Below are 56,590 nucleotides of genomic sequence, written 5' to 3'. Positions count from 1 at the left end.
GCACACCTCTCTGCGCACCGAGGAGACCAGCTGGTAGATCAGCGAGATATCGGGCAGGAAGGCGGCGAATTCGATCAGTTTCGACGTGCCCCACCAGCCGGGTGACTCCTCGGGCAGCGCGGCCTCGTGGACCGCCTGCACCTGCCAGCCGGGGGCGAGGGTTCCCGTCACCCACTCCGACTGGGACTGCCCCCGGGCGAAGAGGAGGTGCGTGGCGAACCCGGGACCGGCGAGTTCGCCCGTACCGACCCTGATCAGCTGGGGTTCCGGGTTGGCCAGCACGCCGAACTGCGAGCCGGGGACCCAGGACTTGGCGTGCGCCTTGAGAGTGACCGGGACCCGGTCGAGCCTGGTCACCGAGTTGAGCAGCGCCCCGGCGTGGATGTAGTGGGAGAGGAGCCGGGCGGCCGAGGCGATCACGCCCGCGCTGAAGTCGCACACGGACAACTGGCGTAACTGGCGTACGAGTACGGCCACGCCCAGCGGGGGCAGCGGCGATCTGAGCAGCGCGATCCGGTCGCTCTCCAGGACGGAGCGAATGGTGTGCAGGCGGCGCTCGTGCGCGGCGGGGATGCCGGCCGGGTAGACGGCGATGACATAGCCGTGCTGCTCCAGGAGGATCTGCATGTCGCCGATCGCCTGGTCGAGGGGCTGTTCGCCGGGGGCGCGCAGGACGACGGCGGGGGGTGTCTGCTGGTCCTGCGGGGGCAGCACGAGGCCGGGGCCGGTCACTGCTATTGCTGTCGGCACGCCGTTCCCCGTTCACCTCGGGCCGCCGCGTACCGCCGGCCGTAATCGCTCCTGCCGGGTGCTTCCGGCTCGGATGCTCCCGCCTGAGCACTTTATCCACGTACGGCAGGGCAGAGAACACCTTCAAGAAGTCCGTACGGCACGGCTGATGAAGTCTTCTCGGGGCGTCGGCGCGGCAAACCGTTCCCAGTGGACGGGTGTTGGTTTGCGCACGGTACGGCGGTTCCGGCGGGGTTCGCTCGCGCCCGCCGGGCGGCCCGGTCAGGACCGGTCGCTGCCAGAGGTCTTGACAACTTGATTGGTCTGGACCAGTTTATCGCCCAGCGGTGGCCACCGTTCCTCGATTCCACACCCCCGACACCCCCGTGTCGCCCCCCGCCATCCCCGACTCCTCCCGGAGGCAGCAAGTGGATCGTTCCCCCGCACCGAGCCGCAGAAGACGCCGTACCCGCCCGGTACTCGGCTCCGCCATGGCGGTCGTCGCCGCCGGCGCGCTGACCCTGACCGGGCTCGTCACCAGCGCCGAGGCCGCCGACGTCAACGTCGCCAAGAACGCCGGCTTCGAGTCGGGCCTCTCCAACTGGACGTGTACCGGCAACTCCGGCACCACCGTCTCCTCCCCCGTGCACAGCGGCACCTCGGCCCTCCAGGCGACCCCGGCCGGCCAGGACAACGCCAAGTGCTCGCAGACCGTGGCCGTCAAGCCCAACTCGACGTACCAGCTCAGCTCCTGGGTCCAGGGCGGATACGCCTACCTGGGCGCCAGCGGCACAGGCACCACCGACGTGTCGACCTGGTCCCCCGGCTCCAGCAGCTGGACCCAGCTCAGCACCTCCTTCACGACCGGCCCGAACACCACGTCGGTCACCGTGTACACGCACGGCTGGTACGGGCAGGCCGCCTACCTCGCCGACGACGTCTCGGTCACCGGCCCGGACGGCGGCGGCGGCACCGACGAGCCCGGCCCGTCGATCCCCGGGGCCCCCGCCGGGCTCGCGGTCGGCTCGACCACCTCGTCCTCCATCGCCCTGTCCTGGAGCGCGGTGTCCGGCGCGACCGGCTACACCGTCTACAAGGACGGCGTGAAGGCCACCACCTCCACCGGCACCTCGGCGACCGTCACCGGTCTCTCCGCCGACACGGCGTACCAGTTCGCGGTGACCGCCACCAACGCGGCCGGTGAGTCCGTCAAGTCCGCCGCGGTCAGCGGCCGTACGGCCACCTCCGGGACGGGCAACCCGAACCCCGGCACCTCCGTGCCCAAGCACGCGGTCACCGGCTACTGGCAGAACTTCAACAACGGCGCGGCCGTCCAGAAGCTCAGCGACGTGCCCGCGAACTACGACATCATCGCGGTCTCCTTCGCCGACGCCACGGCCACACCCGGCGCCGTCACGTTCAACCTGGACTCGGCGGGCCTGAACGGCTACACCGTCGACCAGTTCAAGGCCGACATCAAGGCGAAGCAGGCGGCCGGCAAGAACGTCATCATCTCGGTCGGCGGCGAGAAGGGCTCGGTCTCGGTCAACAGCGACGCGTCCGCGGCCAACTTCGCCGACTCGCTCTACTCGCTGATCCAGGAGTACGGCTTCAACGGCGTCGACATCGACCTGGAGAACGGCCTCAACTCCACGTACATGACGAAGGCACTGCGTTCGCTGTCGCAGAAGGCGGGCTCCGGCCTCGTCATCACGATGGCCCCGCAGACCATCGACATGCAGTCCACCGCGGGCGAGTACTTCAAGACGGCGCTCAACATCAAGGACATCCTGACCGTCGTCAACATGCAGTACTACAACAGCGGTTCGATGCTCGGCTGCGACGGCAAGGTCTACTCGCAGGGCTCGGTGGACTTCCTCACCGCGCTCGCCTGCATCCAGCTCGAAGGCGGCCTCGACCCGTCGCAGGTCGGCCTCGGTGTCCCCGCCTCCACCAGCGGCGCGGGCAGCGGCTACGTCTCCCCGTCGGTCGTGAACGCGGCCCTGGACTGCCTGGCCAAGGGCACCAGCTGCGGCACCTTCAAGCCGTCGAAGACGTACCCCGGTGTGCGCGGCGCGATGACCTGGTCGACCAACTGGGACGCCTCGTCCGGCAACGCCTGGTCGAACGCGGTCGCCCCGCACGTCCACGGGCTGCCGTAACCACCACCTGTCACCCCTGCCGGCCCGCGGCCGGCAGCACCGACCAGCAGCGCCGCCGCTCCCCCGGCGGCGCTGCTGCGTTCCGGGCGGGGTGCGCGCGGGCAGCTTCGATACCGGTAACGCAACAGTCCTGTACGCGTGTTGCCCAACCGCATGGATGTCCGCGCCCGCGCGTGGCACCGTTGGGGGGCGCGGTGCTGGGGGCGACGGGGGGAGTGACATGGCCGGGGCGCGGATCGATGCGCTGGGCGGCGACGACCCGGTGACGCTCGGGCCCTACCGGCTGCTGGGGCGTCTGGCGTCCGGGGGCATGGGCCGGATCTATCTGGCCCGCGGCGGCGGCCGCGGCCTGGTCGCCGTGAAGACGCTACTGGCCGAGGGCCGGGTCGGCGAGACCGACCGGCGGCGCTTCGCCCGCGAGGTGGCGCTCGCACAGCGGGTGGACAGCGCGTTCACGGCGCGCGTACGGGACGCCGACCCGGACGCCCGGTGGCCCTGGATGGCCATCGACTACATCGCGGCGCCCCCGCTCTCCGAACTGGTGCGCTGCTGCGGGGTGCTGCCGGCCTCGGCCGTACGGTGGATCGCGGCCGGCACCGCGCAGGCCCTGGTCACCCTGCACGAGGCGGGGATCGTCCACCGCGACGTCAAGCCGCAGAACGTGCTGCTGCCGCTGGACGGGCCCCGGGTCATCGACTTCGGCATCTCGCACGCCAGCGACCTCACCCTCACCAACCTCACGCTCGGCACGATCGCCTTCACCTCGCCCGAGCAGGCGCGCGGCGAGGAGTCCACGGCCGCGTCCGACGTGTACTCGCTGGGCGCCACGCTGTTCCTGCTCGCGACCGGCCGCCCGCCCTACCGCACCGACGGCGACACCCTGCGCCTGCTGGCCCGTGTGCAGCGCTGCCAGCTCGACCTGGCGGGCCTGCCGAAGGAGCTCGTCCAGACGATCCGGCCCTGCCTGGCCGTCCAGCCGCGCCACCGGCCGGCCCCCGCCGAGCTGCTGGCCCGCTTCCGCCGGCAGCAGGCCGGACTGCCGACGACGACGAGCGGCACCCGCTGGCTGCCGCCGCGCTGGACGGGACTGATCGACGCGTACGCCGCCCAGGGGCGCGAGTGGGCCGGTGGCCGCTCCACGGACCCGGCGGGCGCCGCCCCGACCCTCGTCCAGCGCACCCGGCCCGCCGCGCAGCCGCCCCCGACGCTCGTCCACTCACCGGAGCGGCGGGCGAGGGCCGCGCGCGACCGCACCCGCCGCGAGATGGCCGCCCTCGCCGAACTGGCCGCGCGCCAGCGCGCCGAGCAGGCCGAACGCGAGGAGGCGGAGCGCGAGCAGGCCGAACTCCTCGCCCAGCGGCAGGCGGAGCGGGACGAGCGGGAGCGCGCCGAGGCGGCCCGCCGGGAGGCCGAGCGCGCCGAACGGGCCCGCGCCGCCCAGGAACGGGCGGACCGGGAGCGCGCCGAACGGGAGCGCGTGGAGCGCGAACGGGCCGAGCGGGAGCGCGCCGCCGCCCTGCGACGTGCCGAGCAGGAGCGAGCCGCACGCCGGCAGGCCGCGCGCGCCCGGACCGCCTCGCCCGCCTCTCCCGTCCCGCCGGGCCCCGGCGCCCCGTCACCGCGCACCGGCTCACCGGCCGCCGCCTCGGCCCTGGGCTGGCTGCTCGTGGTGGCCGCCGTGATCGCGCTGGTGGCGTGGCAGCCCTGGGAGAAGGCGGGCGGCGGCTCGGCGTCCGGCAGCGCCGCGTCCGGCTCCGTCACCTCCGGCAGCGATCTCGACACCCACGGGGACGACAAGGCGGGAGCCGCCCCGGACACCGACACCGACACCGACTCCGACTCCGACAACAGCGACGCGGACACGGACACGGCCACCGAGGAGCCGACGCCGACCCCCACGCGTCGTCCCACGTCCCCGGCGCCGAAGCCGACCCCGAAGCCGAAACCCACCATGGACGCCACCGACCGGGCCTTCGCCGCCGTGCACGCCGGGGACTGCCTCAACGTGTACAACGACGGGTACGACAACATGAGCGCGAGCCGCCCGATCCGGGTGAGTTGCGGCGCCTCGAACGCGTACATGCACGTCAGCCGGGTCAGCACCCGCTCCGGCGCGTCCAGTTCCTGCGACACCGGGGCGGGCTTCACCTGGTGGAGCAGGACGGGCGACGACGGGGTCGTGCGCACGCTGTGCCTGGACCGGGTGTACCGGGCGGGCCAGTGCTTCCCCGCGAAGGTCAACGGGGCCACCAACGCCGATCTGACGGTGGTGTGGAGCTGCGACGCGTCCAAGGTGCCGAAGGCGGGCCAGTCGATCCTGCGGATCACCGGCTTCTACCGGGCCCCGAAGGCGGGCCAGAACTGGACCTGCCCTTCGGGGCCCGGCGAACGCTTCTGGTACTGGCAGGTGAACCAGGGCCGCAGCATCATCTGCGCCTCGGCCGCGTGAGCCGTACGCGTACGGTCAGATCACCAGGCTGAGGAGCGCGGCGACCGCGAAACCGGCGACGGACAGCACGGTCTCCAGAACGGTCCAGGACTTCAGGGTGTCGCGTTCGGAGATGCCGAAGTACTTGGACACCATCCAGAAGCCGCCGTCGTTGACGTGCGAGGCGATGATGGAGCCCGCCGAGATCGCCATGATGATCAGCGCGAGGTGCGGCTGCGAGAAGTCCTGGTTCTCCACGAGCGGGACCACGATGCCGGCGGTCGTCACGATGGCGACGGTCGCCGAGCCCTGGGCGATGCGCAGCACGGCCGAGATCAGCCAGGCGAGCAGGATGACGGGCAGCCCGACGTCGTTGAAGGTGTCGGCGAGCGCGTCCGCGATGCCGCTGCCCTTGAGCACGGCGCCGAAGATGCCTCCCGCGCCGACGACCAGCAGGATGTTGCCGACCGGCTTCAGGGACGAGGTGGACACCGACTCCAGGGACTTGCGGGACCAGCCGCGCCGGATGCCCAGCAGGTAGTACGCGAGCAGCAGCGCGATCGTCAGGGCGACGAACGGGTTGCCGAAGAACTCGATGACCGAGCGGAGTGTCGAGGGGTCGAGCGCGATGGAGGAGAACGTGGCGGCGAGGATCAGCACCAGCGGGGTGCCGATGATGGCCAGCACGGTGGAGAGCGCGACCGGTGCCTCGTGCGGGGTGACCCCGGCGGCCCGCTGCTCGGCGACGACGGCCGCCTTCGCCTCCTCGGCGGCCTCGACCATGTCCTGCGGCACGTCCACGAAGATCCGCTTCCCGATCCAGGCGGCGTAACCCCAGGCGGCGAGGACGGACGGGATGCCGACGAGGGCGCCCATCAGGATGACCCAGCCGAGCGAGACGTGGAAGAGCCCGGCGGCGGCGACCGGGCCGGGGTGCGGCGGCAGGAACGCGTGGGTCATGGACAGACCGGCGAGCAGCGGCATCGAGTACAGCAGAATCGATTTTCCGGACCTCTTGGCGGCGGCGTAGACGATCGGGGCGAGGACGAAGATGCCGACGTCGAAGAAGACCGGGATGCCGAAGATCAGACCGGTCAGGCCCATCGCGAGGGGGGCGCGCTTCTCACCGAAGAGGCGCAGCAGCCGGGCGCTGAGCACCTCGGCCCCGCCGGAGACCTCCAGGATCGCGCCGAGCATCGTGCCGAGGCCGATGATGATCGCGACATGGCCGAGGATGCCGCCCATGCCGGATTCGATGACGGAGACGGCGGCGGACTTCTGCACCGTGCCAAAGAGTTCGGTGACCGAGAGGCCCGCGCCCAGGCCGACGGCTATGGACACCGCGAGGAGCGCGACGAACGGCTGGAGCCTGACCTTGATGATCAGGTAGAGGAGGAGCGCGATCCCGAGAACGGCGACGGTCAGCAGACCGGCCGTCCCGTCGATCAGGAGGAGGAGTCCACCGGTGTGGGGTGGCGTCTCGGGCGGGGTGGGGCCTGCGGCGAGCTGCATGGGTAACTCCGTTGTCGTCCATGGTTCTGGGGCAGGGGGGATCGCGGCACGGCGCCGTTGACCTGTGCGGCGCCGTGCCGGGCGGGGTGGGGGTTACGGGGATGGCTCAGCCCAGGACGGCGAGGGCGTCGATCTCGATGAGCAGGCCCTTGGGCAGGCCGACGTAGACCGTGGTGCGCGCGGCGGGGGCCTGCTTGAGGTCCTGCTCGGCGAAGTACGTGTTGTAGATCTCGTTCATCTCGGCGAAGTGGTCCACGTCCGTGAGGTAGACGCGCATCATCATCACGTCGTCCCAGCTCGCGCCGCCCTCCTCCAGGATCGCCTTGACGTTGGCGAAGGTCTGGAGGGTCTGCTCACGCAGGGTGGGCCCGGCCGGGGTGGGAGCCTGGCCCGCCACGGCGGGCAGGAAGCCGACCTGGCCGGCGACCTGGAGGATGTTGCCCTTGCGCACGCCGTGCGAGAACTTCGCCGGCGGGGTGGTGTGGGTGCTCGGGGTGAGGGCGGTCTTGGCGGTCTTGGCGGTCATCGCTGATCAGGCCTTCTTGGGTCGGTTGCTGCCGGAGTACTCCCGGCTGATGGTGTCGGCGGTGCGCCGGACCAGGGGGAGCAGGGTGAGGAGTTCCTCGGCCGTGACGACCACGTTCGGCGCGGAGACCGACATCGCGGCGACGACGCGCCCGTCCGCGCCGCGGATCGGGGCGCCGACGCAGTTGATGGACTCCTCGTGGCCGCCGAGGTCGGTGGCCCAGCCCTGTTCGCGTACGGTGGCCAGTTCCTTGAGGAACGCGGCGGCGCCGGGCGTCGAACGGGACGTGTACATGGGGTAGTCGAGCTTGTCGGCGATGGAGCGCCGCTCGGCCTCGCTCAGGTCGGCGAGCAGCAGTTTGGCCACGGCGGCGACGGTGATCGCGACGGGCTTGCCGATCCGGGAGTACATGCGGACCGGGTAGCGGCTCTCGACCTTGTCGATGTAGAGGACCTCGTTCTCCTCGTACACGGCGAGGTGGACGGTGTGCCCGCAGTTCTCGTTGAGTTCGACCAGGTGCGGGTGGGCGATCTCGCGTACGTCGAGGTTCTCGACGGCCTCCTGGGCCAGCGCGAACAGGCGGGCGCCGAGGCGGTAGCGCTGGTCCTGCTGCCGGTAGACGAGGCCGTGTTCGTGGAGCGTACGGAGCAGGCGCAGTGCGGTGGACTTGTGGACGCCGAGCCGCTCGGCGACCTGTCCGAGGTCGGCGGGTCCCTGGGCGAGGAGCGGCAGGATGCTGAGCGCCCGGTCGACGGTCTGGCTCACGCGCGTGCCTCGCTGTCCTCGGCCCGGCCTTCGCCGGTGACGCCCCTCTTGTCGGATCGCTCGCTGAGCTCGCTCATGTCGTACGTACCTCCGTGTCGTCCCCCGTCCAGCCGGGGCCGAGACGCAGTCTCCCCCAGGCGTCGTCGTCCAGGGCCGCGAGGTGGTCGGCCCGGTCGCGGGCGGGCGGTTCGGTGAGGTCGCCGGGAACGGTGAGCACGGCGGCGGCCATCAGGTGCCCGTGGCGGGCGCGGTCGCGGACCGGGAGTCCGCGAAGGGTGGCGGACAGGAACCCGGCGGCGAAGGCGTCGCCGGCGCCCACCGGGGCAACGACGTCCACGCGGAGCGCGGGAACGTCGGTGACGGTGTCGGGGCCGCTGCGCGGGGCCTCTCCCCGCCCCGCCCCTTCCCGAACCGGGGGCGTTGCCCCCGGACCCCCAGTCCTCAAACGCCGGACGGGCTGAAAATCAGCCCCGCCGGCGTCCGAGGCGCGGGGTCCGGGGCGGAGCCCCGGTTCATGGGAGAACACCGTGACGCCGTCGGCCCCCCGCTTCACCACGACCACCCCCGGCTCCGGCAGCGCCTCACGGATCGCCTCGGCGCCCACGACCCCCCACGCCGACTCCGCCTCGTCCTCTCCCACGAACACCACATCCGCCCGCCGCGCCAGATCGAGCAGCACCGCGGGGGACTCCCCCCGCCACAGCCCCGGCCGGTAGTTCACGTCGAACGAGATCAGGGGCCGCCCCCGACGCGGAGCGGTCAGCTCGTGGAGCAGCGCCAGGCAGTCGGCGGACAGCGCGGCCGTGATGCCGGACAGGTGCAGGATCCGCCCGGCGGGCAGCTTGTCGGGCGGCACGGTGGAGGGCGACATCGCGGAGGCCGCGGACCCGGCCCGGTAGTACGCCACCTCGTGGACATCCGTGGCGCGGTCCGTCGCCGTACGGAAGTAGATGCCGGTGGGCCGGTGCGGATCGCGCCGCACGGCGGAGGTGTCGACGCCGTACGCGCCGATCGCCTCGACCAGGTGGTCGCCGAATCCGTCCGCCCCGACCCGGCTCACCCAGGCCGATCGGTGCCCGGCCGCGGCGAGCGCGCAGGCCACATTGGACTCCGCGCCGCCGATCCCCCGGGCGAAGGACGGCACGTCGGCGAGGCGTCCGGGCCGCGAGGGCAGGAACGTCACCATGGACTCACCGAGGCACACGACGTCGGCGGTCGTGGCGTCGGTACGGGTCCTGGGCGTGGTTCCGGACACGCGGGGCTCCTCAGGGGTCGGGCGGCAACGCCGGCACTCACCATTGACCGGGCGTCGGCTCGGATGTTAGACAGCCCTGAGCGATATACGCAATGGGTGTTGCATATGTTGCAATCGCATCGCTGACCGGACCCGGACCGAGGAGACCTCATGGCCGCCGCGCCCCACGTGACCGCTCTCGCCGACGAACCGGTCGACCACCGGTTCAAGGGGCTCCCGCCGGACGCGGCGGGCCTGACGGTCGGCGCGCTGGCCGCCGAGCGCCGCAACCTCTTCGACGGCGGGTTCACCACCCCCGTGCTCGCCCTGTCCGCCGAGTCCGTGGAGCACAACCTCGCGCTCCTGGAGACGTACGCCGAGCGCCACGGCCTCGCGTTCGCCCCGCACGGCAAGACGTCGATGTCCCCGCAGCTGTTCGCCCGCCAGCTCCAGCACGGCGCGTGGGGCATCACGGCGGCCGTTCCCCACCAGGCCCGCGTCTACCGGGCGTTCGGAATCGGGCGGATCTTCCTCGCCAACGAGCTGGTGGACGCCGCCGCGCTGCGCTGGCTCGCGGGCGAGCTGGACGCCGACCCGGACTTCGCGTTCGTCTGTTACGTCGACTCCGTGCGCGGGGTGGAGCTGATGGACGAGGCCCTGCGCGCGGCGGGCGCCTCCCGCCCCGTCGACGTCGTGGTGGAGCTGGGCGCGGGCGAGGGCGCCCGCACCGGGGCCAGGACGGAGGCGGACTGCGCCGCCGTGGCCGACGCGGTGGCCGGGGCGGCGGCCCTGCGCCTGGTGGGCGTGGCGGGGTACGAGGGTGAGGTGCCGCAGGCCTCCGGCGAGCGGGTGCGGGACTGGCTGCGCCGGCTCGTCGCGCTGGCCGCCGGCTTCGACGCGGAGGGGCGTTTCGCCGGGCTCGGGGCCGGGGAGCCGATCGTGGTCAGCGCGGGCGGCAGCGCGTGGTTCGACGCGGTGGCGGAGGTGTTCGCCGAGATCCCCGGGCTCTCCGCCCCCGTACTCAAGCTGCTGCGCTCGGGGGCGTACGTCTCGCACGACGACGGGCACTACCGCCACCTCACGCCCTTCAACCGGGTCCCCGAGGAGGGCGCGCTCCGGCCGGCGTTCCGGCTGTGGGCGCAGGTCGTGTCGCGCCCGACCGCCGAGCAGGCGTTCCTCAACGCGGGCAAGCGGGACGCGGCGTACGACCTGGACCTGCCCGAGGCGCAGGTCGTGCGCTCCGCGCGGGACGGGTCGGTGCGGGCGGCCGAGGGGATCACGGTCAGCGGCCTGTCGGACCAGCACGCGTGGGTGCGGACCGGGCCGGACGCCCGGCTGGAGGTCGGGGACTGGGTGGGGATGGGCCTGTCCCACCCGTGCACGAGCTTCGACAAATGGCAGCTGATCCCGCTCGTGGAGGCGGACGGCACGGTCACCGACTTCGTCCGCACCTTCTTCTGAGCCGGGCTCCGCTCCGCGAAAGGCACCCCTCCCCCATGGACCTCGTCATCCGCGACGCCCGCGTCATCGACGGCACCGCCACCCCCTCCTACCGTGCCGACGTGGCCGTCACCGACGGCCGCGTCGCGGAGATCCACCGCGAGGACTCCCCCGGCCCCCGCCCCACCGCCGCCCGCACCCTGGACGCCGACGGCCTGGCCCTGTCCCCCGGCTTCATCGACATGCACGCCCACAGCGACCTGGCGCTGCTGCGGGACCCCGACCACAGCGCGAAGGCCGCCCAGGGCGTCACGCTGGAGGTCCTCGGCCAGGACGGCCTGTCGTACGCGCCCGTGGACGACCGCACGCTCGCCGAGGTCCGCCGCTCCATCGCCGGGTGGAACGGCTACGGCGACGACATCGACTTCGACTGGCGCACCGTCGGCGGCTACCTCGACCGGCTCGACCGCAACTTCGGCGGACAGGGCATCGCGGTCAACGCCGCCTACCTCGTCCCGCAGGGCACGGTGCGGATGCACGCGGTCGGCTGGGAGGACCGGCCCGCCACCGACGCCGAGCTGGCCCGGATGCGCGGGCTCGTGGACCAGGGCATGCGCGAGGGCGCCGTCGGCATGTCGTCGGGGCTCACCTACACCCCCGGCATGTACGCGGACGACGCCGAACTCACCGCGCTGTGCCGGGTGGTGGCCGCGCACGGCGGCTACTACTGCCCGCACCACCGCTCCTACGGCGCCGGCGCGCTGGAGGCGTACGAGGAGATGGTGCGGCTCACCCGCGACGCGGGCTGTTCCCTGCACCTGGCCCACGCGACCATGAACTTCGGGGTCAACGAGGGCCGCGCCCCGGAACTGCTCGCCCTCCTGGACGACGCGCTCGACGCGGGCGCCGACATCTCGCTCGACACCTACCCGTACACCCCCGGCTGCACGACCCTCGTCGCGATGCTGCCCAGCTGGGCGGGCGAGGGCGGCCCGGAATCGGTCCTGGCCCGGCTGGCCGACGACGCCACGGCCGCGCGCATCCGCCACGACCTGGAGGTCACCGGCTCGGACGGCTGCCACGGGGTGCCGATCGAGTGGGACACCATCGAGATCTCCGGGGCCGGCGCGCCCGCGCTCGCCGCGTACGTCGGCCGTACGGTGGCCGAGTCGGCGCGGCTGCGCGGCGAGGAGCCCTGGGTGACCGCGCGCCGGCTGCTGGTGGAGGACCGGCTCGGGACGACGATCCTCCAGCACGTGGGCCACGAGGAGAACGTCCGGCGGATCATGCGCCACCGCGTCCACACCGGAGGCAGTGACGGCATCCTCCAGGGGGACAAGCCGCACCCTCGCGCGTACGGCACCTTTCCCCACTACCTGGGTCACTACGCACGGGAGCTGGGCATCCTCTCGCTGGAGGAGTGCGTCGCCCACCTCACCTCGCGCCCGGCGGCCCGGCTGCGGCTGCCCGACCGGGGGTACGTGCGCGAGGGCCACCGCGCCGACCTGGTCCTCTTCGACCCGGAGACGGTGGCGGCGGGCTCGACGTTCGAGGAGCCCCGCGCCCTGCCCTCCGGCATCCCGCACGTGCTGATCGACGGCCGCTTCGTGATCGAGGACAGCAGGCGTACGCAGGTACTCGCGGGCCGGTCGGTGCGCGGAGCAGGCCGGAGGGCGGGCTGACCCACGGGGCCGCCCGACGCCGGGAGGCGCCCGGCGGGGCGCTTCACATCGTGTTGACGATGAGTCCGATGTGGGTGAAGTAGTTGAGCCCGCCGAAGAACAGGAACGCCAGCCCGGCAAGCGCCCAGACGACACCGATGACAGGGGTCATCCAGGTCCGGGGGCGACGCAGCACGAACGGGAAGAGGAGGGCGCCGATGCCGACGAGGACGTACAGCCCGGACATGAAGCTCGCCTCCAGCATCGGCATGTCGGCGAACTCGCCGGAGATGGGCTCCTCGGGGGGCGCGGCGAAGAGGGTGTACTTCCAGCCGGCCGCGGCGATCCCGAAGCAGGCGAGCCCGAGGCCGAAGACGAAGACCGAGATGGGTCCGGCGATCCGGGCCACCCGGTCAACGCGGTCCGCGTCGCCGACGACGGCTCCCTGTTTCCAGAGGTAGAAGCTTGCGGCGAGGAGGAAGACGCCGAAGGCCAGGGCCGGTTCACCGAAGATGATGTTGTCGAAGGGGAAGCCCTGTCCGGCCAGCGGCCAGGTCAGGGTCATGTGCAGACCCGTGGTGACGAGGGTGAAGCCGATCGCCCCGAACGCCAGGGCCCAGCCCTCGGGGGTGATGGTGCGCCGGGGACGGAGGAGCTGGTATCCGAGCGCGACCACCAGCAGGAGTCCGGCGCCCGCGGCGACGGACATGATCGTGTTGTACGTCGGCATCTTGGTCCAGTCGATCTTCAGACCGGACGCCGCCAGGGGAAGGGCATGGCTGATCATGCGCGGAGCCTATAGCCGCATTTCGACCATATCGCCCATTGAGTAGGTCGCTTGAGCTGTACGGGTCACCCACGTCACCGCACCACCCCCCGGGGCGGAGCACTCCTGCGCCCCGGGGAGAACGGCCCGGCCGTCACGGCCCGTACGTCACGGCTTGGGCAGGGTGCACCCCGCACGGTCCAGGTCGAAGACGTTGCCGGCGCCGATGCACGCGGCGATGCCGTAGGTCTCCTGGGCGTAGTTGATGCCCTGGCGCACCGTCACCTGCCCGTTCTCGTCGACCTCGCACGGGTTGTTGTCCGTGCACTGCTGGCCGTCCTCGTTGCCCGTGTTGTTGACGGCGACCACCTTGCCGGTGGCGTCGTCGATCACCGGGGAGCCGGAGGTGCCGCCGATGGTCTGGCAGGCGGAGGTGTAGCGGACGGAGTCCTTCCAGGTCCATCCGCCTTCCTTGAGCCGGTAGACGAACCCGTCGACGTTGCAGCTGTAGGTGCGCTTCCAGTACCCGGACACGACGGTGATCGCGCTGCCCTGGACCGGGTGCGCGGTGTTCAGCTCCAGCGCCTTGATGCCGTACGTGCTCTCGATCTGGGCGTACGTGGAGGTGAGCTGGTACACCGATATGTCGGTGTCCGTCATCGTGCCGTACGCGATCTTGCTCGCCCGGACCGTGCCGATACCGCTGCCCGAGGCGTTGAGCAGGGTGAAGCTGCGGCTGGAGGAACGGTTCACCAGGACCGTGCCGGGGGCCGGGAAGCCGGTCTCCAGGCAGTGCCCGTTGGAGAGCACGAGGGCCGGGTCGTCGGGCTGCGAGTCCGGCGTGCGGACGACCGAGCCCGAGCAGTTGCTGAGCGCCACGGTCCCGGCGAAGCCGATGGCCTTGGGCCGGACCGCCTCGGTCCGGAGCGTGGTGTGACCGGCCGGGGCTGCTGCCTCGACCGTGCCGATCGGTGCCGCCGCGTGGCTTGTCGCCGCGGTCGCGGGGGCGATACCGGCTCCGAGGAGCAGCACCGCGAAGAGCGCACCGACGAGAGGCTTTTGCATGTGGGGGTCCCCTCTTGTGACCTGAACAGAGCGTGACAGGCCTCTGCCACCGAAATTTCTTCGGTTTTGACATGCGCATGTTGGCGCATGGGGAGGGGGTGCACAAGGGGCGGGTTCCGGACGCGTGTTCAGGTCACCAGGCCCTGGCGGTACGCGTAGACGACGGCCTGGACGCGGTCGCGCAGCCCGAGCTTGGCGAGAATGCGGGAGACGAACGTCTTCACGGTCTCCTGGCTGATCAGGAGCGCCCCCGCGATCTCGCTGTTGGAGAAGCCGTCCGCGATCAGGCGCAGCACCTCCAGCTCGCGCGGGGTCAGCGGGAGGTCGGAAGAGGTGGACCCGGTGGGACGGATGCGGGCGGCGTACCGGCCGACCAGCTTGCGCGTCACCTCGGGGTCGATCAGCGCCTGGCCCGTGTGCACGGTCCGGATGCCGTGCAGCAGCTGGGCGGGCGGGGCGTCCTTGAGCAGGAACCCGCTCGCCCCGGCACGCAGCGCCTCGTACACGTACTCGTCCAGGTTGAAGGTGGTCACCACCAGCACCTTGGCGGGCCGCTCCACGCCCGCCCCGGCCAGCAGGCGCGTCGCCTCGATGCCGTCCAGCACCGGCATGCGGATGTCCATCACCACGACGTCCGGGCGCAGCCGGCCCGCCATCTCGACGGCGGTCCGGCCGTCCCCGCACTCGCCCGCCACCTCCAGGTCCGGCTGGGCGTCGATGATCGTGGCGAGGCCGGTGCGGACGAGGATCTGGTCGTCGCAGACGAGGACCCGGACCGGTGCGGTCACGACGCGCTCCCCGAGGGTATGCGGGCGCGCACGACGAAGCCGCCGTCCGCGGCGGGCTCCGCGCTGAAGTCGCCGCCCAGGACGCCGACCCGCTCGCTCAGCCCGGCCAGCCCACGCCCGCTGCCCTTGGGGACCTCGGCCCGCCTGCCGGAGCCGTCCGTACCGACCTCCACGGTGATCTCTCTTCCGCCGTGCCGCACGAGCACCGAAGTCCGGCTGCCGTGGGCGTACTTGAGCGCGTTCGTCAGCGCTTCCTGCACCACACGGTAGGCCACCAGATCGGCGCTTCCGGTGGACTCGGCGGGGGTGCCGTGCTCGGTGAACTCCACGCTCTGCCCGGCCCGCCGGGTCTGTTCGACGAGGGTGTGGATACGGCCGACGGCCGGCTTCCTGGCCTCCGCGCCGTGGCCCGGGTCGAGCAGGTCGAGCAGGTGGCGCAGGTCGTTGATGGCCCGGCGGCCGGTGTCGGTGACGGTGCTCAGGGTGTGGTCGAGCCGGTCGGGCACGGCGGTCAGATAGCGGGCCGCCTCGGCCTGCACGACCATCGCCGTCACGTGGTGGGTCACGATGTCGTGCAACTCGCGCGCGATGCGGGCACGTTCGGCGGCACGGGTGTCGTCGGCGAGCCGGCGGCGGCGTTCCGCCTCGGCGGACCGGGTGGCGCGCAGCCACGTCCCGGCACCCCAGGCGAAGGCCAGCACCAGGTAGAACGTCAGGAACTCGTCCACCGGTTCGGTGCCGTACCGGTACAGAAAGACCGCCAGCGGCACGTACGCGACGGTCAGGACGAGCGCGGTGACGCGCCGGTGGCGGTCCAGATGGGCACCCGCGCTCAGCATGGTGATGAGCAGCCCGGTGCCGGCGACCAGGTGGTAGCCGCCGAACTGGTCGACGGCGAAGCCCATCGAGACCAGGGCCAGGCAGACCGTCGGCCACCTGCGCCGCAGGGCGAGCGGCAGGCTCTCCAGCACGGCGGCCAGCACGCCCAGCGCGTCGAACGGACGCTCCGCCACGCCACCGAGCTGCGTCCCGTGCTGGTGAAAGGCGGGGATGAGCGACATGGCGAACAGCAGCAGCCCGAACGGCAGATCGCGGACGGTGACATCGAGCCGCTGCCACCACGCCGGCCGGCGGACGGCGGTGTCGAACCGCCGCCACCCGGCCGGCACGCTCCGAAGACTGATCACCGGGAAACTGTAGTGGCGGCACCGGTCAGGTCGGTACGCCGGCCTCCGCGGGGCACCAGATTGCCGCGCCGGCGCGCCAGCCACAGGAACGCGAGCGTCAGCAGGACCCCGAACAGCACGGCGTACACGCTCGCTTCGGGGCCGAAGTCCCCGCCGGTGACGAGCGTGGAGCCGGAGGCCACCGAGTCCAGGATGCCCTGCGGGGTGTCGTTGCCCGAGACCTCGGTACTGAAGATGCCGGCCGCGGCGAAGTTCCACCCGAAGTGCACCCCGATGGGCACCCACAGGCTGCGGGTGGCGGCGTACGCGGCGGCGAGCATGCCGCCCGCCTCGATCGCGATGGCGATGGCGCCCCACAGGTTCGCGGCCGGGTTGGCCAGGTGCATCAGACCGAACAGCACCCCGGTCAGCGTCAGCGCGATCACGGTTCCGGCGCGCTCCTCGACGATCCGGAACAGCACGCCCCGGAACACCACTTCCTCGGTGACGGCGGCAGCGGCCATGAAGCCGACGAGCCCCACCGCACCCGACACCGAGCCCAGGCCGTTCACCTCGTAGTCCCCGAGCAGGGCGATGTTCGCGATGACCGCCGTGAACAGCACCAGCCCGATCAGCGTCCCGCGCCGCAGCCCCCTCGCCGCCCCCTCGCGGGCCAGCTCGGTGACCGCACGCCGTTCGGTACGCCCCACCACCCACCGGTAGACGAGGAGGGCGAGCACCCCGGTCACGAGGCCGAGGCCGAGCGTGAGCCACGGGTTCCCGTCCACCGCGCTGACGCACTGGCCGCCGATCGCCCAGACCGCCACAACGGCGAGGAGCTGCCAGACCACTCTCATGAGAATCCCTTCGACGCGTCCGCGGCGGCCTGCCGCGGCTCCGTCCGAACGCTACGGACGGGGCGCGCCGAAATCGTCACCGCTGAGTGGACACCTGCGCGTAGCTCGCACGGGGGACAACGCGCGGATCCACCGGCTCGGGGCCTCGCCCCGTACCGCTATCCGGCCTTCTCCGTCAGGGCCGCCGCCTCCCGCGACAGCCGTACGGCCTGCCGCAGGCTCAGCCCCGGCTCGGCGGTCCGCAGCGCCTTGACCGCCGCCACGGAGTCGAGGGGCCCCTCGTGGCCGGCCGCCCTGATCCGGCGCCCGGCCCAGCCGCCGCGCAGCTCCGCGTCCGGCACCCCGCTCTGCGCGACGGCCAGCCCGAGGGCCCTTTGGAGCCCGGGGCGTTCCGCGTCGCCCGCCCGCTCCAGCGCCTCCCGGAGCGCGGCGGCGACGGCGTCCGCGTCACGCACCACGATCACGGCCATGTCCTGCTTCCCGTTTCCGATCATGTGCCGAGCGTGCCCCGTCCGCCCGCGTTCCTCACGGGTGTTGAGCAACTTCTGAGGTACCCGGCCGGCTTCCGCCCGCCCGGCGGGCGGAGGGTGCGGCGGGCGGCCGCCGCTGCGTACGGTCGCGGCATGACTCGTGACGCCGCCCACGTACTCGACCTCGACGCCTACCTCGCCCGGATCGGCTGGAACGGGGAGCGCCGGCCCACCGCGGCCGTGCTGCGTGGCGTGCACCGCGCGCACGCGCTGGGTATCCCCTTCGAGAATCTGGACCCGGTCCTGGGCGTCGTGCCCTCGCTCGCGCTGCCCGATCTGGAGGCCAAGATCGTGCGCGGCGGGCGCGGGGGCTACTGCTACGAGCAGAACACCCTGCTCGCCGCCGCGCTGAGGGCGCTCGGCTTCGAGGTCACGCTGCTCGCCGCCCGGGTGGTGCTGGGCGCGGCCCCCGGCGACATCCGGCCCCGCACCCACATGCTGATGGAGGTCCGGGTGCCGGGCGAGCCCACCCCGTATCTCGCCGATGTCGGCTTCGGCTCGGCCGGCTCGCTGCTGGAGCCGATCGCGCTGGCCCCGGGAGCGGAGCTGCACGACGCCCCGCGCCACCACCGGCTCGTCCGGCCGGAGCACGACGGGCCGCTGGAGCTGTGGGAGCTGGTGGCCCGTACCCGGGACGGCGGGTGGGAACGGCAGTACGCGTTCACGAGGGAGCCCTTCGAGGCGCCCGACTTCGAGGTCGTCAACTGGCACATCGCGACCAACCCACGCTCGCCCTTCGAGCACCTGCTGTACGTGCGGCGCACCACCGAGGACGCGCATCTGGCCCTGTCCGGCCGCACCCTGCTGGTGACGCCGCACGGCGGCGGCGCCCCGGAGGAACGGGAGCTGGCGGACCCCGACGAGGTGGCGCGGGTACTGGCGGAGCTCTTCACGATCCGGCTCCCGCAGGGCGCCCGCCTTCCGGAGTAGGGCCTGTCGTCACCGCGCCGTGGCGCATCTCACCCGCCGCGCCACGTCACAGTCCCCGGCCACCCCATTCCAAGCCCGGCCCCTCCCGCGACCGGCGTTCCGACGGCGCGGGGAGGCGGGCGCATGGCGATGAAAGCCGGGGACGGCGTGCGCGGCTACCCGGGCGGGCCAACCGGCGGCGGAAGGCCGGGCGGCCCGTGAAACACAGTCGTAAGCTCGCTGACATGCAGGTCATCCAGTCCACGAAGCTCGCCAACGTCTGTTACGAAATCCGCGGCCCCGTGCTGGAGGAGGCGATGCGGCTGGAGGCAGCCGGGCACCGCATCCTCAAGCTCAACACCGGCAACCCCGCCGCGTTCGGTTTCGAGTGCCCGCCGGAGATCCTTGAGGACATCCTGCGCAACCTCTCCGGGGCGCACGGCTACGGCGACGCGAAGGGGCTGCTGTCCGCGCGGCGGGCGGTGATGCAGCACTACCAGACCAAGGGCATCGACCTCGACGTCGAGGACGTCTACCTGGGCAACGGCGTCTCCGAGCTGATCCAGATGTCGATGCAGGCACTGCTCGACGACGGCGACGAGGTGCTGGTCCCGGCCCCGGACTACCCGCTGTGGACGGCCTCGGTCGCCCTGGCCGGCGGCACGGCCGTGCACTACCGCTGCGACGAGCAGGCGGACTGGATGCCCGACCTCGCCGACATCGAGCGGAAGATCACCGACCGCACCAAGGCGATGGTGATCATCAACCCGAACAACCCGACGGGTGCGGTGTACGACGACGAGATGCTGCGCGGGCTGACGGAGATCGCCCGCCGCCACAACCTGATCGTCTGCTCCGACGAGATCTACGACCGCATCCTCTACGACGGCGCCACCCACACCCCCACCGCGACGATCGCCCCCGACCTGATGGTGCTCACCTTCAACGGGCTGTCGAAGAACTACCGGGTGGCCGGTTACCGCTCCGGCTGGATGGCCGTCTGCGGCCCGAAGGCGCACGCCACCTCGTACATCGAGGGGCTGACGATCCTGGCCAATATGCGGCTGTGCGCCAACATGCCCTCGCAGCACGCCGTCGCCACCGCGCTCGGCGGCCGGCAGTCGATCAACGAGCTGGTGCTGCCGGGCGGCCGCATCCTGGAGCAGCGCGACACGGCGTACGAGCTGCTGACCCAGATCCCGGGCGTGACCTGCGTGAAGCCGAAGGGGGCGCTGTACCTCTTCCCCCGGCTCGACCCCAAGGTCTACAAGATCAAGGACGACCGGCAGATGGTCCTGGACCTGTTGCGGGCCGAGAAGATCATGGTGGTGCAGGGGACGGGGTTCAACTGGCCGGACCCGGACCACTTCCGCGTGGTGACGCTGCCCTCGGTCGAGGACCTGACGGACGCGATCGGCCGGATCGCCCACTTCCTGGACGGTTACAGCCAGGTGTGACAGGCCGCGAGCGGCCGCCCGCCACCCCTTCCTCGATGATGGACAACTTTAGACTGATTCCAAGCTAGGATGGTCCCCACAGCGACACCAGGAGGCCATCCATGTACGAACCGATCCGCACCAAATCGGTCCACACACCGGCCGACCGTGCCGGCGACTTCCCGCACCGCACCCGCGAGGAGGAGCTGGACATCCAGCTCGCCGGATACCTGGCCGCCCTGCTCGCGGTCACCGACGAGCTCGGCCTCGACGCGGCGGCCGACCGCATCGCCGAGCAGGTCGCCCGGCTGCGCGGCGCCCCGCCCGCCCGGCACGCCGGCCTGAGCGACGCGCCCGCCACCGCCCTCCACCGCCGCGCCCACGCCCTCGCGGGCCGGGCCCTGGTGGTGGCGGCCTCCCGCGCCGACACAGCGGTGGCGATCCTCTCGGCCGAGCGCATGGACGCCCACACCGAGGCGCTCCCGCCCACGACCGGCACCGAGCGGCCCGCCGCCACCCGCACGCGGCTGGCCGCCGCCCACTGACGGCCCCGGGCCACGCGCCGTCGCGACGCGCGGCCCGGGTGCCACCTCTCCGGGCCCCGGCCGACGGGTCACAACCCCGACGCGGTCGCCGGCGCGGCGGTCGACAGGAAGGTCACGTCACCGATCTCGCACTCGGGCAGTCCCAGCACCGGAACCGGCCCGGTGACCTGCCTGGACGCCGTGGCGCCCACCGCCAGGTCCGCCACGACCGCGGTGCTGTGCCCCGCCGCCGCCTCCCGCGCGCTCCCCGCCCCCGCGTTCTTCACGCTCCCGGCCGTCAGGTCCCGGAAGACGAGGGGCACGGTGTAGGTCCCGCGCCGCGTCGCCCGGCTCGTCACCCGCACCTCGGCCATCGGGCGCCCGGTCGTCGCGTCGAGCCGGCAGGAGGAGACGGTGACGTCGTCGGACGGGAAGCGCATGTCCTCGTGGTTCTTCCCGTACACGTAGGAGAAGCCCACGAGCATGAGCAGGGCGAGCACCACCAGCGCGCCGGTCGCCACGATCAGCGCCAACGCCCAGCCGGGCATCGGCCGCCCCGGGAAAAGCGGCGGGCCGGACTCCGACGTGTTGGGATACGGCGGATACGTCATGCCGCTCACTCCCCCCGCTCCGCTCCCCGCGCGCACCGATGGCGCGACCCGCCAACCGTAGGGCCGGGCCGGCCACGCCCACGGCTCCGGACGGTCACAACACGACTACGAACGGGCGGAGTCGGGTACGCCGACGGCCCCCGCCGCCCGGATCGCTCCGGGTGGCGGGGGCCGTCATCGTGCGTACGGAAGGCGCTCAGCCCAGGCGCTGGACCAGGGCGCGGTACTCGTCCCACAGCTCCTTCGGCGTGTGGTCGCCGAAGGTGTTGAGGTGCTCGGGGACCAGGGCCGCCTCCTCGCGCCAGACCTCCTTGTCGACCTTGAGCAGGAAGTCGAGGTCGGCCTCGGAGAGGTCCAGGCCCTCGGTGTCGAGGGAACCCTCGGCGGGCAGGATGCCGATCGGGGTCTCGACGCCCTCCGCCTTGCCCTCCAGCCGCTCGACGATCCACTTCAGGACGCGGCTGTTCTCGCCGAAGCCGGGCCAGACGAACTTGCCCGCGTCGTTCTTGCGGAACCAGTTCACGTAGTAGATCTTCGGCAGCTTCGACTGGTCCGGCTTGTCCGCGCCGACCTTGAGCCAGTGGTTCATGTAGTCGCCCATGTTGTAGCCGCAGAACGGCAGCATGGCGAACGGGTCGCGGCGCAGCTCGCCGACCTTGCCCTCGGCGGCGGCGGTCTTCTCGGAGGCGACGTTGGCTCCGAGGAAGACACCGTGCTGCCAGTTGAAGGACTCGGTGACCAGCGGGACGGCGGAGGCGCGGCGGCCGCCGAAGAGGATGGCCGAGATCGGCACGCCCTTCGGGTCCTCCCACTCGGGCGCGATGATCGGGCACTGCCCGGCCGGAACGGTGAAGCGGGCGTTGGGGTGGGCGGCGGGCGTGTCGGACGCGGGGGTCCAGTCGTTGCCCTTCCAGTCCGTGAGGTGCGCGGGCGGCTCCTCGGTCATGCCCTCCCACCAGACGTCGCCGTCGTCGGTGAGCGCGACGTTGGTGAAGACGGAGTTGCCCCACATCGTTTTCATGGCGTTGGCGTTGGTGTGCTCGCCGGTGCCGGGCGCGACGCCGAAGAAGCCGGCCTCGGGGTTGATCGCGTACAGCCGGCCGTCCTCGCCGAACCGCATCCACGCGATGTCGTCCCCGATGGTCTCCACGGTCCAGCCGGAGATGGTGGGCTCCAGCATGGCGAGGTTCGTCTTGCCGCAGGCGCTCGGGAACGCGGCCGCCACGTACTTCGACTCACCGCGCGGCGGCGTGAGCTTCAGGATCAGCATGTGCTCGGCGAGCCAGCCCTCGTCGCGCGCCATGACCGAGGCGATGCGCAGCGCGTAGCACTTCTTGCCGAGCAGGGCGTTGCCGCCGTAGCCGGAGCCGTAGGACCAGATCTCGCGGTCCTCGGGGAAGTGCGAGATGTACTTGGTGGAGTTGCACGGCCACGGAACGTCCTCCTGGCCCTCGGCCAGGGGCGCGCCCAGGGTGTGGACGGCCTTCACGAAGAAGCCGTCCGCCCCGAGCTCGTCGAGCACCGGCTGCCCCATGCGCGTCATGGTGCGCATCGAGACGGCGACGTACGCGGAGTCGGTGATCTCGACGCCGATCGCGGAGAGCGGGGAGCCGAGCGGGCCCATGCAGAAGGGCACGACGTACATGGTCCGGCCGCGCATCGAGCCGCGGAAGACGCCCTGTTCGCCCACGAAGATGTCCCGCATCTCGGCGGGGTCCTTCCAGTGGTTGGTCGGGCCGGCGTCCTCCTCCTTCTCGGAGCAGATGAACGTCCGGGTCTCCACGCGGGCGACGTCGCTCGGGTCGGAGGCCGCGTAGTAGGAGTTCGGGCGTTTGATCTCGTCGAGTTCGGTGAACGTGCCCTTGGCCACGAGCTCCCCGCACAGGCGCTCGTACTCGGCCTCGGAACCGTCGCACCAGACCACGCGGTCCGGTTCGGTGAGTGCTGCGATCTCATCCACCCAGGAGACGAGCTCCTGGTGGCTGGTGGGAACAGTGAGGGGAGCCGCGATGTCGCGCGCCACGATCGCTCCTTGGTGAGGGTGTCTTCTGTTTGGTGCTCTGGTGCCCCGTGGGGGCCGCGACCCGGATGCGTATACCCCTTCGAATTCCCCTGGCGCTCATCCGGTGCCGACCGCACTCATTTGATCATCCGGCCGTTTTGCCCATATGTCCAGAGGGCCGCCCACGTGAGCATCGACACTCGGTTCCGGCCCGTATCCCGTACCTACGGTGGCGTAGGTACGATGCGGGAATGACTGCCGCAGCCGCCGCACGCGACTCCACCGGAGCGCGCCCGGCCACCCCCGCCGACGCCCCGCTCAAACCGAAGATGCGCGGCTGGCTGCACGCCGGGATGTTCCCGGCCGTGGTCGTCGCCGGCGCCGTGCTCATCGCCCTCTCGGACAGCACCCGGGGCCGGATAGCCTGCGCGATCTACATCCTGACGGCGTGCCTGCTCTTCGGCGTGAGCGCGGTCTACCACCGCGGCACGTGGGGTCCGCGCGGCGAAGCCGTACTGCGCCGGCTCGACCACGCGAACATCTTCCTGATCATCGCGGGCACCTACACCCCGCTCACCCTGCTCCTCCTGCCGAAGTCCACCGGCACCCCGCTCCTGTGGGCGGTCTGGGCGGCTGCGGTCGCGGGCATAGCCTTCCGGGTGTTCTGGGTCGGCGCCCCGCGCTGGCTCTACACGCCCTGCTACATCGCGATGGGCTGGGCGGCGGTCTTCTTCCTGCCGGACTTCATGCGGACCGGCGGGATCGCGGTGCTGGTGCTGGTCGTCGTCGGCGGGGTCCTCTACAGCGTGGGCGGCGTCATCTACGGCATCAAGCGGCCGAACCCGTCACCGCGCTGGTTCGGCTTCCACGAGGTCTTCCACTCGCTGACCCTGGCGGCCTTCGTCGTGCACTACGTCGGCATCTCCCTGGTGGCGTACAACCACAGCTGAACCTCCCCCTCCTGGACAAGGGCCGCGGCTTCCGAGCCGCGGCCCTTTCGCGTGCGCCCGGCGGAGCACCCCTCTTTGACATCGGCCATCTTTTGAGAGTTACTGTCACTTGACTGAACACATCACTTGACTGAATGCATCACTTGACGGCAACTATCAAAGGAGTGGGCCGTGAACCGACGCTGGTGGGCCCTGGGCGCGCTCGTGGCGAGCATGCTCGTCCTCGGCTTCGACATGACGATCCTCAACGTGGCGCTGCCGACGATGGCCCGCGATCTCGGCGCCACCACGGGCGAACAGCAGTGGATGGCCGACTCCTACGTCGTCGTGTTCGCCGCCCTGATGCTCCCGGCGGGCCTGCTGGGCGACAGGTTCGGCCGCCGCCGGATGCTCATCACCGGCCTCGGTGTCTTCCTGGCCGGCTCGCTCGTCGGCGTCCTCGCCACCGGGGTGCCCGCCGTCGTGGCCGCCCGCTGCGTGATGGGCGTCGGCGGCGCGCTCGTCATGCCGCTCGCCCTCGCCGTCCTGCCCTCGCTCTTCGGCGAACCACGGGACCGGATCAAGGCCGTCGGCATCGTCTCGGCCGCTTCCGCGCTCGGCATGCCGCTCGGTCCGATCCTCGGCGGCTGGCTGCTCGACCACTTCTGGTGGGGCTCGATCTTCCTGGTCAACATACCGATGGTCGGGATCGGGATCGCCGCCTGCGTGTTCCTGCTCCCCGAGACCCGCGACCCCGCGGCACCCGGGGTCGACGCCGTCTCCACCGCGCTGACCGCGGCCGGCCTCGGCACCCTGATCTACGCGATCATCGAGGCGCCCGGCCGCGGCTGGGGCGACCCGCTGGTGCTCGCCGCCCTGGCCGGCGGCGCGGTCCTGCTCGCCGCCCTCGTCGTACGGGAACGCAAGGCGGTCCGCCCGATGCTCGACCTGACCCTGCTGCGGCAGCGGCCGTTCCTGCTGAGCGCGCTCGCCGCGACGCTGGTCATGTTCGTGATGGCCGGGCTCATGTTCATCCTCCCCGGCTACCTCCAGGCCGTACTGGGCCACGACGCCTTCGGCACCGGGCTGCGCATGCTGCCGATGATGGGCGGCCTGATCGTCGCCGCGAAGGCCGGCAGCCCGGTCACCGAGCGTTTCGGCGCCCGCGCCACCATGTCGGCCGGGCTCGTCGTGCTCGCCTTCGCCGCGCTGCTCGGCAGCCGTACGACCGTCGACAGCGGTTACGGCTTCACCGCGCTGTGGCTGTCCGTCGCCGGACTCGGCTTCGGCTTCGCGGTCGTGCCCGCCATGGACGCGGCGCTCGGCGCCCTGCCCGCCGACCGGGCCGGCAGCGGTTCCGGGCTGCTGATGACCGTGCGCCAGACGGGCAGCGCCCTCGGGATCGCCCTGCTGGGAAGCCTGCTGGCCGGCGCCTACTCCGCCCGGCTCGACACCGCGGGCCTCCCGGCAGCCGCCGCCGGCACAGCCGGGGACTCCGTCGTCGCCGCCCACGCCGTCGCCGCCCGGCTCGGCGCCCGGCACCTCGCGGACTCCGCCGACGCGGCGTACGTCCACGGCATGGGCCTGGTCCTGCTGGTCATCGCCGCGACGTCCCTGGTCGGCGCACTGCTCGTCGGGGCGTTCCTGACGACGGCGCCCAAGGGGCGGGCCCCGTCCCCGGACGTGGCCGCCGCCCCGGCCGATGCCTGACAATGGGGCCATGGCCGCCACCCCCCGCATCCCCGCCTTCACCGCACCCGAGACGCAGCCGATGGGGCTGCGCGAGCGCAAGAAGCTCAAGACCCGGGTCGCGATCCGGCAGGCCACGTACCGCCTCATCCAGGAGCAGGGGTACGAGGCGACGACGATCGAGCAGATCGCGGAGGCGGCCGAGGTCTCACCGAGCACCGTGTTCCGGTACTTCGCGACCAAGGAGGACATCGTCCTCACCGACGAGTACGACCCGGTCATGGAAGCCGTGCTCCGCAGCCGCCCGGCGGACGAACCCCCGCTGGTGTCCGTACGGCTGATGATGCGGGAGGCGCTGTCCTCGTTCCTCACCACCGACGACGAGGAGCTGCGCCAGCGCACCCGGCTGATGGTCGAGGTCCCCGCGATCCGCGCCCGGATGACGGAGACCATGTCGGACACGGCGAAGGTGCTCGCCCGGGTCCTCGCCGACCGCACCGGCCGCAGCGCGGACGACCTGGGCATCCGGGTGTTCATCGCGGCGGTCCTGGGCGCGCTGCGCGAGGTCACGCTGTACTGGGGCGAGCACAACCAGGAGGGCGACCTGCTGGCCATGATCAACGAGGCGATGGACGAGCTGGAGGGCGGCCTGCGCCTCTGACCGCGCGCCGGTCGGGCACCGCCGGGTCCGGCGCCCTCCCGATCAGCCGGCGCCCAGGGCGTCGGCCAGCGCCTGCGGGTCGGTCGTCGGCGCGTCACAGACGAAGTGCCTGCACACGTACGCGGTCGGCGCGCCGTCCGTCATCGGCCGGTCCGCCAGCAACGGGAACTCCGCCCCGCCCGCCTCCCCCGCCGCGACGACCGCGCCGGGCGCCCGCCCCAGCAGGGCCGTACGGTGCAGCTCGCCGCCCACCGGTCCGGCCACCGCCACCTCGCGCGGCCCGTCGAGCAGCGCCTCGGCCACCGCGAGCCCCCAGCCGATGAAGCGCGGCGCACGCGGCCCGAGCGCCTTCACCACGCCCAGCGCCCCTTCGGCTCCGGCGCGGTGGGGCTCGGAGCCGGTGTGCGCGGCGTACGAGAGGAGCGCGCCGGCCGCCGCGGTCCAGCCCGCCGGGGTGGCGCTGTCGGTGGGGTCCTGGGGGCGGCGGATCAGCTGCTCGGCGTCGTCCGCCGTGTCGTACAGCTGGCCGCCCTCGCCCGTGAAGTGCTGGAGCACGATGTCGAGCAGGAACCCGGCGAACTCCAGCCAGGCGCCCTCCCCGGTGACGGCCGCCAGCGCGAGGAAGCCCTCGGCGACATCGCCGTAGTCCTCCAGCACCCCGGCGTGCTCCCCGGCGCGCCCGTCCTTCGAGGTACGGACCAGCCGGGCGACGGGGCCCATGTGCACCCGTACCAGGAGGTCGGCCGCCTCGGTGGCGCGCTCGACGAGGTCGGGCCGGTCGAAGTAGGCCCCCGTCTCGGCGAGCGCGGCGATCGCGAGGCCGTTCCAGGCGGCGACCACCTTGTCGTCGCGCCCGGGGCGCGGGCGCGCCCCCCGGGCGGCGAGCAGCCGCTCCCGTACGCCGGCGGCGCGCGGATCGTCGTGCTCCCCGGGCAGCTGAAGCACCGAGGAACCCTCCTCGAAGGTGCCCTCGCCGGTCACCCCGAAGTACTCCGCGGCGAACGCGGCGTCGTCCTCGCCCAGCACCTCACGCAGCTGCGCCGGCGTCCACACGTAGTACGCGCCCTCGACGTGCCTGCCGTCCGCGTCCTCGCTGTCGGCGTCCAGCGCGGAGGCGAACCCGCCCTCGGGCGTACGCAGTTCGCGGACCATGAAGTCGGCCGTCTCCAACGCCACCCGCCGGGCGAGCTCCGACCCGGTCGAGCGCCACAGATGGGCGTAGACGCGGCACAGCAGCGCGTTGTCGTAGAGCATCTTCTCGAAGTGCGGCACGACCCACTCACGGTCCACGGAGTACCGCGCGAACCCGCCGCCGAGCTGGTCGTAGATCCCGCCCCTGGCCATCGCCTCGCAGGTGTCGGCCGCCATCTGCAACGCCCCCTCCGCCCCGGTTCGGGCGTGGTGACGCAGCAGGAACTCCAGCGCCATCGACGGCGGGAACTTCGGCGCCCCGCCGAACCCGCCCCGCTTCTCGTCGTACTCCCGGGTCAGCCCCAGCAGCGCCTGCGCCGGCTCCGCCTCCCCGGGCGGCCCGTCGCTGCCGTGCGCGAGGCTGCGCTCGGACAGGTCCCGCACGATCCGCCCGGCCACCTCCCCGACCTCGTCCCGCCGGCCGGTCCAGGCCCCCGTCACCCCTTCGAGCACCTGCCGGAACGACGGCATGCCGTGCCGGGACTCGGGCGGGAAGTACGTCCCGAAGTAGAACGGCTCCGCGTCCGCGGTGAGAAACACGGTCATCGGCCACCCACCCTGCCCGGTGGCCGCCTGCACCGCCTCCATGTACACGGCGTCCACATCGGGCCGCTCCTCGCGGTCCACCTTCACGGACACGAAGTGCTCGTTCAGGTACGCGGCGGTGTCCTCGTCCTCGAACGACTCGTGCGCCATGACGTGGCACCAGTGGCAGGACGAGTAGCCGACCGACAACAGCACGGGCACATCGCGCCGCCGCGCCTCCTCGAACGCCTCGGGCGACCAGGGCCACCAGTCGACCGGATTGTCAGCATGCTGAAGCAGATACGGCGAGGTCACACCAGCCAACCGATTCATGCGAGCCAGCCTCTCACAGCGCCGGGCCGGGGCACGGGGACCGCACGGACGCGGGTGCCCCGTGACCGTAGGACAGTAGGCTGAGCCCAATGAGTTCCGGAACTGCTCAGGCTCCTCGGAGGAGGTACCCCATGACTGCTGAGATGGTGGCGCCCGAGTGGATGCACGCGCAGATCAGCGCGGAGCAGTACGACTCCTGGTCCGAGGAACAGTGCGCCGGCATCGAGATCGTGGACGGGATGGTCGTCGTGAGCCCGAGCGCATCCAAGCGGCACAACCGCTTGGCCCGCATCCTGGCCAACGCCCTGGACGCCGCCGCGGGCCCGGACTGGAACGCCGACACGGACTTCGACGTCCGCCTGCAGGACGTCCCCCTCACCAACCGCCGTCCGGACGTCACGGTCTACCGGGCTGAGACCATCGACCTCACGCCGACTCGCCCGGAGCATGTGCTCCTGGTCGTCGAGGTCGTGTCGCCCGGGTCGGAAACAACCGACCGGGTCGTGAAGGTGGACCAGTACGCCAAGGCCGGCATCCCCTTCTACTGGCGGGTCGAACAGGCCGCCACCGGGGTCCCGATCGTGTACACCTACGTCCTCGACCCAGCCAGCCGGGCCTACCGGGACGGCGAGGTGTTCACCGGCACCGTGAAGGCCGCCGCGCCATTCCCTGTCACGGTCGACCTTGGGACCCTGTAGGCAACGAGGAATCGCCCGCAGTCAGGCCCTCCTGCTGGGCACCGGCCTGACCGCCGGATCGGTGCTCGCAGGCACCGGCACCGCGGCCGCCGCCGGAACCCCCGCGGTGAGCACTTGGAACAGACCGCTCTCCGCCAACGGCTGACCCGTCGTCGGCCAGGCCACCCGCCAGCGCGTGGAGGGCACCGAGAAGGTGGAGACGTCCCTCCTGACGGGCGAGGTGTCGGCCGTGCTGCTGTACGTCGCCCGGCGCTTCGCCTACGAGATCGACATGCCGCACCTGGGCGACCTTCTCGGACACACCACCTACCGCGCCATGGGCGTCGCCTTCGAGAGCGACCACCTCTCGGGTACGACACTGGCCGTCCGACCGCTCTTCCACCCGCTCGGCGCACAGCCCGGCAACGGCCGCTGGAACGAACTGGCCAAGGATGTCGCCCCGCTCGAAGGCACCCGGACCGCCGCGGCTCCTCCAGCTGACGAATCGAGGCGGTGAGGTGCTCTTCACGTGTCCCGTCGCCGCGGTATCGGCGGGGCGGGCGGCGGACGGGCCGCAACCGCCGCGGTGGTCCCCGACGTCACCCGGGGGAACGGATGAGATCCCCGAGCCTTCTTAGGGTGAGCGTCATGGCGATGGATGGGGCCGGACGGCGTTTCGTCGACGGCCGGTTCGAGCTGCTGGAACGGCTCGGCGGCGGGGGCATGGGCCTCGTGTGGCGGGCGCGCGACACGGAGTTGCGGCGTGAGGTGGCGCTGAAAGAGGTACGGCCGCTCGATCCGAGGGTCGCGGAGAACGGCTCGTCGGAGGCGGCCGTGCTGCGGGAGCGGGTGTTGCGGGAGGCCCGTGCGCTCGCGCGGCTGCGGCATCCGCATGTGGTGACCATCTTCCACATCGTCACCGGGCCGGAGCCTCAGTTCCCCTGGCTGGTCATGGAGTTGGTACCGGGCGGCTCGCTCGCCGACCGGCTGGAGCGGGGGCTGCTGACGCCGCCCGAAGCGGCCCGGCTGGGGCGGGGGGTGCTGGCCGGGCTGGTCGCCGCGCACGCGGCGGGCATCCTGCACCGCGATGTGAAGCCGGCCAACGTGCTCATACGGGAGGACGGCAGCCCCGTCCTCACCGACTTCGGGATCGCCGCGCTGGGCGAGCTGTCCACGCTGACCACGACCGGCGCCCTCATCGGCTCGCCCGAGTACATCGCCCCCGAGCGGCTGCGGGGCCGGGAGGGCGACCCCGCGTCCGACCTGTGGTCGCTCGGCATGCTGCTGTACGTCGCGGTCGAGGGCGTCCATCCGTTGCGCCGCAACACCGTTCTGGCGACGCTCACCGCGGTCCTGGAGGAGTCCGTGCCGCCGCCCGTCCGCGCCGGGGCGCTCGCCCCGGTCCTGACCGCCCTGCTCGGCCGCGATCCCGCCGCCCGGCCGGACGCCGCGGAGCTGGACCGGCTCCTCGCGGCGGTGGAGGCGGGGACGGTGGGCGGGGCGGTCGCCGACGCGGGGCCGGGCCCCCTAGCCCCGCGCGGCGCACCCGGGCCCGCACCGGACGCGCCCGGCTACGCCGACCTGCCCACCCACTCGGCGGCCCTCCCGCGCCCCGGCACACCGCAGCCCTCCGACGCCGCGCCGGAGACCTCCGGCGACGGCGAGGGCAGGAGCGAGGGCGGGAGCGAGGACGACAGCGAGGCCACATCCGAGGACGCCCACGAGGAGACCGGTGACGACACCGGCGAGGGCGCGCGCCTGTCGTCGGTCGCCCCGCGCCGGGTCCTGAGCGGTGCCATGACCCTCGTACGGGTGGCCGTCGTACTGGCGCTGATCGGTGCCGGAGTGCGCTTCCTGCCCGGCCTCATCGAGAAGGCCGGGACCACGGCCGGTTCCGCCGCCGGCGCCACCGGGCCGAAACATCAGTCCGACGGCTACTTCCTCACCCCCAAGGGCATGCGCGAGGCGGTGGCGGCGCTGAAGGAGAAGATCGGCGGCACCGTCGTCGGAGGCATGTCGGCGCACGGATACCTGGTGTCGGTCAGCGTCCAGCGCAAGGACCGGCCCGACCTCCGGGCCGGTTACGACTACCGGGGCGACGGGGTGGAGGGCGGGGGCCCGGCCGGCGTCGTCAGCAGAGCCGACGCCCTCGACATGGCCGCGTTCGACTGGGACCTGCTGACCGACCTGTGGCCCAGGGCCCAGGCCGAGCTGGGCATCAAGGACGCCGAACGCAGCCACCTGATCCTGGAGTACTCCCCGGACCTCAAGGGCCCCGCCCTCTCGCTGTACGTCAGCGACGCGTACGGCACCGCGCACATGCGGGTGAACAGTGCGGGGAAGATCCTTGAGCGGTACCCGAGGGAGCCGCCGAAGGAGGGCCGGTGACGTGATCCCCTCGTGCGGCGGGGCACGGGCGCGGCTACGGATCCGCCAAGACCACCCGTAGCCGCGCCCGCGCCCCCTGCTTCACGCGCGCTTGCGGCGGCTGAGGACGACCAGCGCGCCGACCACGACCAGGGCGGCGCCCGCCCCGATCAGGGGGAGGGTGCCGGGGCCGGCGCCGGTGGCGGCGAGGTCCTGGGAGGCGTCGGAGGTGGGGGCCGGGGTGGAGCCGGCGGACTTGGTGTCGGGGGCCGAGGCGGGAAGGCCGTCACCGGCGTCGGTGTCGGAACCCGTGTGCTTCGGGTTCGCCGCGGGCTTCGTGGTCTCACCTGACGCCTCGTCCGAGGTCTTGCCGGTCAGGCTCTCGCCGTTGAGGGCCACCTCCACCGTGGCCTTGCCGTTGCCCGAGGACAGGACCGCGACGGACACCTTGCTCGCCTTGTCGGTGAGGGTGGTGACGGCGTCCGCGTCGGCCGGGGCGGAGTTGCCGGCCGTCTCGTTCTCCTCGGTGAGGTCGATCAGCGAGGAGGAGCCGTAGGCCCCCTTGGGCACCCGGTAGGCGTGGACGCCCTCGATGCGGCCGTCCACGGTCCCCGCGGCGTGGCGGTATTCGACGACGAGGCGGTCCTCGCCCATCGGGATGTCCAGGGCGCGCGTCCCGGTGCCCTCGCCGTGCAGCGAGCGCAGGGTGTACGTGCCCGAGGCGGTGACCTTGACGGCCTCGGTGCCGGAGAGCCAGCCGGCGCGGATCAGTTCGGGGGCCGAGAAGCCGGCCTCCGGGCCGCCCCCGCCCATGATCGACTTGGCGCTGGTGCCGTCGGTCTCGCAGTCGACGAGGTCACCGTCGGTGCACATGGCCCGGCCCTGGTGGCCGAAGCCCTGGTTGTGGCCGAGTTCGTGGCCCACGACGCCGAGGCCGCTCGCGGTGCCGTACAGGTTGATCCAGGTGTACGGGCCGGGGACCGAGCCGAGGCCGGCCCAGGCGCAGCCGGTCTTCTGCGCCGGGAAGATCACCGACAGGCTCTCGTAGTCCTCGCCGCGCACCAGGCCCTGCGCGGCCAGCGCCTCCTGGGTGAGGGTGTTGATCTTGTTGTAGTCGCAACCCGCCGCGCTCATCGACAGCTTGACCGGGCCAACGGCCTGCTCCCCGGCGGCCGGCACATAGGCGAACTTCCCGCGCGACATCTCCTTGAAGAACGAGGCGGCCGAGTCCTTCCCCGTACCGAAGTACGTGGCGGGCGTACTGGCCTTCACCTCGTCCGGGTGCTGGAAGGCGCTGTCGCTGAACTCGACCAGGACAGGGAGGATCTTCCTCTCCACCGTCGCATCGTCCGCGTGGGCCGTGGCGGGGACGACGCCGCCGGCGAGCGCGGCGGCGCCGCAGACCAGAGCGATGCGGCCAAGGGCGGAATTCTTCATGGGGTCCTTTTCCTTCGGATGTGCTTCCGAAGGAAGGGAGGGCGCCGGCCCGGCACCGTCCCGCGACTTTGCCTGTTCTTTACGTTGGCGGGTCGGGGGTACGGAGGAAAGGCGCGCTCAGTCCCCAGCGAGCAGCACCGGGTCGAAGCGGAACCTCATCGAGTCGGAGGCGTAGTAGTACCGCGTCGTCCCCAGCGCCGTGCCGTGCGCCTCACCCTTGTCCGCCTTCGGCCATTCCACCAGGCCCAGATAGCGCGCACCCTCGGCATCGCGCAGGGCGATCTGGCCCTTGGGCTCGTCGGTCCACAGGTTCCACAGCTGGGTGCTCCGGGTGGCGTCGCAGGCCAGCTGCGTCACCTCCGCGTGGTCCTCCGTGCTCCCGGAACGCGTCAGACACAGCCCCGTCGCCTCATTGCGTACCTGCGCCCGCGCCCGGTCGCCCGCGAACGGCTCCAGCAGCACCCACCGCTGGTACGCCCCGCCGTCGCACACCGCCTCCACCGGACGCGCGCCCGCCTGCCGCGTACCGCCGGGGATCTCCATGCAGGCACCGGTCGACACGAACCGCAGACTGCTGGGCCCGCCGAACGCGTCCGCGACCGGCAGCTGCACGGAAGCGGAAGGGGAAGGCGGAGACGTGCTCGCAGCCGTCGCGGACGGCAGAGCGGACGAGGAAGACGAGGAAGGGGAGACGGAAGCAGAAGCGGACGGTGTCTGCGGGGTTACGGAGACGGCCGGCGCGTCGCGCACCACCACCGGCGGCCGCTCCCCCTCCGCCTCCCCACCACCCGGCCACAGCAGCCATCCCCCGAACAGCACGGCCGACGACGCCACCGCCAGCACGCCGGCCTTCACCCCCGCGGCACCCGCACCACCGGCCCCACCCCCCGTGCCACCCGCACCCGCCGCCGCGGAGGCCCCGCGCGAGGCCAGATACGCGGGCGCTCCGAACAGCAGCACCGCGGCGGGAAGCACCGACCGCAGCCGCTGGTTGAGGTCGACCAGCTCGCGCGCCGCCGCCCGGCAACGGACGCAGCTCTCCAGGTGCCGGTCCAGCTCGACGTCCCGGCGCGGGCGCGAGCGCCGGACGGCGGCGGCGAGCCGGGCCCCGTACCGGCGGCACTCCTCGTCGGCCGCGCCCTGCCCGGCGTGCGCCGCCAGAAACGCCTCCCGCAGCCCTTCCCTGGCGCGGGCGGTCAGCGAGGCCACGCCGCTGGGGGTGAGGCCCAGCAGGGTCGCCACCCTTGCCGTCGGTTCCTCCTCCACGACGGAGTGCCAGAGCACCGCGCGCCAGCGTTCGGGCAGCGAGCGGAAGGCGTGTGCGACGACACCCCCGGTCTCCGCCCGCACCACCCGGTCCTCGCCGGTCTCCTCGGCGCTCACCCGGTCCGGCCCGCCCCGGCGCGCCACCGCGTCGAACCAGGCACCGAACCCGGGGGTGAGGTCGACCCGGCGGGTGCCTTCGGCCCACTCGGCGGCCGTGTTCCGCACGACGGTCAGCAGGTAGGGGCGCCACGCGTCCACGGGGCCCCTGCCGCCCCGGACCGCCTGGACGGTACGGGCGAACGCCTCCGAGGCGAGGTCCTCCGCGGTGTGCGGGTCGCGGCAGCAGGCACGGGCGTACCGCTGGACGGCGGGGGCGTGACGCCGGTAGAGCTCGGCGGTCGACGCGGTGTCACCGTCGGCGCGGACCGCGGCCGTCAGCTCGGCGTCGGAACACGCGGCCGGTCCCTGCGCCGGTCCGCCGTCGCCACGGTCCGTCATGTCTCCTGCGCTCCGATTCCTCCGAACGGGTGTCGGCGCAGTCTCGCAGACTCTCTGTCGCCCTCCGGCCGCAGGCAGGAGACTGGCTCATGGGGCGGCCGGGGACCGGGCCGCTCCGCGGACGAGAACCGAGGGGGACATATGCGGATGCGGGACAGCCACCGGGCGGACGCCGAACGGCTGTTGGTACGGGCCGTCGAGGAGGAGGTGCGGCGCACCGGGGGGCGGACCGATTCCGCCGTCCTGATGACCCGTGCGCGGGCCGCCCTCGACACCATGGCGGCCGGCGCGGCCGAGGAGTACGCGGCCTATCTCCAGGCGCTCGACGCGGCGGAGGGACTGCGGGCCGGGAACCGTTTCAACCGGGAGACCCTGTCGGCGCCGTTACTGGTCACGGGGGTCGCCGCGGCCGCCGCGTTCGGGGCCGATGTGGCGCTCGGTACGGCGTCCGGGCTCGCGCTCGGCGCCGGGGCGGTCGTCGCGGTCGCCGGCACCACCGCCACCATCGCGAAGGCCACCGCCTCGCACTGGCCGGCCGCATACCGCCGGGCCGGGGCCGCGGGCCGGCCGGGCGGGCCGGAGCAGTTGCGCCTCCAGTGGCTGGCGGCGCTGGAGGTACGGGGCGTACGCCCGTTCCTCGACCAGCAGCGCATGCTCACCGCCGCCACCCGCACCCCTGCGAAGAAGGCCGCGGCCAAGGCGCGTACGCCACTGCGCGGCGGGGACCGCAGCGCGGCCGCCCGGAAGCGCTCGCTCCTGGAGCAGTCGTTCGGTCATCTGCCCCAGGTGGGCGACGGGTTCGCGGGGCGGCGGGCGGAACTGGCCCGGATCGGCCAGTGGGTGCACGCGGCCCGCGCGTCGACGGAGACGAAGCCGACCGTCGTCGTGCTGCACGGCCCGCCGGGCGCCGGGCGCACCACGCTCGCGGTGCGGGCGGCGCACGATCTGAGGGACCAGTTCCGGGGCGCGTGCGTGGTCGACCTGCGCGGCGGCGCGGACGGCGAGGCCCCGCTGCCGACCCGGGACGCGCTGCTGCATCTGCTGAACCGGCTGGGCGCACCCCGCGAGCAGCTGCTGTTCCGCGACAGCTCGTCCGCCGAGCAGCAGGTGCGCCGGCTCGGCGAGCTCTACCACCAGCATCTGACCGGCACCGCCGTGACGATCGTCCTGGACGACGCGAGCGACGCGGCGCAGGTGGCCACGCTGATCCCGGAGCGCTCGGACAGCCTGGTCCTCGTGACCGCCCGCGAGCCGCTCGACCTGCCCGATTCGCTGCCCGCGTGGGTGCACCGGCTGGAGGTCGGGGCGCTCGATCCGGCGGGCGCGGAGGAGTTGCTGCGCTCGGTGTCGCAGGAGCCGGAGCCGGGGCCGTACGACTATCCGTCGAGCGAGGCCATCACCGACCTGTGCGGCGGGCTGCCGCTGGCGCTGCGGGTCGCGGGCTCCTCGCTCGGAGCGCGTACCGCGGGCGCGCTGGCGGCCGACCTCTCCGCCTACGGCCCGGTGCCGCCCGTCGAGCGCGCCCTGTGGCTGCGCTACACCGACCAGTCCGAGCAGGCCAGACGGCTGCTGCGGCGGCTCGCCCTGGCCGGCCGGGCGAGCCTGGGCGCGGCGGCGGCAGCCGCCCTGCTCTCCGCCGACGAGCAGGAGGCCGGCCGGCTGCTGACGGCGCTGTCCGGGGCCGGGCTGCTGGACCACGTACGCGGCTCCCGCTACCGGCTGCACGACCTGGTGCGTGGCTTCGCCCTGGCCCGGCTGCTGGACGAGGAGGAGCCGGCCGAGCGCGCGGCCGCGCAGGAACGGCTCATCGCGAACTACGCGGAGCTGGCCGGTGCGGTGATCCGGATGGTGGACGGCAAGATGTCCACCCGGGCCGGGCAGTTCGGCTCGCACGGCTTCAGTTCGCTGGACGCGGCGCTGCGCTGGCTGGACGACGAGTCGAGCTTCATCACCTCCGCGCTGCGGCACGCCGAGGGCGTCGACCAGGGCGCCGTGCTCGCGCTGCTCGGCGCGCTGTGCGACTACTGCCTGCTGCGCGGCGACCTGTACCGGCTGGGCGAGATAAGCGAGCTGACGCAGGCGGTCGACCAGGGGCTGCTGGAGCGGTCGGTGCAGTGGCGTACCGGCATCGCGGCCCGCCAGCTCGGCGAGCTGGACAAGGCCCGGACGACCCTGTCCTCCGTCGTCGGCCTCTACCGGGAGGCGCAGAACGACTCCGGTACGGCCCTGGCGCTGTGCTCGCTGGGTATCACCCTGCACCACCAGGGGAACCTGACCGAGGCGTCGGCCCGGCTCCGCGAGGCGATGCGGCTCCAGTCGGCGGCCGGGCAGGACGAGGACCGGGCCTGGTCGATGCACGCGCTGGCCGCCGTCGAACGCGACCGGGGCAACCTGGCCGAGGCGGTCACGCTCCTGGACACCGCGCTGGTCCTGCACCGCGAGGGCGAGTCGCTGCACGGCGAGGCGTGGACGCGGTTCCAGCTGGGCCAGGTCCGGCTGCGCCTGGGCGATGTGGAGCGGGCCGAGGCCGCGCTGCGCATCGCCCTCGATCTGTACGGGCGGACCCGGGACGAACGCGGCGAGGCGTGGGCGATGACCCAGCTGGCCCGCGCCCGGCTGCTGGCCGGGGACGCCGACCCGGCGGCCGAGCAGCTGAACGCGGCGCTGGCCCGTCACCGGGACAACGAGGACGCGCGCGGCGAGGCCTGGACGCTGTACTACCTGGGCCAGGCGCTGGAGGAGGCCGGTGACACCGTGCAGGCCGTACGGCAGCTGGAGCGGGCCCGCACGATGTTCTCGCGGATGCGGGACGTCTACGGTCTCGCGTGCGCCCGGCACCACTCGGGGCGCGTCACCCGCGACCAGCGGGCCGCGCAGACGGGCAACCTGCGCAATTCCGGTTTCGCCCGCCAGCTGCTGGTGGACGCCCGCGCCGACTTCCGGCGCATCGGAGTCGCCCACGGGGAGGCGTGGGCCTGCCTGGAGCTGGCGCTGATCGACGCGGGCAACCAGCGGGCGCCCCAGGCCCTGGAGCTGTGCGGCGAGGCGGTCGCGCTGTTCGAGTCGTACGGCGACGCGCGGGGCGCCGACTGGGGCCGCTTCCTGCGCTGCACGCTGCTGCCGTACGCCTCACCCGGCGGCATCGAGGTGGGCACGGTGGTGGCGCAGCAGGAGCTGGCCGACCTCGTCGCGGCCGGCCACCCGGCCCGTGACGGCAAGGTGGACGACTGCGCGGAGGCGTACCGCGTGATCCTGGACCGGGGCGTGGACCTGGAGACGGGCTGGCAGGCCTGGCACCTGGGCCTGACCCCGTCGCGCCGGGCCCGGGAAATCATGGGTGTGCCGGTCCCGGACACGGCCTGACGCCGGGCGAGCCCGGCCCGCCCGGCGACCGAGGGCATCGTTTCCGGCCCGTCCGGCGCCGGAGAACACCCCGCCGGACGGCACGAGGGGCGCGGCGGCACCACCCGGTACCGGACGGCACGAGGGGCGCGGCGGCACCACCCGGTGCCGCCCGCCCCTACTTCCGGTTCGCGGCCCCGGCCACCGGCTCGGCCGGTTCCGGCGGCTCCGGCGTCTCCTCGAAGTCCACCCGCCCCATGTGCCGGTTCATCGACTTCATCAGCAGCCACACGCCCACGGCGAGCGCCGCGAAGACGATGAAGCCGAGGACCCCGGGGGTCACCTTGTTCTTGTCGAGTTCCTCGGCGAGCGGGACGAGGTGCGTCAGTGCCTGAGTCGCGTACATATCAGGCATTGTCGCGGATGCCCGCGAAGAGGTCGCTCTCGGGGAGGGAGGTATCGACCAGAGACTTCGCCAGCTCGTACTCCTCCGTCGGCCAGACCTCCTGCTGGATCTCCATCGGGACGCGGAACCAGCCGCCCTCCGGGTCGATCTGCGTGGCGTGCGCGATCAGCGCCTTGTCGCGGATCTCGAAGAAGTCCGCGCACGGAACGTGCGTGGTCAGCGTGCGTTCGGCGCGCTCGAACTCCTTCCAGCGCTCCAGCCAGTCCGCGTACGGGGACTCCAGTCCGCGGGCCAGCAGCGCCTCGTGCAGGGCGACCGTGCGGGGACGGTTGAAGCCCTGGTTGTAGTAGAGCTTCCGCGGCGTCCAGGCCGGGCCGAACTCCGCCTCGGGGAACTTCTCGGTGTCGGCGGCGCCCTCGAAGGCGATCATCGAGATGGTGTGGGTCATGATGTGGTCGGGGTGCGGGTAGCCCCCGTTCTCGTCGTACGTGGTGATGACCTGCGGCCGGAACGCGCGGATCTTCGCGACGAGGCGGCCCGCGGCGACGGTCTCGTCCTCCAGCGCGAAGCAGCCGTCGGGCAGCGGCGGCAGCGGGTCGCCCTCGGGCAGCCCGGAGTCGACGAAGCCGAGCCACTCCTGCTTGACGCCCAGGATCGCCCGCGCCTCGTCCATCTCCTTCCTGCGCACCTCGTGGATGTTCTCCTCGATGTACGCGTCGCCCTGGAGTTTCGGGTTGAGGATGGAGCCGCGCTCGCCTCCCGTGCAGGTCACGACCAGCACGTCCACCCCCTCGGACACATACTTGGCCATGGTGGCCGCGCCCTTGCTCGACTCGTCGTCGGGGTGAGCGTGTACGGCCATCAGTCGAAGCTGCTCAGTCAAGACTCGATCCTCAGTGATTGGTCGCGAAGTGCAACTTCTATAGTGACCGAACCGGGGGGTGGAAAATTCCTCGATCCCCGGTACGGGAGGAACGATCATGACGGCGGTGCGCGAGGCGCTTCCCGAGAACCGCTACGGCCGCTCCGCGAACCAGCGCGCGGATCGCAAGCTCAAGGTCGTCGGCGGGGTGCTCGGCGCCGTGCTGCTGGGTGTGGTCGGCTGGATCGGGTACGACTACGTGGCAGGTCAGGGCCTCAGTGCCGAGATGATCAAGTTCAAGGTGGTCTCGGACGGCAAGGCCGAGGTGCATCTGGAGGTGCGCAAGGACCGGGACGCCCAGGGGTACTGCACGGTGCGCGCGCAGCGCGAGGACGGTACGGAGGTCGCCCGCAAGGACTTCCGTTTCGACGGCGACAGCAGCCGGATCGACCGCGTCCTGACCCTGCGCACGACGTCCCGGGCGACCGCCGTCGAGCTGCTCGGCTGCACGGACGACGGCGGGGCACCGCGTTGACCGCAGCACGCCCGTCGTAACCTCACTTAACAGGACCTGACCTGCGCTTTCCTCGGTCGGGTCTTTTACCTTCTCCCCCTTTTCCCGGTGAATTGTTAGGCTCGTGGTTTCGCCCACCCGTAGGAGCGCATGCTTCCCGGGTAGGGCGTTGCTTTGTATTCCCAGTACCGACGAGGAGCACCCTGTGACCCAGACCAGCGAAAACGTCACCTGGCTCACGCAGGAGGCGTACAACCAGCTCAAGGCCGAGCTGGAGCACCTGTCTGGTCCCGCGCGCACGGAGATCGCCGTCAAGATCGCGGCGGCCCGTGAGGAGGGGGACCTGCGCGAGAACGGCGGGTACCACGCGGCCAAGGAGGAGCAGGGCAAGATGGAGCTCCGGGTGCGCCAGCTGACCCAGCTCCTCGAGCACGCGAAGGTCGGCGAGCCGCCGGCCGACGACGGCGTGGTCGAGCCCGGCATGGTCGTGACGATCGCCTTCGACGGCGATGACGACGACACGGTGACCTTCCTCCTGGCCTCCCGCGAGTACGCCAGCGGCGACATCGAGACGTACTCGCCGCAGTCGCCGCTCGGCACCGGCGTGAACGGCAAGAAGATGGGCGAGAGCGCCGAATACGAGCTGCCGAACGGCAAGACCGCCACGGTGAAGATCCTGTCGGCGAAGCCGTACACCGGCTGATCCACCGCCGCGCACCGCAGACGCGGACAGCGGGAAGCCCCGGCCGTCGACGGCCGGGGCTTCCCGCTGTGCGGCAGGGACCTCCTAGGCCGCCGAGCGGTACTTGCGGACCGCGAGGGTCCGGAAGACCGCGAGGATCACCACGGACCACACGACCGAGGCGATGATCGGGTGCTGCATGGGCCAGGCGTCGGGTGTGACGAAGCCCTCCGGCAGGTTCCCGAAGAGGACCCGGCAGGCCTGCACGGTGGCGCTGAACGGGTTCCACTCGGCGATGTAGCGCAGGAACGTCGGCATCTGGTTGGCGTCCACGAAGGCGTTCGAGATGAACGTGAGCGGGAAGAGCCAGATCAGCCCGCCGGATGTGGCCGCCTCCGGGGTGCGGACGGTGAGGCCGATCAGCGCGCCGATCCAGGAGAACGCGTAGCCGAGCAGGAGCAGCAGGAGGAAGCCCAGCAGCACCTTGCCGATGTTCTCGTGGGTGCGCCAGCCGACGATCAGCGCGACGCCCGCGAGGACGACGAGCGTGAGCGCGGTCTGCACGAGGTCGGCGAGGGTGCGTCCGGTCAGGACGGCGCCCCGGGTCATGGGCAGGGACCGGAAGCGGTCGATCAGCCCCTTGTGCATGTCGTCCGCGATGCCCGCCCCCGCGCCCGCGGTGGCGAAGGTGACGGTCTGGGCGAAGATGCCGGCCATCAGGAACTCGCGGTAGGCCTGCGGCGAGATCGTGCCGCCGACCTTGATGGACCCGCCGAAGACGTACGTGAACAGCACCACGAACATGATCGGCTGGATGAGCCCGAAGATGACCATCTCGGGGATCCGGGTCATGCGGATCAGGTTGCGGCGGGCGATGACCAGCGAGTCGCGTACGGACTGGCCGATGCCGCCGCCGGAGCGTGCGACCGGGGCCGTGCTCGTCTGGGTGAGGGCGCTCACTTCTCTGCCTCCGTCCGGGCGCCGGTGGCCGGCTCGGCCGTCCCGCCCTCGCCGTCCCCGGCGTTCTCGTCGCTCTTCTGCTGTTCGGCGGCGTGGCCGGTGAGGGAGATGAACACGTCGTCGAGGGTGGGGCGGCGCAGTCCGATGTCGTCGATCTCCACGCCCAGACCGTCGAGTTCCCGGATGACCTCGGCGAGGAGCTTGGCGCCGCCGTCGACCGGGACGGTCAGTTTGCGCATGTGCGGGAGGACTGCGGTCTCGCCCTTGCCGAGCCGGGTGAGGACGGCGCGGGCTGGTTCGATCTGGTCGGGCTCGTGCACGACGACCTCGACGCGCTCGCCGCCGGTGCGGGCCTTGAGCTGGTCGGATGTGCCCCGGGCGATGACCCTGCCGTGGTCGATCACGCAGATGTCGTGGGCGAGGTGGTCCGCCTCCTCCAGGTACTGCGTGGTCAGCAGCAGGGTCGTACCGCCGGCGACCAGTTCCTGGATGACGTCCCAGAGCTGCTGCCGGTTGCGCGGGTCGAGGCCGGTGGTCGGCTCGTCCATGAACATGACCGGCGGGGAGACGACGAGGGCGGCGGCGAGGTCGAGGCGGCGGCGCATGCCGCCGGAGTACGTCTTGGCGGGGCGGTCGGCCGCGTCGGCCAGGTTGAACCGCTCCAGCAGCTCCCCCGCCCGGACCTTCGCCGCGCGCCCGCTCATCTGGTAGAGCTGGCCGACCATGCGGAGGTTCTCGCGGCCGGTCAGGTATTCGTCGACGGCGGCGAACTGGCCGGAGAGCCCGATCGAGCGCCGTACCTCGTTGGGGTTCTTCAGCACGTCGATACCCGCGACGAAGGCGCTGCCGCTGTCGGGCTTGAGCAGCGTCGTCAGGACGCGTACGGCGGTCGTCTTGCCGGCCCCGTTGGGGCCCAGGAGTCCGAGGACGGTGCCTTCGGGCACGTCCAGGTCGACACCGCCGAGTGCTCGTACGTCTCCGAAGGTCTTCACGAGCCCTTCGGCGTAGATGGCGCCTGGCATAAGGGATTCCCCCAGTGCGTTCGGGTGGCTGCCTCACAGATCCTAGATTTGCCCGTAGTACCGCGCCCGGTGAACACACAAGCCGAACGTGGGTCCGCCGGACCGGGCGCACGCACAGTATCGCGATACATCGCGACTCACAAGCGTCCGGTCCGCGCGGCCGCGGGCCGTCACTCCATCACCCGGTAGCCCGCCTCGCGCAGCGCCGCCTTCACGTCCTCGCAGTGCTCGGGGCCCTTGGTCTCCAGGTGCAGTTCCACCTCCGCCTCGGTGAGGCCGAGCCGGGGGTCGGTGCGGGCGTGGCTCACGTCCAGGACGTTGGCGTCGGCCACCGAGAGCACGCCGAGCAGGGTGGCCAGCGCGCCGGGGCGGTCCGTCAGCCGCAGCCGCAGGCTCAGATAGCGGCCGGCCGCCGCCATGCCGTGGGTCAGGATGCGCTGCATCAGGAGCGGGTCCACATTGCCGCCGGAGAGCAGGGCCACCACGGGCCCGTGGAACGACTTCGGGTCGCTGAGCAGGGCGGCCACCGGGCTCGCCCCGGCCGGCTCGACCACCATCTTGGCCCGCTCCAGACAGAGCAGCAGGGCGCTGGACAGCTCGTCCTCGGAGACCGTACGCACCTCGTCCACCAGGTCCTGGACCAGGCCGAACGGCACGTCACCGGGGCGCCCGACCTTGATGCCGTCGGCCATCGTCTGGAGCGAGCCGATCGAGACGGGACGACCGGCCGCCAGGGACGGCGGGTAGCAGGCGGCGCCGGCCGCCTGCACGCCGACGATCCGCACATCGGGCCTGACCGCCTTGACCGCGACCGCGATCCCGGCCGCGAGCCCGCCGCCGCCGACCCCGACGACGATCGTGCGGACCTCGGGGCACTGCTCCAGGATCTCCAGGCCCACCGTGCCCTGCCCCGCGATGATGTCGGCGTGGTCGAAGGGGTGGATGAAGACCGCGCCGGTCTCGCGCGCGTACTCCTGCGCCGCGGCCAGGGTCTCGTCCACGACCGTGCCGTGCAGCCGCACCCGGGCCCCGTACTCACGGGTCGCCGCGACCTTCGGCAGCGGCGCGCCGACCGGCATGAAGACCGTGGAGCGTACGCCGAGCAGCGCAGACGCGAGCGCGACACCCTGCGCATGGTTTCCGGCACTGGCGGCCACGACGCCCGCGGCGCGTTCGACCGGTGTCAGACCGGAGATGCGTACGTACGCGCCCCGCAGTTTGAACGAACCGGTCCGCTGGAGGTTCTCGCACTTGAACAGGACGGGCGCGCCCACCAGTGCGCTCAGATGGCGGCTGCCCTCCAGCGGGGTGACCTTGGAAACCCCGGAGAGCATCTTCTGCGCCCCGCGCACATCATCGAGGATCAGCGGGGGAAAGCGGCCGGGCGACGCGAAGTTCATACCGTAAGTCTTGCAGCTGAGAAGGGCGCCGGCCGCCGCTACCGGGCCGTCCTGCGCCGGTGTCCGCAGGTTTGTGCAGCGCTGGTACGCGTTGCCCCGGGGCCGCGTACTCTGTCCCCCACCCATCCGACACCGCACGAAGAGAGCCCCCGGCCATGCCCCCTCAGGACATGACGACTGCCTCGTCTCCTTCCGGGGGCGCTGCCCCGGAAAACCCGGGTCCCGAACACGTTCTCGACACACTTCAGCACCAGGTCGCCGTATTCGCCCGCCGCGCCGAGCAGACCCGCCTCGGCGGGGTGGGCCAGGTGCGCAACTCCATGGACCGGGCGGCATACCTGCTGCTGAACCGGCTGGACCGGGAAGGGCCGATGGGCGTCAAGGCGCTGGCCGCCGGGATGGGGATCGACTCGTCCACCGTGACCCGGCAGGTCGCGCCGCTGGTGGACACCGGCCTCGTCAAGCGGACCTCGCATCCCGAGGACGGCCGCGCGGTCGTCCTCCAGCTCTCCCCGCGCGGCCAGGCCCGGCTGGACGAGGTCCGTGCCTCACGGCGGGAGTTGATGACGCAGGTCACCGACGGGTGGAACGAGGAGGAGCGCGACACGTTCTGCGCGCTGCTCACCCGGTTCAACGCCGCGCTGGCCGCCCGGCAGGCCGCGCACCAGACCGCCCAGTCGGGCTGACCCCCCGGGCGGTCCCCGGCCGCCGAGGGGTTGACCCCCGGCCCCCGGCGCGCTCGGATTGACGGTGTGCGGGAGCGCCATGCGGGCCGACAGCGGTGCCGCGCCCAGGAGTTCGAGGCCTTCGTGGCGGGCGCGGCGGGACGGCTGCTGCACACGGCGACCCTGCTCACCGCCGAACCGGCCGACCCGCCCGGCGCCAACCCCCGCGCACAGCGCCTCCTGACGGCCTCGCTGGCGCGGACATTCGCGGACTGGGAGCGGCTGCGGGGCGAGGACCCGTACGACCGCACCCGGCAGGAACTGGCCGCCCGATTCGCCCGCGCGTCCTGGCGCCACCACCGCCCGCGCGGCGGGCTGCTGGACCGGCTGACCCCGCAGGAGCGTCTGGTCCTGGTACTGCGGCTGTACGAAGGGGTGTCCGAGGAGCAGACGGCGGCGCTGCTCGGGCTGGGGCGCCAGCAGGTGCGCGCGGTCTGCAACCGGGCGGTGGCCACGATGCGCGGCACCCGCGGCCCGACCGGGCGCCGGGGCCCCGCCCGCCTCCTGGGGGCCGGGCCGTGAGCGGCACCGGGCGCAGACAGGACGAGGTGCGGCGGATGCTGGAGGCCCGTCCACAGCCGCGGGTGCCCGCCGGGCTGGCCGCGCGGGCGGCGGAGCGCGGTGGCCGGCTGCTGCGGCGCCGGCGGACGCTGCGCCGGCTCGGGCTGCTGGCGCTGATCGCGGGGGTTGCCGTGTTCACGGTGTGGGCGGTGGTGGCGCAGCCGTGGCAGGCGCCGCCGGCCGGGACGACGCCGCCGTTGGAGGGCTGGTGAACGCGGATCGGTCGCGGACTGAACAAGGGCGCGACCGGTTTTCCCGGCCCCGCCCTCGTTCAGTCCGCGACCGGCCCGCGACCGGCCCGCGATCAGTTCGCGACCGCGTTCAATCCGCGATCAGTTCGCGATCGGTCCGCGTTCGGCCCGCGTTCAGTACGCGACCGGCCCGCTCAGCCGAGCGCCTGCGCGAGGTCGGCGAGCAGGTCGTCGCCGTTCTCGATGCCGACGGAGAGGCGGACCAGGTCGCCGGGGACCTCCAGCGGGGAGCCGGCCGCCGAGGCGTGCGTCATGCGGCCCGGGTGCTCCAGCAGCGACTCGACGCCGCCGAGCGACTCGCCCAGCGTGAACAGCTTGGCGCGGTTGCAGACCTCGACCGCCGCCTCCTCGCCGCCCGCGACGCGGAAGGACACCATGCCGCCGAACGCCTTCATCTGCTTGGCGGCGACCTCGTGGCCCGGGTGGTCGGGCAGCCCGGGGTAGAGGACGTGGGTGACCTTGGGGTGGCGGGTCAGCAGGTCGGCGACCTTGGTGGCGTTCTCGCTGTGCCGGTCCATGCGGACGGCGAGGGTCTTGATGCCGCGCAGCACCAGCCAGGCGTCGAACGGGCCGGCGACGCCGCCCATCGCGTTCTGGTGGAAGGTCAGCTCCTCGGCGAGGTCGGGGTCGTTGGCGACGAGCGCACCGCCGACAACGTCCGAGTGGCCGCCCATGTACTTGGTGGTGGAGTGCACCACGACGTCGGCGCCGAGCGCGAGGGGCTGCTGGAGGTAGGGGCTGGCGAAGGTGTTGTCGACGACGAGGCGCGCACCGGCGGCGCGGGCGACCTCGGCGACGGCCGCGATGTCGGTGATGCCGAGCAGCGGGTTGGACGGGGTCTCCACCCAGACCGCCTTGGTGCGCGGGGTGATCGCCGCCCGTACCGCCGCCACGTCCGAGGTGTCGGCCACGGAGAACTCCACGCCCCAGCGCGTGGCGACCTTCGCGAACAGCCGGAACGTGCCGCCGTAGGCGTCGTCCGGGATGACCACGTGGTCGCCGGGGGTCAGCAGCGTACGGAGCAGGCAGTCCTCGGCGGCGAGGCCGGAGGCGAAGGCGAGCCCGGTGCGGCCGCCTTCCAGGGCCGCGAGGTTCTCCTCCAGGGCGGTGCGGGTCGGGTTGGCGCTGCGGCTGTACTCGTAGCCGCCGCGCAGTCCGCCCACGCCGTCCTGCTTGTACGTGGACACCTGGTAAATGGGCGGAACCACCGCGCCGGTGAGGGGGTCGGCGGTGTTCCCCGCGTGGATCGCGAGAGTTTCGAAGCTGTGCTGGTCGCTCATGGGGCCCGAGCGTAGTTCGTCGCGAGGGCGCTCATGGAGCACCGGGGCCGTCCGGTGACAATGGGGGCATGGAGATTCTGTGGATCCTGCTCGCGCTGTGCATGCTGACCGCCGTCATCGGCCCGTTCGTGCTGCGCCGTCGGGGCGGTGGTATCCGGCTGGCCGCGCCGGGCTCCCCCGACGCGGCGGACCCGCAGGACTACGGTTTCGTGCGCCAGGAGGAGCTGGACGTCCGCACGCCCGGCCCCGACCAGGATCTGCTGGACGTGCTGGAGGTCGTCCAGCACACGCAGGAGTGGCGGGCGGCGTCCCAGCTGCTGGCGGGGACGCCGAAGGAGAGCGAGGTCCGGTGGCAGCGGGTACAGGCGTTCGCCGGGGCAGCCTCGCTCGAACTGCTCCAGCGGCCGGGCGTCGGCGGGGCCTGGCTGCGCAAGTGGCGGTCCCAGGCCCCGAAGGACGCGGGCGCTGCGGCGGTGCACGCGGAGTTCCTGGTCCAGCAGGCGTGGCGTTCGTCCACGGCGGGTACGGACGACTTCCGGATCCTGCTGGAGGAGGCCCGTTCGGTGATCGCCGAGGCGGCTCTGCTGGCGCCGGGTGACCCCGTTCCGTACATCGTGGAGCTGGCGGTCGCCCGTGGACTGGGGTATTCCGGCGAGGAGTTCGACCAGGTCTGGGCGAAGATCATCGACCGGGCGCCCGCGCACATGGGGGCGCACATCGCGGCCCTGCACTTCTGGAGCGAGCGGTGGCACGGTTCGCGCGAGGAGGCCGACCGCTTCGCGACCGCCGCGGCCGCCCGCGCCCCGCAGGGCTCGCTGCTGGCCGCGCTGCCGCTGTTCGCGGTGTACGAGCACCTGCCCGAGATCAATCTCGTGCGGGGCTTCTACCAGAGCCAGGTGGTGACGAAGGCGGTCGAGGGCGCGATGTTCGCGGTCCACGCGGCGCGCCGCGACGACCCGATGCTCGCGCATGTGCGCCACCTGCTCGTGCTGTTCCTGGTCCGGATGGAGCGCTGGTCGGAGGCGGTGCACCAGCTGGTCCACATCGACGGGCACGTGGGCGCGCTGCCCTGGACGGCGAGCGAGGACCCGGCCGCCGAGTACACGGTGTACCGGGCGCTGGCGGTCGCGGGCTACGAGGCGAACGGCGGCAGCCCGGCGACGCTGCCGCGCTGACGCCCCTCCCGCGGGGGCGTCGCCTGTGCGACGGTAGGGGCCCCGTCGTTCCCCACCGCAAGGACAGGTACACCCGTGGCACGCCTGATACCTCTGGCCCTCATCGGTCTCGGCCTCTACTTCTGGTTCAAGGCCCGCAAGCGGGCCGCCGCCTACGTCGAGGCGACCGAGCGGGGCGAGGACGCGCCCCGCCGCTGAGCGGGGGTCCGCAGGAATCCGCGGGGCGCCCGGCGCGTTGTACGGACAGCACGCCGACCCAGGAGGAGCCCCCGCATGTTCCTGCACCGCCGCACCCCCCAGCTCCCCACCCAGGAGGAAGCCCTGCGCGGCCGTCCCGCCCCGGAGTTCACCGTCCCGTCCCGCCACACGGTCCTGGGCAACAGCCTGCTCGGCCCGTATCCGGAGGGCCTGGAGACCGCGGACTTCGCGCTGGGCTGTTTCTGGGGTGCCGAGCGCAAGTTCTGGCAGACGGACGGCGTCTGGACGACGCTCGTCGGCTACCAGGGCGGCTACACCGAGAACCCCGCCTACGAAGAGGTCTGCTCGGGTCTGACCGGCCACACGGAGGCGGTCCGCGTCGTGTACGACCCGGGTGTCGTCACGTACGCCGAGCTGCTGAAGCTGTTCTGGGAGTCGCACGACCCCACCCAGGGCTTCCGCCAGGGCAACGACGTGGGCACCCAGTACCGCTCCGCGCTCTACACCCACTCCCCCGCCCAGGCGGCCGCCGCCGAGGCCTCCCGCGAGGCGTACCAGAAGGTCCTGACGGCCTCCGGCCACGGCGGGATCACCACGGAGATCCTCCCGGCCGAGGGCCGCGCCTTCTGGCCCGCCGAGCCGGACCACCAGCAGTACCTGGACAAGAACCCGGCCGGCTACTGCGGCATCGGCGGCACGGGCGTCTCCTGCCCGGTGGGCGTGGCCCCGGCGGAGGGCTGAGCACGGACGTACGCCGAAGGGCCGGGGGAGGATTCCCCCGGCCCTTCGGCGGATCACGGCGTCAGCGGCTCAGATGAGGCCCTGCGCCAGCATCGCGTCCGCGACCAGTTCGAAGCCGGCGATGTTGGCGCCGACCACGTAGTTGCCGGGGCTGCCGTACTTCTCCGCGGTGGTGTAGCAGGAGTCGTGGATGTGGCGCATGATCTCCGCGAGGCGCTGCTCCGTGTGGGCGAAGGTCCAGGAGTCGCGCGAGGCGTTCTGCTGCATCTCCAGGGCGCTGGTGGCGACGCCGCCCGCGTTGGCCGCCTTGCCGGGGGCGAAGGCCACGCCGGCGTCCTGGAAGACGCGGACGGCCTCGGGGGTGGTGGGCATGTTCGCGCCCTCGGCGACCGCCTTGACGCCGTTGCGGACGAGGGTGAGCGCGTCGGCCTCGTGCAGTTCGTTCTGGGTGGCGCAGGGCAGCGCCACGTCGACGGGGACGTTCCAGACGCCGGTGCCCTCGACGTACTTCACGTGCGCGCCGCGCCGCTCGGCGTACTCGGAGACGCGGCCGCGGCCCTGCTCCTTGATCTCCTTGAGCAGGTCGAGGTCGATGCCCTTGTCGTCCACGACGTAACCGCCGGAGTCCGAGCAGGTCACGACGGTCGCGCCGAGCTGCTGGGCCTTCTCGACGGCGTAGATCGCGACGTTGCCCGAGCCGGAGACGGCGATGCGCTGGCCGTCGAGGGACTCGCCCCGGCTGCGCAGCATCTCGGCGGTGAACAGGACGCAGCCGTAGCCGGTGGCCTCGGTGCGTACCAGGGCGCCGCCCCAGCCGAGGCCCTTGCCGGTGAGGACGCCGGACTCGTAGCGGTTGGTGATCCGCTTGTACTGGCCGAAGAGGTAGCCGATCTCGCGGCCGCCGACCCCGATATCACCCGCGGGGACGTCCGTGTACTCGCCCAGATGGCGGTGGAGCTCGGTCATGAACGACTGGCAGAACCGCATGATCTCGGCGTCCGAGCGGCCCTTCGGGTCGAAGTCCGCGCCGCCCTTGCCGCCGCCGATGGGCATGCCGGTGAGGGCGTTCTTGAAGATCTGCTCGAAGCCGAGGAACTTCACGATGCCGAGGTTGACCGAGGGGTGGAAGCGCAGCCCGCCCTTGTACGGGCCGAGCGAGCTGGAGAACTCGACCCGGAAGCCGCGGTTGACGTGGATGTCGCCCGAGTCGTCCGCCCACGGCACCCGGAAGATGAGCTGGCGCTCCGGCTCGCATATGCGCTCGATGATCCGGGCGTCCACGAACTCCGGCCGCTGGGCCAGCACGGGGCCGAGGGTCTCCAGAACCTCCCGCACCGCCTGGTGGAACTCCTTCTCGCCCTGATTGCGGCGGAGGATCTCCGCGTACAACGGCTCGATGACGCGGTTCTCGGCGGCGTACGGGGTTGCGGAGTCAGGGGTGACCGGCATCTGATCAAGACCTTCCATGGGTCGGCTCATACGCGGGGGCGCCCCCGTCCCGAGGGGCGCCTGGGTCCCCCTCCCCATTGAGGGTGTCGCCGGAACTTCACGCATACCGCGCTCTCGGATGCGGCGTACAGGACCGTTGTGGCGTATCGATTCTCCCAGTGGCCCGGCTCAATGGCCCGCCCCATCCACATGGTGATCCCGCCCGTACGGGCACCGCACCCGGCCAACGGCCTTGCGCGAGGCCGGTTCCGGGCAGGAATGGCCGGGTTGGAACCGCAACAGGGACTCCCCCGAAGTGGTGAACCTCACAGTGACCCGGGGGCGACTGTGAGGCCGGGGCCGTGGCCTCAGTCCTCACGGGGGCCGCGCAGCGCCCACAGACCCGCGCCGGAGGCCAGCACCGCCACGCCGGAGACGACGCTCAGCGCGATGTGCGTGCCGTTCTGATCCACCACGAAGCTGAGCGAGACGTTGGCCACGAGTGCGGCGAGGAGCACGGTCCACAGAAGGGGCTTCATGGGTTTCCTCCGGAGAGTGGCGGGAAGGCCGGACCGGTGTTCCGGCTGTGCCTCCATCGTTCCCGCCGCCGCGTCGCGCCACGAGGGATCTGCCTCCCGGAAGGGGGTGCAGCCCGCTACACCCCCGGGGCGCCGCCGATCGCGGTCCGCATCGCGGCGGCCGTCGCCGACGCGTCGTAGTCCGGGCCCACACCGTCCACGAGCACCAGGTCGCCCGCCATGTTCCGGGCCCGCAGCGGGATCAGCTCCTGGTAGGCCGGGGTGGCGTACCAGGCGCGTGCCGCGTCCATGCCGGGGAAGCCCAGCACGACCACCGCGCCCGGCCAGTCGCCCTCGACCACCTCGACGGGGGTGTTGTGGACCAGGAAGCGGCCCCCGAAGGGGTCCATCGTCGACTGGATGCGGTCGATGTACTCGATGACCTCCTCGCTGGGGCGCCCTTCGGGGTACAGGTGTGCGATCGCGTAGGCGGTCATGTCTCGCCCTCCGTCTTCTGCGGCGGTCCGTCGGCTGATGGGCACCATGCTGCCGGGGGCGCCGGGACGCGTCGATTACCCGCGAGGTCATGCGGGAAGCCGCCGGGGGCCGGGGCGGCCCGCCGGCGGCGGCCGAAGCGGTGGAGGCGGGCGGCTCAGGCCGCGGCGTTCTCCGTGATGGTGACCTTGCCCTTGCGGATGGTGGCCAGGCGCGGGGCGCGCCGCGCGATGGAGCTGTCGTGGGTGACCATGATGAAAGTGAGCCCGTGCTCCTTCCACAGGGTCTCCAGCACCTCCATGATCTCGTCGCGCATGGACTCGTCGAGGTTGCCGGTGGGCTCGTCGGCGAGCAGCACCTTGGGCCGCTTGACCAGGGCCCGCGCGATGGCGACGCGCTGCTGCTGGCCGCCGGACATCTCGCTGGGCACATGCCCGAGACGCTCGCCGAGGCCGACCGATTCCAGCGCCTCGGCGGCTCTTCCGCGCCGCTCGGACGCCTTGACGCCCAGCGGTACGAGGGCGGTCTCGACGTTCTCCTGGGCGGTGAGCGTGGGGATGAGGTTGAAGCTCTGGAAGACGAAGCCGATGTTCTGGGCGCGCACCTTGGTGAGCTTGGCCTCGCTGAGCCCGGCGAGGTCCACGCCGTCGAGTTCGACGCTGCCCGCCGTGGGGCGGTCCAGGCCGCCGAGCATCTGGAGCAGCGTGGACTTGCCGCCTCCGGTCGGGCCCTGGATGACCAGGCGGCCGCCGTCCTCGATGGTGAGGTCGACGCCGGCGAGGGCGTGCACGGTGGACTTGCCGCGCTTGTACTGCTTGGTGACGCCTTGAAGCGTGTACATGGGGGTTCTCCTGACGGGGTACGGAGGTGGGCTACTCGACGCGGCGCAGCGCGTCGGCGGGGCGCAGCCGGGAGGCGCGCCAGCCGCCGAAGGCGCCCGCGATCAGCCCGCCCGCCACGGCCAGGACGACGGCGACCAGGATGATGGAGAGGGAGACGGGGGCGGTCAGCGCGATGTCGAGGGCCTTGGAGGCGCTCTGCCGGCCGGGCCCGCCGCCGCCCATCAGGCCGCCGCCGCGCATCCCGCCTCCGCCGCCGGAGGAGCCGAGCTCGGCGGTGAGGGTGGGGCTGACGGCGGTGACGGCGTATGCCCCGGCCAGGCCGATGGCGATGCCGAGGACGCCGCCCATCAGGCCGTTGACGAGGGCCTCGCCGACGACCTGGCGGGTGACCCGGCCGCTCTTCCAGCCGAGCGCCTTGAGCGTGCCGAACTCGCGCACGCGGCGGCTGACGGCCGAGGAGGTGAGGAGCCCGGCGACCAGGAACGCGGCGATCAGGACGGCGATGGAGAGCCATTTGCCGACGCTGGAGGCCAGGTCGGAGGCGGTGGAGAGGGAGCCGGACACGGTGTCCGCGAGGTCGGCGGACGTGGTGACCGTGGTGCCCGGGATGTTCTTCTGGATGGTGGCCTTGACGCTGTCGATCTTCTGCGAGTCCGCGGCCTTGACGTAGACCGTGGTGACCTTGTTCTTCGAGTCGGAGAGGGTCTGCGCCCGCTGGAGCGGGATGTAGAGGTTGGCGGCCGCGTCGCCGCTGTCGGCCGTCGAGACACCGATGATCGTGAACTCGGTGCCGCTGATGGTCACCGTCTTGCCGGTGGAGAGGGTCTTCTCCTTGGCGTAGGCGGAGTCGGCCACGGCCACCGCGGCGTTGGTCTCGGTCGTCCTGAACGTGCGGCCCGAGGTGATCTTCGACGAGGTGAGCGGGCCGAGGTCCTGCTGGGTGACGTCGGTGCCGTACACCGTGTAGGAGTTGACGTCGAAGGAGGCGCCGCCGCCCCTGACCTCGCCCTGCGGCTGGCTGCTGCCCCCGCCGCCGGGTCCCCGGCCGCCGCCCTGGCCCGTGCCGCCCTCCTGCTTGAACTCACCGCGCTTGAACTGGCCGTCCACCTTCATGACGGACAGGCTCAGCCCGCCGACCGCGCCGGCGACGCCGTCCTGCTTGCCGACCTTGTCGACGGTGGAGGACGCCAGGGTCTGGAAGCCCTGGACCATGACCCGGTCGGTGCTCTGGGTCTCGTCGTCGTCGCTGTCCTTGGCGTCGAACTCGAACTTGGGCCGTTCGCCGCTGCCGGACCCCGGTGCCGCGGCGGCCTTGGTGACGGTCATGTCCGTGCCGAGGCCGTACAGCGATTCCAGGACCTTGTCCTGGGCCTTGCTCATGCCCGAGGAGACCGAGCTGACGATGATGACGAGCGCGATGCCGAGGGCGAGCCCGGAGGCGACGACGAGCGCCGCCTTTCTGCGGCGGCGCAGCTCGCGCCGGAGGTAGGTGAAGAACATGGCGCGAGGTTAGGGACGGCTTGTGATGGTGGGTTAAGGCCACCATGAGAGCCGGATGAGAACCCCGGGTACGCCGAAGGCGGCGGCACCGGAGCCCTGCTGGGGGCCGGTGCCGCCGCCTTCGGCGTACGGGGTGGGGAGAAGCGCCGGACGGGCCGGTCAGGCGGCGGAGCCCGCCGTCCACTCGGACCAGCTCATGTTCCAGCCGTTGAGGCCGTTGGAGGGCTGGATCGTCTTGTCCGGGGAGTTCTTCACGATGACGATGTCACCGATCATGGAGTTGTTGTAGAACCAGGCGGCGGGCTGGTCGGCGTCACCGGCGCCCTTGACGTCGGCGAGGCCGACGCAGCCGTGGCTGGTGTTGGCGCTGCCGAAGATGCCCTTGCCCCAGTAGTTGCCGTGGATGAAGGTGCCCGAGGTGGACAGCCGCATGGCGTGCGGGACGTCCTTGATGTCGTACTCGCCCTTGCCGTCGTCGTCCGTGAAGCCGACCGTCGAGCCGTCCATCCGGGTCTCCTTGTACTTCTCGGAGATCACCATCTGTCCGTTGTACGTCGGGTTGTCGGGCGAGCCGGCGGAGATCGGGATGGTCTTGACCGTCTTGCCGTCCCGGGTGACGGTCATCATGTGGGTCTTGGCGTCGACCGTCGAGACCTGGTTGCGGCCGACCTTGAAGGTGACGGTCTTCTGCTGGACGCCGTAGACGCCGTCCGAGCCCTCGACGCCGTCCAGGGACAGCTTCAGGGTGACGGTCGACCCGGCCTGCCAGTAGTCCTCGGGGCGCAGGTCCAGGCGCTGCGAGTTGAACCAGTGGCCGACGACCTGCTGGCCGCTGCTGGACGTCACCTTGATGCCGTCCTGGACGGCCTTGGTGTCGGTGATCGGCTTGTTGAAGTTGATCGAGACGGGCATGCCGACGCCGACGGTGGAGCCGTCCTCGGGGGTGAAGTTCCCGATGAAGCTCTTGTCCGGCGAGACGGTGGTGAAGGAGGAGTTCTCGTGGGCCTCGCGGCCCTTGGAGTCCTCGGCCGTCGCGCTGATCTTGTAGGTGGTGGAGCGCTCCAGCTGGGCGTCGGGCTGCCAGCTCGTGCCGTCGGCGGCGAGGGTGCCCTTGACGCTGTCCCCGGCCGCGGTCGTCATGGTGACGGCGGTCAGCTTGCCCTTGGCGACGGCGACCTTGGCGGCGTTGTTGATGCTCGCGTTGGTCGCGCCGTTCTTGGGCGAGATCGTTATCTGTGCCTCGGAGGTTTCCTGGGCCGCCGCCTTGTCGACGTCGGCCGCCTGGGACTTCGAGCTCTCGGGGCTGGGACCGCCCTTGTCGCCGCCGTCGTCGCAGGCGGAAAGCACCAGTACGCCGCCGAGCAGTGCGGACGCGGCCATCAGGCCCTTGCGCCGCTTGCTGTCCGTCATCACACGCTTCTCCATCGTTGCCGAATTCCCCGAAAACCCCGAGCAGGGCCCCCCACGGACGAAACCCCGTCAATGTTCCAAGAACCCCCTGTACGGGATTCCCGTTCCACGTCCGCCGAAGATGTGGGGAACACCACTCATCGACGCCGTGCCGGGGGCGGTGGTTCCCGTGTCCGCGGCACAGGCCGGCCCCGGGCCGCCGCGGGCGGGCCGGGGCCGTGTTCCCACAGGTCAGACCCGCCGCTCCGGGCCGCCGTTGCCGCCGGCCTCTTCTCCATTGTGCGGGATACCGAAGGCTCCCCGGCCGCCCTCGTCCTCCCAGACGTCCTTTCCGCTGTCCCCCTCGCCGTCCTCGTCGTCCTCGTCGTCCTCCCAGGCGTCCGGGTCGTCGGGGTCGTAGTCGATGCTCTCGCTGCTCCAGGAGGCCTGGGTCAGCTCGACGCCGGGCACCTCGCCGACCAGGTCGAACGGGTCGATCAGCGAGGCGAGGGCCTCCGCTCCGTCTTCCCGTACCGCCGCCTCGGCATGCGTGCGTTCCTCGGCGTCCTCGCCGCCGGGCTCCCCGTACTCGGCGGCCAGGCTCTCCAGGGCGGTTCCGCTGAGGGCGTCGGGGTCGGTGATCTCCACCACCATGTCGACCCGGAGGCGGACGTACCGCGCGGAGGCGAATGTTCCAGATGACTCGGAAGTGCTCATGGGGCGGACATTAAGCCTCTGGCCGCCATCCCTTTCCCGCGACCCGCTGCGTTCATTAGCATCGGTCCGAGCCCTCCTCACGGCTGTCGTAAAGGGGATCGATTCCGTGACCGTCATCCGCCGCCCGCTCCTGACCGCCACCGCTGCGGGAACCCTGCTGTGCGCCCTGTGGTTCGTCCCCTCGGCGAACGCCACCGACGACACCGGGCCCGCGCCCGGCACGGCGGCCGGCACCGCGTCGGTGGCCGGCGCGGACGCCGACTCCGCGACGCTCGCCGACACCGGGACGGGCGTCGACACCACGCCGTATCTGCTCGGCGGGGTGGCCTTCCTGGGCGTCGGGGCGGGTTTCGTGACCTATTCCTCCCGCCGTACGAGCCCCAGGCCCGCCGTCTGACGCGTGCGGTACGCGGGAAGCGGCCACCGGAGATGTCCGGTGGCCGCTTCCCGCGTACGGGCCGTACGCGTCCTGATCAGGCGAGCGGGCCCGTGACCGGCTCCACGGCCGAGACCAGCCCGCCCGCCCGCACGAAGGCGTCGGCGGCGGCCAGGTCGGGGGACAGGAAGCGGTCGGGTCCGGGGCCCTCGGCGCCCGCAGCCCGCAGCGCCTCGACGGCGGCGAGCGTGGCGGGCGCCGGGGTCAGCCCCTGCGCGGCGCGCAGCTCGATCGCACGGGTCGCCGCGTACAGCTCGACGGCGACGATCCGGGCGAGGTTGTCGACGGCGGTACGCAGCTTGCGCGCGGCCGACCAGCCCATCGAGACGTGGTCCTCCTGCATCGCGGAGGACGGGATGGAGTCGGCGGAGGCCGGCACGGCGAGCCGCTTCATCTCGCTGACCAGGGCGGCCTGGGTGTACTGGGCGATCATCAGGCCGGAGTCGACGCCCGCGTCGTCGG

Annotated in this window: 53 protein-coding genes (2 of these 53 running past the window's edge); 23 read left to right on the top strand and 30 right to left on the bottom strand. The window is 72.2% G+C overall.

What is annotated here, in order from left to right; all coding sequences use genetic code 11:
* Positions 1–732, bottom strand: partial view of a hypothetical protein gene (locus P8A18_RS22155; RefSeq protein WP_306061068.1) — the 5' portion only. The gene continues 105 nt to the left of window position 1, outside the view; the window shows 732 of its 837 coding nt (coding positions 1–732); its start codon is at positions 730–732; the stop codon falls past the left edge of the window.
* Between the two features lie 425 nt (positions 733–1,157).
* Between P8A18_RS22155 and P8A18_RS22150 the strand changes: the two genes are divergently transcribed.
* Entirely contained in the window at positions 1,158–2,891 is a 1,734-nt protein-coding gene (locus P8A18_RS22150) for a chitinase (RefSeq protein WP_371933702.1), read from the top strand.
* 220 nt (positions 2,892–3,111) lie between these two features.
* Positions 3,112–5,340: a serine/threonine protein kinase gene (locus P8A18_RS22145; protein WP_306056938.1), complete on the top strand. Its 2,229-nt coding sequence runs from the start codon at positions 3,112–3,114 to the stop codon at positions 5,338–5,340.
* Between the two features lie 15 nt (positions 5,341–5,355).
* Here P8A18_RS22145 and P8A18_RS22140 read toward each other — a convergent pair whose 3' ends face one another.
* The 4 genes from P8A18_RS22140 to P8A18_RS22125 all read right to left on the bottom strand — a co-directional run bounded on the left by P8A18_RS22140 (position 5,356) and on the right by P8A18_RS22125 (position 9,377).
* Positions 5,356–6,831 carry a GntP family permease gene (locus tag P8A18_RS22140; RefSeq protein ID WP_306056936.1) on the bottom strand — a complete coding sequence of 492 codons (1,476 nt, stop codon included), beginning with the start codon at positions 6,829–6,831 and terminating at the stop codon, positions 5,356–5,358.
* Positions 6,832–6,937: 106 nt separating this feature from the next.
* Positions 6,938–7,357 (bottom strand): RidA family protein, encoded by a 420-nt coding sequence (locus P8A18_RS22135; protein ID WP_306056934.1) that lies wholly within the window; start codon positions 7,355–7,357, stop codon positions 6,938–6,940.
* Positions 7,358–7,363: 6 nt separating this feature from the next.
* Complete coding sequence (locus P8A18_RS22130) at positions 7,364–8,122, bottom strand: IclR family transcriptional regulator (protein WP_306056932.1); 759 nt, start codon at positions 8,120–8,122, stop codon at positions 7,364–7,366.
* A gap of 73 nt (positions 8,123–8,195) precedes the next feature.
* Positions 8,196–9,377, bottom strand: a complete 1,182-nt coding sequence (locus P8A18_RS22125) for a sugar kinase (protein WP_306056930.1) — start codon at positions 9,375–9,377, stop codon at positions 8,196–8,198.
* Between the two features lie 150 nt (positions 9,378–9,527).
* On the opposite strand from P8A18_RS22125, the gene P8A18_RS22120 reads away from it, so the two are divergent.
* Both P8A18_RS22120 and P8A18_RS22115 read left to right on the top strand, forming a co-directional pair.
* A complete protein-coding gene (locus tag P8A18_RS22120; protein WP_306056929.1) occupies positions 9,528–10,817 on the top strand; it encodes an alanine racemase in 1,290 nt (429 codons plus the stop codon).
* Positions 10,818–10,852: 35 nt separating this feature from the next.
* Positions 10,853–12,478 carry an N-acyl-D-amino-acid deacylase family protein gene (locus P8A18_RS22115; protein WP_306056927.1) on the top strand — a complete coding sequence of 542 codons (1,626 nt, stop codon included), beginning with the start codon at positions 10,853–10,855 and terminating at the stop codon, positions 12,476–12,478.
* Between the two features lie 43 nt (positions 12,479–12,521).
* Here P8A18_RS22115 and P8A18_RS22110 read toward each other — a convergent pair whose 3' ends face one another.
* From P8A18_RS22110 to P8A18_RS22085, 6 genes are all read right to left on the bottom strand, one after another.
* Positions 12,522–13,244: a DUF981 domain-containing protein gene (locus P8A18_RS22110; protein WP_018550364.1), complete on the bottom strand. Its 723-nt coding sequence runs from the start codon at positions 13,242–13,244 to the stop codon at positions 12,522–12,524.
* A gap of 147 nt (positions 13,245–13,391) precedes the next feature.
* Positions 13,392–14,288, bottom strand: coding sequence for a S1 family peptidase (locus P8A18_RS22105; protein ID WP_306056925.1), 897 nt, complete (start codon positions 14,286–14,288; stop codon positions 13,392–13,394).
* Between the two features lie 128 nt (positions 14,289–14,416).
* On the bottom strand, positions 14,417–15,076 hold the full coding sequence (locus P8A18_RS22100; protein ID WP_306056923.1) for a response regulator: 660 nt from the start codon (positions 15,074–15,076) through the stop codon (positions 14,417–14,419).
* Positions 15,073–16,245 (bottom strand): sensor histidine kinase, encoded by a 1,173-nt coding sequence (locus P8A18_RS22095; protein WP_306061065.1) that lies wholly within the window; start codon positions 16,243–16,245, stop codon positions 15,073–15,075. Before P8A18_RS22095 ends, P8A18_RS22100 begins: the two co-directional genes overlap by 4 nt.
* A 14-nt stretch (positions 16,246–16,259) precedes the next feature.
* Positions 16,260–17,099, bottom strand: coding sequence for a CPBP family intramembrane glutamic endopeptidase (locus P8A18_RS22090; protein ID WP_306056921.1), 840 nt, complete (start codon positions 17,097–17,099; stop codon positions 16,260–16,262).
* Between the two features lie 158 nt (positions 17,100–17,257).
* On the bottom strand, positions 17,258–17,593 hold the full coding sequence (locus tag P8A18_RS22085) for a hypothetical protein (protein ID WP_306056919.1): 336 nt from the start codon (positions 17,591–17,593) through the stop codon (positions 17,258–17,260).
* A gap of 129 nt (positions 17,594–17,722) precedes the next feature.
* Between P8A18_RS22085 and P8A18_RS22080 the strand changes: the two genes are divergently transcribed.
* From P8A18_RS22080 to P8A18_RS22070, 3 genes are all read left to right on the top strand, one after another.
* Positions 17,723–18,559 carry an arylamine N-acetyltransferase family protein gene (locus P8A18_RS22080; protein ID WP_306056918.1) on the top strand — a complete coding sequence of 279 codons (837 nt, stop codon included), beginning with the start codon at positions 17,723–17,725 and terminating at the stop codon, positions 18,557–18,559.
* 224 nt (positions 18,560–18,783) lie between these two features.
* The gene (locus P8A18_RS22075; RefSeq protein ID WP_306056916.1) at positions 18,784–19,995 is read left to right on the top strand and encodes a pyridoxal phosphate-dependent aminotransferase; all 1,212 of its coding nucleotides are present in this window, start codon (positions 18,784–18,786) and stop codon (positions 19,993–19,995) included.
* Between the two features lie 101 nt (positions 19,996–20,096).
* Positions 20,097–20,519 (top strand): SCO4983 family protein, encoded by a 423-nt coding sequence (locus tag P8A18_RS22070; RefSeq protein WP_306056914.1) that lies wholly within the window; start codon positions 20,097–20,099, stop codon positions 20,517–20,519.
* Between the two features lie 68 nt (positions 20,520–20,587).
* On the opposite strand, the gene P8A18_RS22065 is transcribed toward P8A18_RS22070, so the two are convergent.
* Positions 20,588–21,109, bottom strand: coding sequence for a hypothetical protein (locus tag P8A18_RS22065; RefSeq protein ID WP_306056913.1), 522 nt, complete (start codon positions 21,107–21,109; stop codon positions 20,588–20,590).
* 196 nt (positions 21,110–21,305) lie between these two features.
* On the bottom strand, positions 21,306–23,132 hold the full coding sequence (locus P8A18_RS22060) for a phosphoenolpyruvate carboxykinase (GTP) (protein ID WP_018550373.1): 1,827 nt from the start codon (positions 23,130–23,132) through the stop codon (positions 21,306–21,308).
* Positions 23,133–23,362: 230 nt separating this feature from the next.
* On the opposite strand from P8A18_RS22060, the gene trhA reads away from it, so the two are divergent.
* The 3 genes from trhA (at position 23,363) to P8A18_RS22045 (ending at position 26,390) form a co-directional block, all read left to right on the top strand.
* Positions 23,363–24,061 (top strand): PAQR family membrane homeostasis protein TrhA, encoded by a 699-nt coding sequence (gene trhA / locus P8A18_RS22055; RefSeq protein ID WP_306056911.1) that lies wholly within the window; start codon positions 23,363–23,365, stop codon positions 24,059–24,061.
* A 213-nt stretch (positions 24,062–24,274) separates the two neighbouring features.
* Entirely contained in the window at positions 24,275–25,750 is a 1,476-nt protein-coding gene (locus tag P8A18_RS22050) for an MFS transporter (RefSeq protein ID WP_306061062.1), read from the top strand.
* 10 nt (positions 25,751–25,760) lie between these two features.
* Positions 25,761–26,390: a TetR/AcrR family transcriptional regulator gene (locus tag P8A18_RS22045; RefSeq protein WP_306056909.1), complete on the top strand. Its 630-nt coding sequence runs from the start codon at positions 25,761–25,763 to the stop codon at positions 26,388–26,390.
* Between the two features lie 42 nt (positions 26,391–26,432).
* Here P8A18_RS22045 and P8A18_RS22040 read toward each other — a convergent pair whose 3' ends face one another.
* A complete protein-coding gene (locus P8A18_RS22040) occupies positions 26,433–28,439 on the bottom strand; it encodes a thioredoxin domain-containing protein (protein ID WP_306056908.1) in 2,007 nt (668 codons plus the stop codon).
* Positions 28,440–28,570: 131 nt separating this feature from the next.
* Between P8A18_RS22040 and P8A18_RS22035 the strand changes: the two genes are divergently transcribed.
* From P8A18_RS22035 to P8A18_RS22025, 3 genes are all read left to right on the top strand, one after another.
* Positions 28,571–29,137, top strand: coding sequence for a Uma2 family endonuclease (locus P8A18_RS22035; protein WP_306056906.1), 567 nt, complete (start codon positions 28,571–28,573; stop codon positions 29,135–29,137).
* A gap of 175 nt (positions 29,138–29,312) precedes the next feature.
* Positions 29,313–29,633, top strand: coding sequence for a hypothetical protein (locus P8A18_RS22030; RefSeq protein WP_306056905.1), 321 nt, complete (start codon positions 29,313–29,315; stop codon positions 29,631–29,633).
* Between the two features lie 131 nt (positions 29,634–29,764).
* Entirely contained in the window at positions 29,765–31,504 is a 1,740-nt protein-coding gene (locus tag P8A18_RS22025; protein WP_306056903.1) for a serine/threonine-protein kinase, read from the top strand.
* An 81-nt stretch (positions 31,505–31,585) separates the two neighbouring features.
* Here the strand turns inward: P8A18_RS22025 and P8A18_RS22020 are convergent, their stop codons facing one another.
* Together P8A18_RS22020 and P8A18_RS22015 are read right to left on the bottom strand one after the other, a co-directional pair.
* Complete coding sequence (locus P8A18_RS22020) at positions 31,586–32,920, bottom strand: metallopeptidase domain-containing protein (RefSeq protein WP_306056902.1); 1,335 nt, start codon at positions 32,918–32,920, stop codon at positions 31,586–31,588.
* Between the two features lie 117 nt (positions 32,921–33,037).
* Entirely contained in the window at positions 33,038–34,684 is a 1,647-nt protein-coding gene (locus P8A18_RS22015) for a sigma-70 family RNA polymerase sigma factor (RefSeq protein WP_306056900.1), read from the bottom strand.
* 147 nt (positions 34,685–34,831) lie between these two features.
* Here P8A18_RS22015 and P8A18_RS22010 point away from each other — a divergent pair, with 147 nt between their 5' ends.
* The gene (locus tag P8A18_RS22010) at positions 34,832–38,047 is read left to right on the top strand and encodes a tetratricopeptide repeat protein (RefSeq protein WP_306056899.1); all 3,216 of its coding nucleotides are present in this window, start codon (positions 34,832–34,834) and stop codon (positions 38,045–38,047) included.
* Between the two features lie 157 nt (positions 38,048–38,204).
* On the opposite strand, the gene P8A18_RS22005 is transcribed toward P8A18_RS22010, so the two are convergent.
* A complete protein-coding gene (locus P8A18_RS22005; protein ID WP_306056897.1) occupies positions 38,205–38,432 on the bottom strand; it encodes a hypothetical protein in 228 nt (75 codons plus the stop codon).
* A 1-nt stretch (position 38,433) separates the two neighbouring features.
* On the bottom strand, positions 38,434–39,315 hold the full coding sequence (gene mca / locus P8A18_RS22000; RefSeq protein ID WP_306056896.1) for a mycothiol conjugate amidase Mca: 882 nt from the start codon (positions 39,313–39,315) through the stop codon (positions 38,434–38,436).
* A gap of 97 nt (positions 39,316–39,412) precedes the next feature.
* Here mca and P8A18_RS21995 point away from each other — a divergent pair, with 97 nt between their 5' ends.
* Entirely contained in the window at positions 39,413–39,829 is a 417-nt protein-coding gene (locus tag P8A18_RS21995) for a DUF4307 domain-containing protein (protein WP_306056894.1), read from the top strand.
* A 184-nt stretch (positions 39,830–40,013) separates the two neighbouring features.
* Positions 40,014–40,511: a transcription elongation factor GreA gene (gene greA / locus P8A18_RS21990; protein ID WP_306056893.1), complete on the top strand. Its 498-nt coding sequence runs from the start codon at positions 40,014–40,016 to the stop codon at positions 40,509–40,511.
* Positions 40,512–40,595: 84 nt separating this feature from the next.
* On the opposite strand, the gene P8A18_RS21985 is transcribed toward greA, so the two are convergent.
* The 3 genes from P8A18_RS21985 to ilvA form a co-directional block, all read right to left on the bottom strand.
* On the bottom strand, positions 40,596–41,450 hold the full coding sequence (locus tag P8A18_RS21985) for an ABC transporter permease (RefSeq protein WP_306056891.1): 855 nt from the start codon (positions 41,448–41,450) through the stop codon (positions 40,596–40,598).
* On the bottom strand, positions 41,447–42,472 hold the full coding sequence (locus tag P8A18_RS21980) for an ATP-binding cassette domain-containing protein (RefSeq protein ID WP_306056890.1): 1,026 nt from the start codon (positions 42,470–42,472) through the stop codon (positions 41,447–41,449). Before P8A18_RS21980 ends, P8A18_RS21985 begins: the two co-directional genes overlap by 4 nt.
* A 170-nt stretch (positions 42,473–42,642) precedes the next feature.
* On the bottom strand, positions 42,643–43,872 hold the full coding sequence (gene ilvA / locus P8A18_RS21975; protein ID WP_306056888.1) for a threonine ammonia-lyase: 1,230 nt from the start codon (positions 43,870–43,872) through the stop codon (positions 42,643–42,645).
* A gap of 155 nt (positions 43,873–44,027) precedes the next feature.
* Here ilvA and P8A18_RS21970 point away from each other — a divergent pair, with 155 nt between their 5' ends.
* The 3 genes from P8A18_RS21970 to P8A18_RS21960 all read left to right on the top strand — a co-directional run bounded on the left by P8A18_RS21970 (position 44,028) and on the right by P8A18_RS21960 (position 45,370).
* Positions 44,028–44,558, top strand: a complete 531-nt coding sequence (locus tag P8A18_RS21970; protein ID WP_026249382.1) for a MarR family winged helix-turn-helix transcriptional regulator — start codon at positions 44,028–44,030, stop codon at positions 44,556–44,558.
* 66 nt (positions 44,559–44,624) lie between these two features.
* Positions 44,625–45,119 (top strand): sigma factor-like helix-turn-helix DNA-binding protein, encoded by a 495-nt coding sequence (locus P8A18_RS21965; protein WP_306056886.1) that lies wholly within the window; start codon positions 44,625–44,627, stop codon positions 45,117–45,119.
* A complete protein-coding gene (locus tag P8A18_RS21960; protein WP_306056884.1) occupies positions 45,116–45,370 on the top strand; it encodes a hypothetical protein in 255 nt (84 codons plus the stop codon). Before P8A18_RS21965 ends, P8A18_RS21960 begins: the two co-directional genes overlap by 4 nt.
* A gap of 173 nt (positions 45,371–45,543) precedes the next feature.
* Here P8A18_RS21960 and P8A18_RS21955 read toward each other — a convergent pair whose 3' ends face one another.
* Positions 45,544–46,689 (bottom strand): cystathionine gamma-synthase, encoded by a 1,146-nt coding sequence (locus P8A18_RS21955; protein ID WP_306056882.1) that lies wholly within the window; start codon positions 46,687–46,689, stop codon positions 45,544–45,546.
* A 68-nt stretch (positions 46,690–46,757) separates the two neighbouring features.
* On the opposite strand from P8A18_RS21955, the gene P8A18_RS21950 reads away from it, so the two are divergent.
* From P8A18_RS21950 to msrA, 3 genes are all read left to right on the top strand, one after another.
* Complete coding sequence (locus P8A18_RS21950) at positions 46,758–47,864, top strand: hypothetical protein (protein WP_306056880.1); 1,107 nt, start codon at positions 46,758–46,760, stop codon at positions 47,862–47,864.
* Between the two features lie 75 nt (positions 47,865–47,939).
* Positions 47,940–48,062 (top strand): hypothetical protein, encoded by a 123-nt coding sequence (locus P8A18_RS21945; protein WP_018550402.1) that lies wholly within the window; start codon positions 47,940–47,942, stop codon positions 48,060–48,062.
* 75 nt (positions 48,063–48,137) lie between these two features.
* Positions 48,138–48,803, top strand: a complete 666-nt coding sequence (gene msrA / locus P8A18_RS21940; RefSeq protein WP_018550403.1) for a peptide-methionine (S)-S-oxide reductase MsrA — start codon at positions 48,138–48,140, stop codon at positions 48,801–48,803.
* Between the two features lie 69 nt (positions 48,804–48,872).
* Here msrA and gdhA read toward each other — a convergent pair whose 3' ends face one another.
* The 7 genes from gdhA to P8A18_RS21905 all read right to left on the bottom strand — a co-directional run bounded on the left by gdhA (position 48,873) and on the right by P8A18_RS21905 (position 55,629).
* On the bottom strand, positions 48,873–50,252 hold the full coding sequence (gene gdhA / locus P8A18_RS21935) for an NADP-specific glutamate dehydrogenase (protein ID WP_306056877.1): 1,380 nt from the start codon (positions 50,250–50,252) through the stop codon (positions 48,873–48,875).
* A 347-nt stretch (positions 50,253–50,599) separates the two neighbouring features.
* Positions 50,600–50,770: a hypothetical protein gene (locus P8A18_RS21930; RefSeq protein WP_306056875.1), complete on the bottom strand. Its 171-nt coding sequence runs from the start codon at positions 50,768–50,770 to the stop codon at positions 50,600–50,602.
* A 116-nt stretch (positions 50,771–50,886) separates the two neighbouring features.
* Positions 50,887–51,246 (bottom strand): DUF1330 domain-containing protein, encoded by a 360-nt coding sequence (locus P8A18_RS21925; protein ID WP_306056873.1) that lies wholly within the window; start codon positions 51,244–51,246, stop codon positions 50,887–50,889.
* A 155-nt stretch (positions 51,247–51,401) separates the two neighbouring features.
* On the bottom strand, positions 51,402–52,085 hold the full coding sequence (locus P8A18_RS21920; RefSeq protein WP_306056871.1) for an ABC transporter ATP-binding protein: 684 nt from the start codon (positions 52,083–52,085) through the stop codon (positions 51,402–51,404).
* A gap of 31 nt (positions 52,086–52,116) precedes the next feature.
* Entirely contained in the window at positions 52,117–53,586 is a 1,470-nt protein-coding gene (locus P8A18_RS21915; RefSeq protein WP_306056870.1) for an ABC transporter permease, read from the bottom strand.
* Between the two features lie 159 nt (positions 53,587–53,745).
* On the bottom strand, positions 53,746–55,011 hold the full coding sequence (locus P8A18_RS21910; RefSeq protein ID WP_306056868.1) for a L,D-transpeptidase: 1,266 nt from the start codon (positions 55,009–55,011) through the stop codon (positions 53,746–53,748).
* A gap of 216 nt (positions 55,012–55,227) precedes the next feature.
* Complete coding sequence (locus P8A18_RS21905) at positions 55,228–55,629, bottom strand: hypothetical protein (protein ID WP_306061060.1); 402 nt, start codon at positions 55,627–55,629, stop codon at positions 55,228–55,230.
* A gap of 169 nt (positions 55,630–55,798) precedes the next feature.
* On the opposite strand from P8A18_RS21905, the gene P8A18_RS21900 reads away from it, so the two are divergent.
* Entirely contained in the window at positions 55,799–56,089 is a 291-nt protein-coding gene (locus P8A18_RS21900) for a hypothetical protein (RefSeq protein WP_306056866.1), read from the top strand.
* A gap of 76 nt (positions 56,090–56,165) precedes the next feature.
* Here the strand turns inward: P8A18_RS21900 and hutH are convergent, their stop codons facing one another.
* Positions 56,166–56,590: the end of a histidine ammonia-lyase gene (gene hutH / locus P8A18_RS21895; protein ID WP_306056865.1), read on the bottom strand. 1,126 nt of this gene lie beyond the right edge of the window; the window shows 425 of its 1,551 coding nt (coding positions 1,127–1,551); its start codon lies off the right edge, out of view; the stop codon is at positions 56,166–56,168.

It is taken from the genome of Streptomyces sp. Mut1 (assembly GCF_030719295.1).
GTDB lineage: Bacteria > Actinomycetota > Actinomycetes > Streptomycetales > Streptomycetaceae > Streptomyces > Streptomyces castrisilvae.
This window is presented reverse-complemented; position numbering and strand designations above follow the sequence as displayed.

Bases quoted from the DNA above. Each gene is read 5' to 3' on its own strand.
- P8A18_RS22145 (WP_306056938.1), top strand. From the start codon at position 3,112: ATGGCCGGGGCGCGGATCGATGCGCTGGGCGGCGACGACCCGGTGACG.
- P8A18_RS22140 (WP_306056936.1), bottom strand. From the start codon at position 6,831: ATGCAGCTCGCCGCAGGCCCCACCCCGCCCGAGACGCCACCCCACACC.
- P8A18_RS22135 (WP_306056934.1), bottom strand. From the start codon at position 7,357: ATGACCGCCAAGACCGCCAAGACCGCCCTCACCCCGAGCACCCACACC.
- P8A18_RS22120 (WP_306056929.1), top strand. From the start codon at position 9,528: ATGGCCGCCGCGCCCCACGTGACCGCTCTCGCCGACGAACCGGTCGAC.
- P8A18_RS22115 (WP_306056927.1), top strand. From the start codon at position 10,853: ATGGACCTCGTCATCCGCGACGCCCGCGTCATCGACGGCACCGCCACC.
- P8A18_RS22110 (WP_018550364.1), bottom strand. From the start codon at position 13,244: ATGATCAGCCATGCCCTTCCCCTGGCGGCGTCCGGTCTGAAGATCGAC.
- P8A18_RS22105 (WP_306056925.1), bottom strand. From the start codon at position 14,288: ATGCAAAAGCCTCTCGTCGGTGCGCTCTTCGCGGTGCTGCTCCTCGGA.
- P8A18_RS22090 (WP_306056921.1), bottom strand. From the start codon at position 17,099: ATGAGAGTGGTCTGGCAGCTCCTCGCCGTTGTGGCGGTCTGGGCGATC.
- P8A18_RS22085 (WP_306056919.1), bottom strand. From the start codon at position 17,593: ATGATCGGAAACGGGAAGCAGGACATGGCCGTGATCGTGGTGCGTGAC.
- P8A18_RS22080 (WP_306056918.1), top strand. From the start codon at position 17,723: ATGACTCGTGACGCCGCCCACGTACTCGACCTCGACGCCTACCTCGCC.
- P8A18_RS22075 (WP_306056916.1), top strand. From the start codon at position 18,784: ATGCAGGTCATCCAGTCCACGAAGCTCGCCAACGTCTGTTACGAAATC.
- P8A18_RS22070 (WP_306056914.1), top strand. From the start codon at position 20,097: ATGTACGAACCGATCCGCACCAAATCGGTCCACACACCGGCCGACCGT.
- P8A18_RS22065 (WP_306056913.1), bottom strand. From the start codon at position 21,109: ATGACGTATCCGCCGTATCCCAACACGTCGGAGTCCGGCCCGCCGCTT.
- trhA (WP_306056911.1), top strand. From the start codon at position 23,363: ATGACTGCCGCAGCCGCCGCACGCGACTCCACCGGAGCGCGCCCGGCC.
- P8A18_RS22050 (WP_306061062.1), top strand. From the start codon at position 24,275: ATGCTCGTCCTCGGCTTCGACATGACGATCCTCAACGTGGCGCTGCCG.
- P8A18_RS22045 (WP_306056909.1), top strand. From the start codon at position 25,761: ATGGCCGCCACCCCCCGCATCCCCGCCTTCACCGCACCCGAGACGCAG.
- P8A18_RS22040 (WP_306056908.1), bottom strand. From the start codon at position 28,439: ATGAATCGGTTGGCTGGTGTGACCTCGCCGTATCTGCTTCAGCATGCT.
- P8A18_RS22035 (WP_306056906.1), top strand. From the start codon at position 28,571: ATGACTGCTGAGATGGTGGCGCCCGAGTGGATGCACGCGCAGATCAGC.
- P8A18_RS22025 (WP_306056903.1), top strand. From the start codon at position 29,765: ATGGCGATGGATGGGGCCGGACGGCGTTTCGTCGACGGCCGGTTCGAG.
- P8A18_RS22020 (WP_306056902.1), bottom strand. From the start codon at position 32,920: ATGAAGAATTCCGCCCTTGGCCGCATCGCTCTGGTCTGCGGCGCCGCC.
- P8A18_RS22015 (WP_306056900.1), bottom strand. From the start codon at position 34,684: ATGACGGACCGTGGCGACGGCGGACCGGCGCAGGGACCGGCCGCGTGT.
- P8A18_RS22010 (WP_306056899.1), top strand. From the start codon at position 34,832: ATGCGGGACAGCCACCGGGCGGACGCCGAACGGCTGTTGGTACGGGCC.
- P8A18_RS22005 (WP_306056897.1), bottom strand. From the start codon at position 38,432: ATGTACGCGACTCAGGCACTGACGCACCTCGTCCCGCTCGCCGAGGAA.
- P8A18_RS21995 (WP_306056894.1), top strand. From the start codon at position 39,413: ATGACGGCGGTGCGCGAGGCGCTTCCCGAGAACCGCTACGGCCGCTCC.
- P8A18_RS21980 (WP_306056890.1), bottom strand. From the start codon at position 42,472: ATGCCAGGCGCCATCTACGCCGAAGGGCTCGTGAAGACCTTCGGAGAC.
- ilvA (WP_306056888.1), bottom strand. From the start codon at position 43,872: ATGAACTTCGCGTCGCCCGGCCGCTTTCCCCCGCTGATCCTCGATGAT.
- P8A18_RS21970 (WP_026249382.1), top strand. From the start codon at position 44,028: ATGCCCCCTCAGGACATGACGACTGCCTCGTCTCCTTCCGGGGGCGCT.
- P8A18_RS21955 (WP_306056882.1), bottom strand. From the start codon at position 46,689: ATGAGCGACCAGCACAGCTTCGAAACTCTCGCGATCCACGCGGGGAAC.
- P8A18_RS21950 (WP_306056880.1), top strand. From the start codon at position 46,758: ATGGAGATTCTGTGGATCCTGCTCGCGCTGTGCATGCTGACCGCCGTC.
- msrA (WP_018550403.1), top strand. From the start codon at position 48,138: ATGTTCCTGCACCGCCGCACCCCCCAGCTCCCCACCCAGGAGGAAGCC.
- gdhA (WP_306056877.1), bottom strand. From the start codon at position 50,252: ATGCCGGTCACCCCTGACTCCGCAACCCCGTACGCCGCCGAGAACCGC.
- P8A18_RS21930 (WP_306056875.1), bottom strand. From the start codon at position 50,770: ATGAAGCCCCTTCTGTGGACCGTGCTCCTCGCCGCACTCGTGGCCAAC.
- P8A18_RS21925 (WP_306056873.1), bottom strand. From the start codon at position 51,246: ATGACCGCCTACGCGATCGCACACCTGTACCCCGAAGGGCGCCCCAGC.
- P8A18_RS21920 (WP_306056871.1), bottom strand. From the start codon at position 52,085: ATGTACACGCTTCAAGGCGTCACCAAGCAGTACAAGCGCGGCAAGTCC.
- P8A18_RS21915 (WP_306056870.1), bottom strand. From the start codon at position 53,586: ATGTTCTTCACCTACCTCCGGCGCGAGCTGCGCCGCCGCAGAAAGGCG.
- P8A18_RS21910 (WP_306056868.1), bottom strand. From the start codon at position 55,011: ATGGAGAAGCGTGTGATGACGGACAGCAAGCGGCGCAAGGGCCTGATG.
- P8A18_RS21905 (WP_306061060.1), bottom strand. From the start codon at position 55,629: ATGGTGGTGGAGATCACCGACCCCGACGCCCTCAGCGGAACCGCCCTG.